The following is a 55826-nucleotide window of genomic DNA, read 5'->3' as shown; positions in this document are numbered from 1 at the left end:
CGACGGGGGTGGGGAACTCCTTGCCGTTGATGGTCACCGGCCGGCCGCGCTCGAAGCCGATGGTGACGTCCTCGGCCGGGATCTCCACCTCGGAGTCCCAGAACCGCACGCCCATGATCGGCTCGACCAGCTCGATGCCGGCGTCGAGGTGCTCAAGGGCCTTGGCCTCGTGGGTCGCGCCCCAGATGTTGGCGTCCGTCGAGTACGCCTTCTCCGTGCTGGCCCGGTAGGGCAGGTCGCGGGCGAGCAGCCACTCCGACATCTCCGTGCGACCGCCGAGCTCGTGCACGAAGTCGGCGTCCAGCCACGGCTTGTAGATGCGCAGCGACGGGTTGGCGAGCAGGCCGTAGCGGTAGAACCGCTCGATGTCGTTGCCCTTGAAGGTGGAGCCGTCTCCCCAGATCAGCACGCCGTCGTCGAGCATCGCGCGCACCAGCAGGGTGCCCGTGACGGCCCGGCCGAGCGGGGTGGTGTTGAAGTAGGTGCGGCCACCGGAGCGGATGTGGAACGCCCCGCAGGACAGCGCCGCGAGACCCTCCTCCACCAGGGCCGCCCGGCAGTCGACCAGCCGGGCGATCTCGGCGCCGTACGCGCTGGCGCGACCGGGCACCGAGCCGATGTCGGGCTCGTCGTACTGGCCGATGTCGGCGGTGTAAGTACAGGGCACCGCACCCTTCTCGCGCATCCACGCGACCGCCACGGAGGTGTCGAGGCCGCCGGAGAAGGCGATCCCGACCCGTTCGCCTACTGGGAGAGAGGTGAGCATCTTGGACACGAGTAGAAGTATATACATACGACTGCATGACCATTCAATGAGGTCGGCCAAGAAACCGGGCCGGTGTGTCGAAGGTCTCGTCCGGGAGGAGCGCCACCCCTCGGGCCGCGTCGCCGGTGCGCGGGGGTGGCCCGGGAGGCAAACTTTAAGTCACTTGCTTGACTGGGTCCGACCTGCTTGGTTGGCTGATATCGCCTCAGATCGACAGATGGCGTCACTGCGAGACAGGCCGAGGGTCAAGGAAGGGCACCGATGAAGGTCACCGTGGACGAGGCGGTTCCGGAGTTCCCCGGCGTCAGGGCGGCCGCGTGCCCGTTCGATCCGCCCCCCGAGCTGCGGGAGCTGCGCCGCCACGGGCCGCTGGCCAAGGTGCGGCTGTGGGACGGCAGCACGCCGTGGTTCGTCACCACGCACGCCGAGCAGAAGGCGCTGCTCGGCCATCCGCAGGTCAGCGCCGACGTCACCCGGCCCGGCTATCCGATCCACACCGCCGGCACCGGCGGGGGCTCGCTCAGCTTCATCCTCATGGACGACCCCGAGCACGCCCGGCTGCGCCGCATGGTGCAGGGCGCGTTCACGGTCAGGCGGGTCGAGGGCATGCGGCCGGCCGTGCGGCGGATCGTGGACCGGCTGATCGACGAGCTGCTGGCGGGGCCGAAGCCGGTGGACCTGGTGGAGGCGTTCGCGCTGCCGGTGCCGTCGCTGGTGATCTGCGAGCTGCTCGGGGTCCCGTACGCGGACCACGGCTTCTTCCAGGACAACAGCAAGACCGTCATCAAGCGCAGCGCCACCCCTGAGGAGCGCGCGGTCGCGTTCGGGAGCCTGTTCGAGTACCTGGACGGGCTCGTCGGCAAGAAGATCGAGCACCCGGCCGACGACCTGCTGTCCAAGGTGGCCGCCCGGGTCGGCTCCGGCGAGCTGACCCGCCGGGAAGCGGCCCAGATGGGCGTGCTGCTGCTGATCGCCGGACACGAGACCACCGCCAACATGATCGCGCTCGGCACCCTCGCGCTGCTGCGGCATCCAGGACAGCTGGCGGTGCTGCGCGAGAGCGAGGACCCCAAGCTGGTCGCGGGCGCGGTGGAGGAGCTGCTGCGCTACCTCAACATCACCCACAGCGGCCGGCGCCGGGTCGCGACGGCGGACATCGAGATCGCCGGCCAGGTCATCAGGGCGGGCGAGGGCATCATCATGCCCAACGACATCGCCAACCGCGACCCCGAGGTGTTCCCCGACCCCGACGAGCTGGACGTGAGCCGCGACGCCCGCCGCCACGTGGCCTTCGGCTTCGGCGTGCACCAGTGCCTCGGTCAGCCGCTGGCCAGGCTGGAACTGCAGGTCGTCTACGGCACCCTCTACCGGCGCATCCCGACCCTGGCGCCGGCGGCCCCGATCGAGGAGATCCCGTTCAAGCACGACGGCCAGGTCTACGGGGTCTACGAGCTGCCCGTCACCTGGTGAGCGGAGGCGGATCGGGATCGGCGCGGGCACGCGATAATGATCCCGACCCCCGGCCCCGATCCGAGGAAGCGCCTTGAGCCGTTCAGCGGAACCCGACGGGAGCGCCACCAGCCGTCCGGCCGGACCCGACGAGAGCGCCTTGAGCCGTTCGGCCGGACCCGACGAGAGCGCCTTGAGCCGTTCGGCCGGATCCGACCAGAGTGCCTTGAGCCGTTCGGCCGGATCCGACGGGAGTGCTGCCTGGCTGCTCGACCGGGTGCGCGCGCTGGCGCGCGGCGGCGGGCGGGTGCTGATCGGCATCGCCGGCTGCCCGGGCGCGGGCAAGTCGACGCTGGCCGGCTGGCTGGCCGGCGCGCTGACCGACGCCGGGCTGCCGGCCGTCTGGGTGCCGATGGACGGCTACCACCTGGCCGACGTCGAGCTCGAACGGCTCGGCCGGCGGGGCCGCAAGGGCGCCGTGGACACGTTCGACGGCCATGGCTACCTGGCGCTGCTGCGCCGCCTGCGCGCCGAGACCGGCGACGTCGTCTACGCCCCCTCGTTCGACCGCGAGATCGAGCAGCCGATCGCCGGTGCCATCCCCGTCCCGCCGCGGGCGCGGGTCGTCGTCAGCGAGGGCAACTACCTCCTCCTGCCCGGCGAGCCGTGGCGGCGGGTGAAGGAGGCGATGACCGAGGTCTGGTACGCCGACCTCGACGACCGGATCCGCCTCGAACGCCTGACCACCAGGCACGTCCGGTTCGGCAAGACCCCGGACGAGGCCGTGCGCTGGGTCGCCGAGGTGGACGAGCCGAACGCCGCGGCCATCCGCGCCACCCGCGACGCCGCCGACCTGCTGGTGGACTTCGACCGGCTGGGCATCTCCTGAGCCGGCCCAGGGCGCTGCTGGCCGCGCACGCCGACTTCCGCCGGCTGTTCCTGGGCAACTCCGTGTCGCTGCTGGGGTCGAGCGTCACGACGGTCGCGCTGCCCCTGACGGCGGTGCTGTACCTGGACGCCTCGGCCACGGAGATGGGCGTGCTCGGCGCCGTGGGCCTCTTACCGCACCTCGTCCTTGGGCTGCCCGCCGGTGTGTGGGTCGACCGCCTGCCGTACCGGCGCACGATCGTGCTGGCCGACGCGGTCAGGGTGCTGCTGCTCGGGGCGCTGCCCGTGCTGGCCGCCCTGGGCCTGCTGCGGATGTGGCACCTGTACGCGGTGGTGGCGCTGGCCGGGGTGGCCGGGCTCTTCGAGTCGGTGGCGGCGCAGTCCTTCACCCCTTCGCTGGTCCCGCGTGAGCGGCTGCTCGCCGCCAACAGCACGCTCATGCTGAGCAACGCCACGGTGAACACCACCGGCTCGGCGGTGGGCGGCCTGCTGGTGTCGGCGCTGACCGCTCCGGTCGCCATCGCGGTCGACGCGGTCTCGTTCGCGATCTCCGCCCTGCTCAAGACCCGCATCGGCGTGGCCGGCCGGCCACGGGTGGCGGGGGAGCGGGGCCCCGTGCGCCTGCGGGCCGACATCGCCGAAGGGCTGCGCGCGGTGTTCGCCGACCGCGTCATGCGGGCGGTGATCCTGGCCGCCACCGTGGGCGCGTTCGCCGGGCAGGCGCAGGCGGTCGTGCTCGTGCTCTATCTGGTCCACGACCTGGGGCTGTCGGCAAGCCTGATCGGTGTCCTCGTCGCGATCGGCGGCGTGGCCTCCATCGCCGGGGCGCTGGTGGCCACCCGTGTCACCCATCGCTTCGGCCCCGGGCCGACGTTCATCGCCGGCATGGGCCTGGCCTCCGCCGCCGGGCTCGTGCTCGCCGCCGCGGCCGGCCCGTTCGCCGTGACGGTGGCCGTCCTGGTCGTGTCACAGGTCCTGCGCGGCAGCGGCCCCAGCCTGTACGGGGTCAACCAGCAGACCCTCCGCCAGGCCCTGATCGCGCCGGAACTGCTCTCCCGGGCCAACGCCACCTGGCGGTTCCTGGCCTACGGCGGTCAGGCGCTCGGCGCGCTGCTCGGCGGTGCCGCGGGCGCTGCGCTCGGCCTGCGGGCCACGCTGGTCGTCACGTCCTGCCTGATGCTGGCCGGCACCGCGATCGGGCTGGCCTCGCCGCTGCGCTCGCTGCGCGGGCTGCCCGGCCGCTGAGAGCAGCCGCAGCGGGCCGGTGCTGCCCGGCCGCTGAGAGCAGCCGCAGCGGGCCGGTGCTGCCCGACGAGGGCTGATCCGCGCCGGCGGGGGGCTGAAACGTACCGGCGCTAGTGATGGCCGACAGGGGCTAAGACGTACCGGTAGAACTCGTAGCCGGCGAAGGCGATCACCGGCACGCCGAGTGCGATGAGCATCCGGCGCGGCAGCGGCACCCGGACGACCGGCGCGGTCATCGACGGCTCCGCGTCCCCGGCGGGGACGACCGGCGCTCTGGCGAGCGGCGCGGGGTCGGGCGCCGCCGTCAGCTCGGGATGCCGGCTGAGGTAGTGGGCGGGGAACGAGGTCAGGCGGTAGGCGCCGCACGCCGGGCAGGCCATCCCCGACCAGGGCGGCTGCACGGTCACTCCGGCGCTGAGCCAGACCTCGACCTCGTTGCCGTGGTCGTCGGTCACGTGACGGACAAGGTAGTCCTCCTCCCAGACATACAGGCAGCGCAGGCACTCGAAGGGCCAGGACTCTCGGGACTCGAACCCGTCGCGCACGAGGAGCCTCCTCGGTCGGGCGATGAGGCGGTCACTTCGAGTGTCCGCCCGCACCCGCCTTCTCGCGCAAGCGCAGGTTATGACACGGTGCGCTACAGAATGCTCACCTTGCGTCATGTTACGGCTCCGGGTTTGCGGGCGCGTTCTGAGCGGTATGTGCGCTACGGAGAGGTGATGGAGCATCACCTGGAGTGGCCGATCGGGGGGTTGGGCCATGACGACATCCACCGCGCTCGACGAGGTGCACATTCTGTGGACCTCGGAGGGGCTGAGCTGCGACGGCGACACCGTGTCCGTCACCGCCGCCACGCTGCCCAGCATCGAGGACGTGCTGCTCGGCCTCGTGCCCGGCCTGCCCAAGGTGCACCTGCACAACAAGGTCCTGGCCACCGAGGTCGGCGACGCCTTCATGGCCGCCTTCCACCAGGCCGCCCGGGACGAGCTGGGGCCGTTCATCCTGGTCGTCGAGGGGTCGATCCCGAACGAGCGGATCAACGGCGACGGCTTCTGGACGTCCATGGGCAACGACCCGGTGACCGGCGAGCCGATCACCGTCAACGAGTGGATCGACCGGCTGGCGCCCAAGGCGTGGGCCGTGGTCGCGATCGGCACCTGCGCCGCCTACGGGGGCATCCACGCCATGGCCGGCAACCCCACCGGCGCCATGGGCCTGGGCGACTACCTGGGCTCCGGCTTCCGCTCCGCGGGCGGCCTGCCGATCGTGAACGTGCCCGGCTGCCCGGTGCAGCCCGACAACTTCATGGAGACCCTCACCTGGCTGCTCTACCAGGCGGCCGGCCTGGCGCCGACGATCCCGCTGGACGAGATGCTCCGTCCCACCTGGCTGTTCGGCAAGACCGTGCACGAGGGCTGCGACCGGGCCGGCTACTACGAGCAGGGCGACTTCGCGCACGACTACAACTCGCCCAAATGCCTGGTGCGGGTCGGCTGCTGGGGCCCGGTGGTCAACTGCAACGTCACCAAGCGCGGCTGGATGGACGGCGTCGGGGGCTGCCCCAACGTGGGCGGCGTCTGCATCGCCTGCACGATGCCCGGCTTCCCCGACAAGTTCATGCCCTTCATGGACGAACCCCCCGGCGGATCGGTGTCGGCGGCGGTGAGCGGCACGTACGGCTCGCTGATCCGCAGGCTCCGCTCCATCACCAACCGCTCGGCCAACAAGGAGCCGAAGTGGCGGCACAACGGGCGCAAGCTGACCAGCGGGTACGACCCCCGCTGGGGCAACTAGGGGGAACGGCAAGGTGACAACCCGTACCGCGGGACGCGGCCAGGAGACCGGTACAGAGCGCGAACTGGTCGAGATGTCCTGGGATCCGATCACCAGGATCATCGGCAACCTCGGCATCTACACCAAGATCGACTTCAACAACCGCGAGGTGGTCGAGTGCAGGAGCACCTCGTCGCTGTTCCGCGGCTACAGCGTGTTCATGAAGGGCAAGGACCCGCGCGACGCGCACTTCATCACCAGCCGCATCTGCGGCATCTGCGGTGACAACCACGCGACCTGCTCGATCTACGCGCAGAACATGGCGTACGGCGTCAAGCCGCCGCCGCTGGCCGAGTGGATCATCAACCTCGGCGAGGCCGCCGAGTACATGTTCGACCACACCCTCTTCCAGGACAACCTGGTCTTCGTCGACTACTGCGAGCAGATGGTCAAGCAGACCAACCCGAGCCTGCTGCGGCGCGCCGAGACCACCGAGGCGCCGAACGCCCGCATCCACGGCTACCGCACGATCGCCGACGTCATGCGCGCGTTCAACCCGTTCGAGGGCGACGTCTACCGCGAGGCGCTGCAGGTCAGCCGGGTCACCAGGGAGATGTGCTGCCTGATGGAGGGGCGCCACGTGCACCCGTCCACGCTCTATCCGGGCGGCGTCGGCACCGTCGCGACACCCCAGGTGTTCACCGACTACCTGGCCAGGCTGCTGCGCGTGCTCGACTTCGTCAAGAAGGCCGTCCCCATGAACGACGACCTCTTCGACTTCTTCTACGAGGCGCTGCCCGGCTACGAGGAGGTCGGCCGGCGCCGGGTGATGCTCGGCTGCTGGGGCGCCTTCCAGGACCCCGCCGCCGTCGACTACGACTACCGGAACATGGCCGACTGGGGCCGCAAGATGTTCGTCACGCCCGGGATCGTCCTCGACGGCGAACTGCTCACCACGAACCTGGTCGACATCAACCTCGGCATCCGCATCCTGCTCGGCAGCTCCTACTACGACGACTGGCAGTCCGAGGAGACGTTCGTCACCCACGACCCGCTCGGCAACCCGGTCGACCAGCGTCACCCGTGGAACCAGACCACGCTGCCCAAGCCGCAGAAGCGCGACCTGGAAGGCGGCAACTACAGCTGGGTGATGAGCCCCCGCTGGTACGACGACCGCACCGGCGACCACCTCGCGCTCGACACCGGCGGCGGCCCGCTGGCCAGGCTCTGGGCGACCGCGCTCGCGGGGCTGGTCGACACCGGCACCGTACGCGCCACGGGCGGCTCCGTGGAGATCAACCTGCCCAAGAGCAGGGCCCTGCCGGAGATGAGCTTCGAGTGGAAGGTGCCGCGCTGGGCCAACACCATCGAGCGCAACCGGGCCCGGGTCTACTTCGTCGCCTACGCGGCGGCGATGGCGTGTTACTTCGTCGAGCAGGCGATGGGCGAGGTCAGGGCCGGGCGGACCCAGGTGTTCAGCGACTTCGACGTGCCCGACGAGGCGATCGGCTGCGGGTTCCACGAGGCCGTGCGCGGGGTGCTGTCGCACCACATGGTCATCAGGGACGGCAAGATCGCGAACTACCACCCGTACCCGCCGACGCCGTGGAACGCCAGCCCGCGTGACAGCTTCGGCACGCCAGGTCCGTACGAGGACGCCGTCCAGGGGCTGCCGATCTTCGAGGAGAACGGGCCCGACTCGTTCAAGGGCATCGACATCATGCGCACCGTGCGCAGCTTCGACCCGTGCCTGCCGTGCGGGGTGCACATGTACCTGGGCGACGGGAAGGTGCTCCAACAGGTGCACTCGCCGACGTTCGGCGCGGCCGGATAGGCGGCGGGGCGATGACGGAGCGGATCGAGCGCATCGAGGCCCTGCTCGACGAGGCCGAGCCGGCCGCGATCGAGCTGGTCGGAGAGCTGCTGGAGCTGTACGGCGACGGGCTGGCGCGGGTGATGGCGCTGGCGGGCGAGCCGCTGGCGGCGGAGCTGGCCGGCGACGAGCTGGTCTCCCACCTGCTCGTCCTGCACGACCTGCACCCGCTGCCCGCCCATGCCCGCGCGGAGGCGGCGGCGGCCGGGGCGGGGGCCGAGCTGCTGACCCTGGAGGACGGCGTGGCCAGGCTGCGCGTCCGCGCCTCCGGCTGCCGCTCCTCGGCCACGGCGGGGGTGGAACGGGCGGTGCGCGCGGCGGCACCCGAGGTGGAACGGGTCGAGGTCGAGCTGGACGAGCGGCCGGTGATCCCCGTCGAAAGCCTCACCGTACGACGCGGGGCGGCGGCGAAGTGACCGATACAGCGGGAGGCGGCACCGTGAACGGCAGCACGCGCGATGGCGGCACCGTGAACGGCAGGACGCGCGATGGCGGCACCGTGAACGGCACGATGCGCGATGGCGGCACCGTGAGCGGCCGCCTGCGCCTGCACGACCTCACCCGCCGCCGGCGCACCACCACACCCGCCACCGCCTCCCCCGGGAACGCCGATCAGCTGGTCTCGGAGGAGCGGTGTGAGTTGTGCGGGGAGCCGGTGCCCGAGGGGCATCGGCACCTGCTCGACCTGACCACCCGCGAGCTGTGCTGTGCCTGCCGCGCCTGCCAGGTGCTCTTCGACCACGCCGCGGCCGGCGGCGCCCAATACCGTCTGGTGCCCCGGCGGCGCGAGCGGCAGGACGGGTTCACCTGGTCCGGCCTCGGCGCGCCCGTCCGCACCGTCTTCCTGGTACGCGACTCGGGCGCGGGCCGCAGCGTCATGTACTACCCCAGCCCGGCGGGCGCCGTGGCGGGCCCGGCCTGGGACGACCCGCTCATGGCGCTGCTGGAGCCCGACGTCGAGGCGCTGCTGCTCGACCGCGACCACGGCGCCTGGATCGTCCCGCTCGACGACTGCTACCGGCTCGTCGGCCTGGTCCGCTCCCACTGGCGCGGCCTGACCGGCGGCCCGGACGTACGCGAGCGGATCGCCCGTTTCTTCACCGACCTCAGCGACGACAGGAGCCCGGCATGAGCGCGCGCAAACCCATCAGGACCGGCAGGCCGGACGTCAAGCCCGACGCTCCCTCCCACGTCAAGGGCGTCAAGGAGGGCAACTCCACCGGCAACTACGACAAGCAGGACGGTCACCTGCCCGACGGCCGCTCCACGGCCAGGCGCTCGACCGGCATCAACCCCGGCAAGCACGACCCGATCGACCCGGGCATGCCGAACCTGTCGCCCGCCTGACATGCCGTCCGCGCCACCCGAGCTGAGCATCGAGGTCGAGGGCGTCGAGCCGGCCGCGCCCGCCGCCGTGCCCGCCCTCGACTTCACGCTGACCCTGCGCGCCGCCGGCGGGCACGAGGTCCGCTCGCTCACGCTCGCCACCCAGATCCGCATCGACGCCACCCGCCGCGGCTACGGCGAGCGCGACAAGGAACGGCTGGCCGAGCTGTTCGGCCCGCCGGACGAGTGGTCGCGCAACCTGTCCAGCCTGCTGTGGACGCAGACCGTCACCCAGGTGCCCGCCTTCACCGCAAGCACGAAGGCCCGGATCACCGTGCCGTGCACATACGACTTCGAGGTGGCCGCCGCCAAGTACTTCCACGGCCTGGAGGACGGCGAGGCGCCACTGGACTTCCTGTTCACCGGCACCGTCTTCTACCTGGACGGCGACCGGCTGCAGGCCGCGCACCTGCCCAGACGGGCGGAGGCGGCCTTCTCGATGCCGGTGCGGGTGTGGCGGGAGCTGATGGAACGCCACTTCCCCGGCGGGGCCTGGGTCCGGCTGGGCCGGGAGGAGTTCGACCGGCTGTACGCGTACAAGGTGCGGCACACGCTTCCCGGCTGGGACGACGTGATCCGCTCACTGCTGGCGAAGGGCTGATGTCATGACGGACGGCGGGCTGGACCACGTCGGGCGGATCGCGCGGGCGGTGCTCTACGAGGGCTATCTGCTGTGGCCCTACCGCGAGTCCGCGCTGAAGAACCGGCACCGCTGGACGATCGGCGGCGTCCATCCGGAGGGGTGCGGCGACCGGTCGCGGATCCGTACCGAGTGCCTGGTCGAGGCCGATCCCGGCGCCGCCGTCGCGGTGTCGGTACGGTTCCTGCACGTCGTGGCCAGGATCGGCGCGGCCGGTCGGGGCGAGGAGGCCCGCGAGCGCGAGGTACGCGTACCGGAGCTCACGCTCGGCGGCGGCCCGGCCCTGGCCCGCATCGACATCGCGGCGGGCGAGGAACGCACGGTAGGCGACCGCGCGGAGATGGAGGATCGCGAGGCGGGGCAGGAGCTCGGGGCGGGGGTGCTGCGCCGGTGGGAGGCGTTGCGCGGGCAGGTCGAGGTGCGCGCCGAGCGGCTGGGGCCGCGGCTCTTCCGGGTGACGGCCGACGTCGTCAACACCACGCCGTGGCAGCCGGGCGGGACGCGGGAGGAGACGATGGCCCGCACGCTGGTGTCCGCGCACGTCGTCCTGCACGCGCCTGAGGGGCGTTTCGTCTCCCAGACGGACCCGCCGCCGGACCTGCGCGAGCACGCCGAAACCTGCCGCAACGACGGCCTGTGGCCGGTGCTGGCGGGGGAGGACCTGCGCACCGTGCTGTCGGCGCCGATCATCCTGTACGACCAGCCGCAGATCGCGCCGGAGAGCCCCGGTGACCTGTTCGACGCGACCGAGATCGACCAGCTCCTCACCCTCTGCGTGCTGGCGCTGAGCGACGGGGAACGGGAGGAGATCCGGGCCGGCGACCCGCGCGCCCGCGAGATCCTCGACCGCTGCGCGGCGCTCACCCAGGAGGAGCTCATGCGCCTGAGCGGCGCCTGGCGCGGCAGAGGCCCGGCGGGATGAGCGTCCGGCCGGTGGAAGGGGGAGGGACACATGGGTGACTTCTGGACCCGGATGGAGGGGCGCGGCCCCGCCGAGGTGGTCGTGGACGGGGTCGAGGTGCGCGCGGGCAGCCGGGTACGGCTGCGCCCGAGGGGCACCGCCGACGTGCTCGACCTGGTCCTGACGGGCAGGGAGGGCGTGGTGGAGGCGGTCGAGCAGGACGAGGAGGGCGCGTTCCACTTCGCCGTCACCGTGGACGACGACCCCGGCAGGGACCTGGGCGAGGCCCGGCTTCCCGGCCACCGCTTCTTCTACGCGGCCGACGAGATCGAGCCGCTCGGCGAGCGGGCGTGCCGCGTCCTGGTGGCCGGGATCGGCAACGTCTTCCTGGGCGACGACGGCTTCGGCGTCGAGGTGGCCCGCCACCTGTCGGCCGCACCCCGCACGCCCGGCGTCGACGTCGTGGACTTCGGCATCCGCGGCATGGACCTGGTCTACGCGCTGCAACGCGACTACGACGCCGTGATCCTCGTCGACGCGTCCCCGCGCGGCGAGCCGCCGGGCACGCTCACCGTCCTCGACCCCACAGAGCCCACAGAGCCGGCAGAGCACGCGGCCCCCGGACAGCGGGAAACGTCGGGAGCGCCCGCCGGCGGCGGCGGGCAGCCGCTGGAGACGCACGGCATGGACCCGGTCAAGGTGCTGCGGCTGGCCGCGGAGCTGGGCCCGGTGCCCCGCCTGATCCGGATCGTGTGCTGCGAGCCGGCAAGCGCGGCCGAGGCGCTGTACGAGCTGAGCGCCCCCGTCCAGGTCGCCGTCCCGGAGGCGGCGAGCCTGGTGAATGCCCTGGTTATGGAAATGATTGCGGAAAGCGCCGGACGGGGCTGCCGCGATCGTGCTCACGGATGAGGTGACGTGGCATGTGGAAATCGCGGATGGTGCGGTTGCTCCTGCTCTGCGGGCTGGCGGCGATCGTGGTCCACCAGTGGCCGGAGATCCGCCGGTACATCAGGATGGAGCGGATGTAGGTGCACGAGATCGGGCTGTGCGAGGGACTCGTCGATCTGATCCACAGCCAGGCGGCGGGCCGGCCGGTGGCCTCGGCCCGGGTACGCGTGGGAGCCAGGCACGCGGTCGTGGAGGAGGCGTTCGGGCAGGCGTTCACCATGGCCGCCGCGGGAACGTCCGCGCAGGACGCGGTGATCGATCTGATCATCGTGCCGGCCACGATCGAGTGCGTGGCCTGCGGCGGGCGCTCGGAGTCGATGGACACGCTGGCCGCGTGCCCGGCCTGCGGCAGCGGCGACGTGAGCGTCAGCGGCGGGGACGAGCTGGTGCTGGAGTCGGTCTGGTTCGGCGGCGAGGGGACGGCGGCCGATGTGCCTGGGCATTCCCGGTGAGCTGGTCGGCCCGGCCGGCGGGCACGACGACCTGGCCCTGGTCGAGGTCAGCGGGGTACGGCGACGCGTCAACATCGGGCTGCTCGAAGGCCAGGAGCTGAACCCTGGCGACTGGGTCCTCGTGCACGTGGGGTTCGCGCTGTCCAAGATCTCCGAGGACGAGGCGCAGGCCGTGCTGGCGTACCTGGAAGGGCTCGGGCAGCCGTACGAGGACGAGATCGACGCGTTGCGCGCGTCGGACATCACCTGAGGAGGGCACATGCGCTTCGTCGATGAGTACCGCGACGCGGACCGGGCGCGCGCCCTGGCCGCCGGGATCGCGGCACGGTGCCGTCCGGGACGGACGTACGCGTTCATGGAGGTGTGCGGCGGCCACACGCACACCATCTACAAGCACGGGCTGGAGGACCACCTGCCGCCGGAGGTTTCGCTGGTCCACGGGCCCGGCTGCCCGGTGTGCGTGATCCCGATGGGCCGGGTGGACGACGCCACCCACATCGCCGGGCAGCCCGGCGTGATCATGACCTCGTTCGGCGACCTGCTGCGCGTGCCCGGCGGCACCGGATCCTTCCTGGGCGCCAAGGCGGCGGGGGCGGACATCCGGATGGTGTACTCACCGCTCGACGCGCTCAAGATCGCCAAGGAGAACCCGGACCGCCGGGTCGTCTTCATGGCCATCGGCTTCGAGACCACCGCGCCGTCCACCGCGATGACCGTGCTGCGGGCGGCGGCGGAGGGCGTGCCGAACTTCTCCGTCTTCTGCAACCACGTCATGATCATTCCGGCGATCAAGGCCATTCTCGACTCGCCGGACCTGCGGCTGGACGGCTTCATCGGCCCCGGCCACGTGTCGGCGGTGATCGGCTGCGAGCCGTACGCGTTCATCGCCCGCGACTACCGCAAGCCGCTGGTCGTGGCGGGTTTCGAGCCGGTGGACATCCTGACCTCGGTGCACATGCTGCTCGGCCAGCTCGCCGAGGGGCGGTGCGAGGTGGAGAACCAGTACGCGCGGGTGGTGCCCTGGCAGGGCAACCCGGTCGCGCTGGAGGCGATCGGGCGGGTGATGCGGCTGCGGCCGCACTTCGAGTGGCGCGGGCTGGGCTTCATCGCCCACTCGGCGCTGGCCATGGCCGAGGAGTACGCGGCCTTCGACGCCGAGCGCGTCTTCGACCTGCCCGGGATACGCGTCGCCGACCCGCGCTCGTGCCAGTGCGGCGAGGTGCTGAAGGGCGTGCTCAAGCCCTGGGAGTGCAAGGTGTTCGGCACCGCCTGCACGCCGGAGACGCCGATCGGGACGTGCATGGTCTCCTCGGAGGGCGCCTGCGCCGCGTACTACAACTTCGGCCGCTTCACCCGCGACAGGACGCGCGGCCCGGCCGGCGAGCGGGAGGTGAGCCGCGCGTGACCGCAGAACGGCAGGTGGCCGGCAGCGAGGGAAGGGTGAGCCGCGCGTGAGCACGGAACAGCAGGTGCTCGATCGGATCGAGCGGGCCAGGCGGCGCCGGCCGGTCGTCAGGGAGGAGCGCATCACGCTCGCCCACGGCTCGGGAGGCCGGGCCACGCAGACGCTGGTGCAGGCCGTCTTCCTGGACGCGTTCCGCAACCCGCTGCTCGAACCGCTGGAGGACGGCGCCACCCTGCGGCTCGGCGCGGGCGAGGAGGGCGTGCGGGTCAACCTCGCCTTCACCACCGACTCGTACGTCGTCTCCCCGCTGTTCTTCCCCGGCGGCGACATCGGCGACCTGGCCGTGAACGGCACCGTGAACGACCTGGCCATGTGCGGCGCCCGCCCGCGGTACCTGTCGGCCGGGTTCATCCTGGAGGAGGGCCTGCCGGTCGAGGACCTGCGCAGGATCGCCGCCTCCATGGCCGCCGCGGCTGCCGCCGCCGAGGTGGAGATCGTCACCGGCGACACCAAGGTCGTCCAGCGGGGCCGCGCCGACGGCTGCTACATCACCACCACCGGCGTCGGCATCATCGAACGGCCCGTCACGCTCTCGTCCGCCGCCGCGCGGCCCGGCGACGCGGTCCTCGTCTCCGGCCCGATCGGCGCCCACGGCGCCGCCGTCATGCTGGCCAGGGGCGACTTCGACATCGAGGCCGCGATCGTCTCCGACACCGCGCCGCTGCACGGCGTCGTCGCCGGGCTGCTGGACGCCCTGCCCGGCGGGCGGGTCAGGACCCTGCGCGACGCCACGCGCGGCGGAGTGGCCACGGTGCTGAACGAGGTCGCCGCCGCCTCGAACGTGGCCGTGGTGCTGGAGGAGGCGGCGATCCCCGTACGCCCGGAGGTGACCGGCGTCTGCGAGCTGCTCGGCCTCGACCCGCTCTACGTGGCCTGCGAGGGCCGTTTCGTGGCTGTCGTGGACGGCGACCACGCCACCCGCGCCCTGGACGCGCTGCGCGCCCACCCGCTGGGCGAGCAGGCCGCGATCATCGGCACCGTAGCCCCGGAGCCCGCCGCCATGGTCCTGCTCCGCACCGCCGTCGGCGGCACCCGCGTCGTCGAGATCCTGGTCGGGGACCCCCTGCCGCGCATCTGCTGACATTCCACCCGGCGATTCACCACCGCGCGTCCGTGGAGCTCGGGCGGCCGGCCGTCCCCCGTTCGCTGGAGACCGGGCGGCGCGACCGGCCGCCGGCCGCGTGCCAGGCGAGCCTCGTCACGGTGTCTGCGCCGCGACCAGTTCGGCGAGCAGGTGGTACAGCGTCGCCTGGGCCTCCTGGATGCGGTGCACCGACGACGACGGCACCACGAACAGGTGCTCGGCCAGCCCTTCCGCGGCCAGCCGCCCGCCGCCCGAGCCGGCGAACCCGATCGTCACCATGCCCAGCCGCCCGGCCTCGGCCAGCCCGCGCAGCACGTTGGCCGAGCCGCCACTCGTGGACAGCGCCAGCGCCACATCGCCGGGCCCGCCGAGCGCGGTGAGCTGGCGGGCGAAGACCACCTCGAAGCCGACGTCGTTGCCGAGCGCCGTCACCAGCGCGCAGTCGCAGGCCAGCGAGATCGCCGGCAGACCCCGTTCGACGAACAGCCCCGCCACGGACTCGGCGTCGGTGCCGCTCCCGCCGTTGCCGAAGGCGAACACCCGCCCGCCTCCGCCCAGCGCCGCCGCCACGGCCGACGCGCACGCCGACAGGCCGGGGCCGAGCTCGTCCAGGACGCGCAGCCGCAACTCCAGGCTCTCGCGCGCCTTGGCCGCCGTGGACGCGGTCAGGTCCAGAGACTCGCGGCGCAGGAACGGGTACAGCGTGCCGGTCATCGCGTCACCACCGCGATCGCCTCCTTGGCATGCACGAGCACGGTGTCGCCCGGCCGCGCCGCGACGAGCGCCACACTGATCTCCTCGATGCCGTCGCCGGTGTCGGCCAGCGCCAGCCCGTCGGGCAGCAGCCGCGCGATCCGTACGGGCACGGCGACGTCACCGCAGGTCACGCAGCTCTCGCAGGCGTCGGCGGGATCGTCGGGAACGTTCACTAGGCCTCCAGGAACACGTGGACCAGCTCCCAGAGCAGGTGATAGGTGGTGACGTGCAGTTCCCTGGCGATCAGGGGATCCTCGGCGCGCGCGAGCAGCACGTGATCGGCCGCGACGCCGCCGGAGGGGCCGGTGAGCACGACCGTCGACATCCCCAGCCCGCGCGCCACCTCCAGGGCCGAACCACCCGGCCCACGCCCGCCGCCCTCCGGATCGCCGCCGTCGAGCACCGTTCCGCCGCCGAGACGCGGGCCGATGCCGAGCGCGATGTCCTCGGGCCGGCCCAGGGTGCGGAGCAGCACGGCGTCCACCGCGAGCGCAGGCAGCGCGCGCTTGCCCACGATCACCGGATGGGTGAACTCCACCGCCACGTGCGCCGCGTCCGCCGGGGCGCCGAAGGCGAGCAGCCGGCCGCCGCGTCCGAAGCGCCCGGCCATGGCCTGCGCCGCCCGTACGATCTCCACCGCGTCCTGTGCCAGCGCGGCGCCGGGAGCCGCGCGCTCGGCCCGGGCCCGTCCGAGCAGATCAGAGCCGAGCAGATCAGAACCGGGACGGTCAGAGTCGGGACGGTCGGAGCCGGGACGGTCAGGGCGGAGCCGGTCCGAGTCGAGCAGATCAGACATGGTCCCATTTCAGCCCAGCACGCGGGCGCGCCGCCCGCAGGGACACCTCAAGCTTCTGCCATCCGCCCGCCTGCATCCGTCACCCCAGGTCACACCCTCGGCCGGGCACCGGGGTGGTACCGCTGGCGGCGGCTCCCGAGCCTGCGCTACGGTATGGCCCGGTGTGCCGGGAAGGCTGGTCGGCGGCGTCCTTGGCCGGGTAGCCCGACGGAGGCTCTGCGATGGACGACGACGGCCGGTGCGGCCGGCGGGAGGTGCGATGACGCGCCGCCCCGCCCTGGCGGGACGCGGCCGGCATCCCACGGTGGTCATCGCCGCCGGGTTCGGCGCCGCCGTGCTCGTGGGCACGCTCCTGCTCGCCACCCCGCAGGCCACCGCCGAAGGCGACGCGTCCCACTGGCTCACCGCGCTGTTCACCGCCACGTCCGCCGTCTGCGTGACGGGCCTGGTCGTGGTCGACACCGGGACCCACTGGTCGATCTTCGGCGAGGTCGTCATCGCCCTGCTCATCCAGGTGGGCGGCCTGGGCATCATGACGCTCGCCACCGTGATCACGGTCATCGTCTCCGGCCGGCTGGGCCTGCGCGCCCGCCTGTCCGCACAGCTGGAGACCAAGTCCGTGGTCGCCTCCGACCTGGGGCACGTGCTGCGCAAAGTGGTGCTGTTCAGCCTGACCTGCGAGGCCGTCATCGCCGTGGTGCTGGCCGGCCGCTTCGCCGTCGGCTACGGCGAGCCGCTCGGCCGCGCGGCCTACCTGGGCGCCTTCCACGCGGTGTCGGCGTTCAACAACGCCGGCTTCGCCCTGTGGCCGGACAACCTGATGCGGTACGTCACCGATCCGTGGATCTGCGTCACGATCGCGCTGGCCGTGATCGTCGGCGGGCTCGGCTTCCCCGTCGTCTTCGAACTGCTGCGCGCCTGGCGCCGTCCCCGCCGCTGGTCCCTGCTGACCCGCATCACCGTGGGCCTGAGCACGGTGCTGATCGCGGGCGGCACGCTGGCGTTCCTGATGACCGAGTGGCGCAACCCCGCCACGATGGGCCCGCTGAACGACGGCGACAAGGTGCTGGCGGCCTTCTTCACCGCCGTCATGCCGCGCTCGGGCGGCTTCAACACCCTCGACATCGCCCAGATGAACCCGTCCTCGTGGCTGCTCACCGACGTGCTGATGTTCGTCGGCGGCGGCAGCGCGGGCACGGCCGGCGGCATCAAGGTGACCACGCTCGGCTTTCTGCTGTTCATGGTCTGGTCCGAGCTGCGCGGCGAGAGCCACGTCAACATCGGCCATCGCCGCCTGCCCGCCGCGACCCAGCGGCAGGCGCTGTCCATCAGCATGCTCGGCGTCGTCGTGGTGACGTTCGCGACCTGGCTGATGCTCATCATCACGCCGTACGGCTTCGATCGCGTGCTCTTCGAGATCATCTCGGCCTTCGCCACCAACGGCCTGTCCACGGGCATCACCGCGGACACGGGGCTGGCCGGGCACGTGCTGCTCAGCGTGCTGATGTTCATCGGCCGCATCGGGCCGCTCACGCTGGGCTCGGCGCTCGCGCTGAAGCAACGGACCCGCCGCTACGAACTGCCCGAGGAACGCGTCATCGTCGGTTGAACCGCGCCCGCCGGCCCGGGGTCAGCGGCGGCGCGGCCACAGCCGCGGGATGAGGATCGTCAGCCCGGCGATCCCCCCGCCAGCGTATGCCGTGGCCACCGCGACGGGCAGCGCCGGGAGGAGGAAGGCGCCGGCCACGCAGCCTGCGCCCAGCAGCATCATCGCCACGGCGCCCGCGCGCCGCACCCGGTCCCCGGCGGGGTCGGGGTGCGCGGGGCGCAGCCGCGGCAGGACGCCGCCGAGGCCGGCGATCAGCAGCCCGAACGCGGCGGTGATCAGCTGCGGCAGCGGAACGTGGTGACCGGCCGTCTCCAGCAGCAGCCCGGCGTGCAGCACGGTGATGAACGGCGGCAGCAGCACGAAGACGGCGTTCGTCGACGCGGCCTGGGCGCGTGGCGAGGAGACGAGCGCGGGCGGCAACCAGGCCCGCAGGCGGCCGGCGACCACGGAGGCGGCCGCCATGATCACGGCCAGGGCGACCACGGCCGCCGGCAGCAGCCCCGCGAGGACGATCCGCGGCACCTGGACCCGGCCACGGCGCCCTCTCGCCTCCTGCGTCGTCACCAGCTCCGGTAGCGAATCCCAAAGCGCCCACGCGATGACGGCCATGGCGAGCAGACTCAGCACGGTCACCACGACACCCGCCCACGGCATGCGCGCCACTGACAGAGCGCGTCCGTCGCGTCCGCCGCGCGAATCCCGCCCGCCCCACGGGCCCCGGCTGCCCCACAGGCCCCGGCCGCCCGACAGACCCGGGCCGCCCCCCAAGGCCCGGCCGTCCCGCTGGTCCCGTCGGTCCTGCCCGTCCCGACCTTCCTGATCGGACCCTCCGGCCTGCCCGCCGACGTTCATACCGTCCCCAATCGCTCGAAGTGCTGCGATCGTAGGTTTCGGTGATCAGGGCGGAACATCCGTCATCGGGCACCTGCCGGTCACGTCCGTACCATGCCGATCGGCACCCGCCGGAACATGACCATCGGCACTCCTTTCCGCACGATCGCGGCGATTATGCTGCGGCTATGCGGCAGCCGAGATCGATGCGGGAGCTGGAGCGCTGGGTCGGGTTCTCCGACGGGCGCGCGCCCATCGTGTTCAGCGTCCTGTTCTGGGCCGCGGCCGGCATCTGCGCGGTGGTCCTGGCCGGCGCCCTGCCGATGATCGACCAGGTGCCGCCGGGCGACCGCGCGCTGTACGCGGTGATCTCCTGGACGGGGGCCGGGGCACTCCTGCTCGCGGCCGTTCTGTGGCCGCTGCTGCCCTGGCGCAGGGAGGCGTCGGTGGCACGCCGGGCGGCGAGCGTGGCGTTCCTGATCGTGTCGCTGCCGCTGTTGTCGCCCGGCGGGGCCAGCGCCCCGATCATCGTGGGCTTGGCGGTCGGCAACGCCCTGGTCGTCTTCGGCCTGCGCGGTGCGCTCACCTACACCGCCGTCGCCGGGCTGCTCGGCTTCGGCATCAGCGCGGTCAACCCGCGTCAGACCCTCGTCGGCGCGGCCGTCAACGGCACGCTCATGCTGCTGCTGTGCCTGGTGCTGCTCCTGGTCGTGATCGCGATGTTCCAGTCGCACAGCCGCGCGGAGGAGACCCGCCGCCTCCTGTCCGACCTCGAACAAGCCCACAGCGACCTCGAACAGGCCCACGCCGACCTGGAACGCGCCCACGGGGAGCTCGGACAAGCCCACGCCGAGCTCGAACGGCACGCGGCGCGCTCGCGGGAACTGGCCGTGGCGGAGGAGCGGGCGCGGATGGCGCGGGACATGCACGACTCGGTCGGCCACTACCTGACCGTCATCAACGTGGGCCTGCAGAACGCCCAGCGCTACCGCGCCGTACGCCCGGAGGCCGCCTGGGACGAGGTGAGCCAGGCGCGCGAGCTGACGCTGGAGGCGCTGACCGACACCCGCCGCTGGGTACGCGCGCTCAAACCGCTGCGTATGGACGGCCTCCACGGGCCCGCCGCCCTGCGGGTCCTGACCGAGTCGTTCGGCTCGGACGACACCGGCGTCGCCTTCACCATGACCGGCACCTGGCCCGACGTGGACGAGAACCGCGAGCTGGTCTGCTACCGGGTCGTCCAGGAGGGCCTGACCAACGCCCTGCGCCACTCCCGGGCCCGCCACATCGAGGTCGCGCTCGACTGCACGCGGGACCGGGTCGAGGTGACCGTCACCGACGACGGCAGGGGAGCCGCGCCCGGCGCGACCGAGAACGGGTTCGGCCTGCGCGGCCTGCGCGAACGCCTGCACGGCGTCGGCGGCGCACTCGACGTCGCCGGCCACGCGGGCGAGGGCTTCACCCTCAAGGCGACGGTGCCACTCTGATGGGCGGCGTCGTTCGTGTCCTGCTCGTGGACGATCACATCCTCATGCGCGAGGGGCTGCGCAAGCTCCTGGAGATCGAGGAGGGCATCGAGATCGCCGCCACCGCCGGCGGCGGCGAGGAGGCGCTGAGCCTGCTGGCGCGGATCCCGGACGGCGAACGGCCGCAGGTCGCGCTCGTGGACGCCCGCATGCCGGGCATGGGCGGCGTGGAGCTGGTCGCCCGGCTGCGGGCCGAGTTCCCCGAGGTCGCGCCGGTGATCCTGACGACGTTCGACGACGACGACTACATCTTCGGCGGCCTGCGGGCGGGAGCGAAGGGATACCTGCTCAAGGACGTACCGCCGGACGAGCTCGTGGCGGCGATCAGGCGGGCGGCGCGCGGCGAGACCGTGCTGGGCGGGGTGGCCGGCGAACGGCTGGTCAGCGCGCTGCGCGAGACACCCGCGCCGGCGGCGGAGCCGGACGGGCCACCCGGCGGCCTGTCCGAGCGCGAGTACGAGATCGCCCGGCTCGTCGCCGCCGGCGCGGCCAACCGCGAGATCGCCCGGCGGCTGCACATCACCGAGGGCACCGCCAAGAACCACATCTCCAGCTGCCTGCGCAAACTCGGCCTGCGCGACCGCACCCAGCTCGCGCTCTGGGTGTCGGGGAACGAGCACCGCCCAGGCGGCTGACGAGCCGCGCTCGCCCGCCGTCCACGACGGACCTCCACCGGCTGCCTCGTCGCGGACGGCCATCCTTCCGGGCGGAGGGCGGAGGGCCGATTCCCGGGAGACCCGTCACAGGTGGCAGGCGACGGGCCGGTAGGTTCGTCCGATGGCTGACGCGATCTTCGAGCATCCCCGGCTGGCCGCCCTGTACGACCCGCTCGACCCCGACAGGAGCGACCTCGACGTCTACGTGGCCGTCGCGGCCGAGCTGGGCGCGCGTACCGTGCTCGACATCGGCTGCGGCACCGGCACGTTCGCGCTGATGCTGGCCGCCCGCGGGATCGAGGTGACCGGCGTCGACCCGGCCGCGGCCTCGCTCGACGTCGCCAGGGGCAAGCCGGGCGCCGGCCGCGTGCGCTGGATCCACGGCGACGCCACGGCCCTGCCGCCGATGCGGGCCGACCTCGCCACGATGACGGCGAACGTGGCGCAGGCCGTCGTCGAGCCGGACGCCTGGCACGGCACGCTGACCGGAGCCCGGGAGGCACTGCGGCCGGGCGGCCACCTGGTGTTCGAGACCCGCGATCCGGCCAGACGCCCCTGGGAACACTGGAACCGGGAGGATTCACACCAGGTCACCGACGTGCCGGGGACCGGCGTCGTGGAGTCGTGGCTCGACCTGGTCGACGTCAGCGGCCCGCTGGTGACGTTCCGGTGGACGTGCGTGTTCGCCTCCGACGGAGCGGTGCTGACCTCCGACTCCACACTGCGCTTCCGCGAGCGGGACGAGGTCGAGGCGGACCTGGCGTCAGCCGGATACGTCCTGGAGGAGGTCAGGGACGCTCCCGACCGGCCGGGCAGGGAATTCGTGTTCTTCGCCCGCCGCCCCGAGGAGTGAGGGTCTCGCCCAACGCCGGGTGGAGTCCGCCGCAGTCTCGCCGATCACACTGATGGCTCGGCGCGCGCGTCACGTGCGGATCCCGTGCGACCGCCGGCTCCGGCAGGTCTACGGGCCGCTCCCGGCCGGGGTCAGGAAATCACGCACGAGCCGGTCGTGACGGGCGCGGTCCACGTTCCACGCCTCCGTGTGCCCGCCCTGCGCGAACGGCTCGAACTGGATCTGCCAGCCCAGGTCGCGGCCGGCGGTGACGAGGTCGCGTGCCTCCTGGAGCGCGTGGTCGGCGTCGGGAACGGTGTGGATCAGCAGGCAGCCCGGCGAGCGGCGACCTGGCCAGGAACTGCCCGGCGATCTGGCCGCCCATCGAGGTGCCGTACAGGATGAAGCGTCGTGCCCCCATCGTCCGCGCCTGGCGCAGGGCGGCCTCGAGGTCGCGCCACTCCGAGTCCCTCAGGTGCAGCAGCCCGTCGGGTGAGGGCGGCGCCCCCTCGTCGTTGCGATAGCTGATGGCCATGAAGGGCAGCCCGAGCCGGTGCACGACGGGCAGGATCTTCAGCTCCGCCTTGCGCCGCCCGCTCTGCCCGTGGACGGCCACGACCCACGTGTCAATGCCGCCGGGCACGTACCAGGCCGGCGCGGGCCCGAGTTCGGTGGGCACCATGATCTCGGTGTGGCCGATCCCCCAGGCGACCTCCGGGTCGCCGGGCGGAACGCTGCCGAAGTAGCCGGGCGTGCCGACGGAGGGGGCCGGGCCGCGCAGCACCTTGCGGGTCACCCGGTCCTGAGCGCGGGAGACGACGTCGCCGAGCATCGAGAAGGCGCCGGTCCACTCCAGCCAGTACGTGCCGGGCTTGCCGGTCTCCGGAGTCCGCTCCAGCGTCACCAGATCGCCTTCCACGGCCAGCACCCTGGTGTTGCCCGTGCCGTAGTGGACGACCTTGATCCCCTGGTCGCTGCCGTACCAGGCCCCGGCGCCCGCCGCCGCGACGAGGATCAGGAGCACGGTCGCGCCCGCGGTCCAGGCCCGTCGTCTCCACCGGGGCCGCCGCTCACTGCCGGACGCCATCGAAGATCCTCCTCACCGTGCGCTCGCACGAGCGCCGCACGGTGTCCTCCTCCAGTCCGCTGCGGCCGCCGGGATGGAGCGCCCCGTATACACAGTAAACACGTCAATGTATACATCGTATACTTGGGTCAATGAAGCGCGCCGCCGGCGGAGTCGACGAGCACGTGCACCTCGGTGTCGGAGGTGTCGCTCAGTCCACCGGCGAGGCCGGCTCCGGCCAGCGACGCGATGACCAGGGCCGCCGCCGCGATGACCGTCACGGGTCTGAACGGGCGCCGCGCGGCCGGCGGGAGCGCGGCCGGGAAGGCGACAGCAGGGGCGTCCGAGGCCGGCGGGCGTGACAGGCCGGCCTGGTGCGCGGTGATCTCGGCGTGGCAGGTCTGCCAGACCCGCAGCTCGTCACCCTCCACCCCGCACGCCTTGACGAACGCGACGAGCAGCTCAGGGCGCGGCAGCCGGTCCCTGCCCAGCATGGTCGAGGCGGTGGAGTAGGGCAGGGTGTCACCCGCCGCGGCGGCGCGCCGGTCCAGCTGCCGGAAGCTCAGCCCCGCCCACGTCTTCAGCCGCCGCAGCTCGGCCATGAACGCGACGGCATCGGCGGCCCCGGCTGGTGACGGTGGGGGTTGCGGTGCGGGTGTGGTGGTCATGGTCATCCTCCGGTGATGCTCTGAGCTGGCCGTACGGTGTCTCGCACAACCTCGGACACCTCGACATGTTGATCAGAGCCCGACCCGGTGGTCAAGGTGGTGGCCCCCTCGACGCTCAGGAGGCCGAATGAGGTGGCTTCGCGTGGGCGGCGTGCTCCTCGCCGCCATGACCGCGCTGACCGCGTGCGGGAACGGCGACGTTCCCTGCCCGGCGAACCCGGGCCCGATCGGCGTGTTCGTCGCCGACACCATGCCCAAGGAGGGCAGCGGGACCGTCATGGCCGCCCGCGGCGGCCGGATCGCGTACTGCGAGGGCTTCGGCCTGGCGGACCGCGCGGCCGGCGTCCGGGCGAGCTGCGACACGGTGTACGACGTGATGTCGATCACCAAGCAGTTCACCGCGGCCGCGATCCTCAAGCTGGAGATGATGGGCAAGCTGCGCGTGACCGACCCGATCGGCCGCCATCTCCGCCAGGTTCCCGCGGACAAACGGCCGATCACCCTGCACCAGCTCCTGACGCACACGGCCGGACTGGCCGAAGGGCTCGGCGACGACTACGACGTCCTGTCCCGCGACGACTTCCTGACCAGGGCGCTCGCCTCGAAGCCGCAGTCGGCTCCCGGCACGGCGTTCCACTACTCGAACATGGGTTACGGGCTGCTCGCCGCGATCGTCGAGGAGGTCTCCGGGCTCGGCTACGAGAACTTCCTGGCCGAGCGCCTGTTCGCCCCCGCGGGCATGACCAGGACCGGGTACGTGCTGCCGACGTGGGAGCCGGCCCGGATCGCGGTGGAGTACGACGACCGGGGAGCCGCCCACGGCAGGCCGATCGCCCACCCGTGGGCGCAGGACGGCCCGTACTGGAACCTGCGCGGCAACGGCGGCATGCTCTCCACCGCCCGCGACCTGCTCCGCTGGCACCGCGCCCTGTCCGGCACCGGCGTGCTGTCGGCGACGGCCAAGCGGAAGATGTTCAGCCCGCAGGTACGCGTGCCCGACTCCCACGACTCCTACGGATACGGCTGGGTGATCTCCGACACGGACGCCGGCCGGATCGCCTGGCACGACGGCGGCAACTCCTGGTCGCTGGCGAACCTCGCGCGATCCCTGGACGACGACGTCATGGTCTTCTGGGCCAGCAACCACGCCTACCAGCGAGGGCGGTGGAACCTGGAGGACCTCATGGAACCGCTGACGTGGGGCGTCGCCTGCCGCGCGCGGACCGCGGCGGCACCCACGAGCGGTGGCGCAGGCCGTTGAGCCCCACCTTAAGGATTCGGTAAGTGCCGTACGGGAGGGTGATCTCGACAGCGAGGCACTGACGAAGGAGACCGCGATGAGGAAGCTCGTCGAATCGACGTTCGTGACGCTCGACGGCGTCATCGGCGACCCGCACGTCTGGGGCGCCCCCTACTGGGACGAGGATCACCAGGAGTACGGCTCGAAGCTGCTGTTCGAGGCGGACACGCTGCTGCTGGGCCGGGAGACGTACGAGGGGTTCGCCGAGGCGTGGGCGGGCCGCTCCGGTGACGCGTACACCGACAAGATGAACAGCATGCCGAAGTACGTCGCCTCCACCACGCTCAAGAGCGCCGAGGCCTGGAACGGCAACCTGATCGAGGGCGACGTCGCCGAGGCCGTCGCGGAGCTGAAGCGGCAGCCCGGCCAGAACATCTTGAAGTACGGCACCGGCGCGCTCGACCGCACCCTCATCGAGCACGGGCTGGTCGACGAGTTCCACTTCTGGATGTTCCCCGTCCTCGCGGGCGGCGGCGACCGGCTGCTCAGCGGCCTGATCGACCTCACCCACCTCCGGCTGCTGCGGACGACCCCGTTCACCTCGGGCGTCGTCGTCCTGACCTACGGCCCCAAGGGCTAGGTGCGGGCACGCGCCGTCCTGTACTAGCATCCGACGGGACGGCGGCACTCTCCCGCCGAACCTCCAGAGCGGGCTCCCACGCGGCCCGCCCGGCGCGGAGGCAAAGGGGACGCGAGGAGCCTCGGGAGCCGCGCTCCGACCGGTCGGCGATCTTTCGTGGCCGCCACGGGCCGCGGGCGTGGGCCGGGTCCTGGCGACGGCCGCGGGAAGAGTCGTTCATGACCAGCAAGAAGCAGCTCAAGGCGCGCGTCCGGGCGCGGATGGCCAAGACCGGCGAGAGTTACACGACGGCCCGCCTGCACGTCGCGGGCCGCGCCGAGGTGGCGGCCGACGGCGGCTGGCGGTTCTCGGGCGGACGGCATCCGTCCAGCGCCGCCATCGCGTCCGTGCTGGCCGACCAGGGGGCCGCCGTCAGCGAGCCGCTGGTGTTCCTGGCGGGCGGCGGCATCGGGGCCGGATACATCCTGTGGGAGTTCCGCCACGACGACTCCCGCCACGTGGTGCTGGGCTTCCGCAACCAGTGGCAGTACCACGACCGCTGGATGGCCAAGACGCTCGGGCGGCTCGGGGTGCCGTACGAGGAGCACCGCACCGCCGGCGTACGCGCCGCCGCCACCAGGCTCGACACGGAGCTGGACGCCGGGCGGCCCTGCATCGTGCTGCCCGACCGCTACCATCTGGGCTACTGGCACCTGCCCGCCGCGCTCGACGGGTACGGCGGTCACCCGGTGGTGGCCTACCGGCGTGACGAGGACGGCGTCTACCTGGACGACCGGGGCCGGGCGCCGATCCACGTTCCCCGGGAGCGGTTCGACGCCGCGCGGGCTCGGGTGAGTTCGTACCGGAACGTCCTGCATGTGCTCCGTCCCGACGGCCCGCCGGACGAGGCCACGCTGGCCGCCGCCGCCCTCGACGGGCTGCGCGACTGCGTGGCCCACCTGTCCGCCACGTCCGACTCCTTCTCCCTGCCGGCCTGGCGCAAGTGGGCGCGGCTGCTGGTGGACACCCGCAACGCCAAGGCGTGGCCCAAGGTCTTCGCCGACCGGCGCGGCCTGGCCGGCGCGCTGCTGTCGATCTGGGAGGGCGCGCAGCCGGTCGGCATGGACGGCGGGAACCTGCGCGACCTGTTCGCCGACGCGCTGGACGAGGCCGCCGCGCTGCTCGACCGGCCCGGCCTGGCCGAATCGGCCGCGCGGTTCAGGGAGATCCAGGGGCTCTGGCACGAGCTGGCGGAGGAGGCGCTGCCCGCGCGGGTGCCGGAGTTCGCCCGGATCAGGGAGCTGACGGCCGCCGTCAAGGAGAGCGTCATGGCGGACGGAACGGCGGGCGGGCCGGTGGCGGCGCCGGCCGCCGAGGAGCTGTGGGCGGCCCGCGCCGCCGCGAACGACTCCCTCGCCGAAGCCGGCGATCCCGGTCCGCTCTTCGCCGCGCTGAGCGCCAGGGTGAGCGCGATCTACGAGGCGGAACGGGCGGCGATCGACCGCCTGTCGGCCCTCACGGCCTGACGCGACCGGCGAAAACCGGGCGACGGGATGGTGGGGTTGTAGGTAGCGTCGCCATGCTCACCGCCACCAGCAGCGGCGACCCTGTCACGGGCCACCTCACCATCTCAAGCCACACCGCACCAGCACACCGCACCAGCACACCGCACCAGCACACCGCCATCACCAATCAGGCCATCGCGGAAAGCAGGACATGAAGATCACGAATGCCGTCGTCACCGGGGCCGCCGGTGGGATCGGCCGCGCCCTGGCCGCCCACCTGATCGCGGAGGGGGCGAGCGTCGTGCTCTCCGACCTCGACGCCGCGGCCCTCACCGAGGCCGCCGGCGAGCTGGGCGGGACCGCCGTCGCCGCCGACGTCTCCGACGCCGGCTCGATGGAGGCGCTCGCCGCCGCCGTGCCCGAGCCCGACCTCGTCTGCCTGAACGCGGGCATCGTCGGCCGCGACCTCGGCGTCCCGTGGGAGGTGAGCGCCGAGGACTGGGCGCGGGTGTTCGCGGTCAACGCCGGTGGTGTGAGCAACGGCCTGCGGGCGTTCGTGCCCAGGATGCTGGCCGGCGGACGGCCCGGCCACATCCTGATCACGGCCTCGCTGGCGGGGCTGGTGACGTTCCCCGCCGGTGGCGCGTACGCGGCCTCCAAGCACGCCGTCGTCGCGCTCGCCGAGCAGGCGGCGCTGTCGCTGGTCGGCACGCCGATCGGGGTGACGCTGCTGTGCCCCGCGCTCGTCCGCAGCGGCATGTCGCCGGAGGGCGAGGATCCGGCCGACGTCGCCGCCGATGCCCTGGCCGCGGTCCGGGCCGGCCGCTTCACGGTGGTGCCCGACGGGTGGGACGGCGAGATCGAGCGGCGCGCCCGATGGCTGGCCTCCGGTGCCCAGCCCACACCCCCGAACCTGCCGGAGTGACGGTCGTCCGGTCTCCGGCACCGGGCCGCCGCCGTGCCGGGGTGACGGTCGCTCCCGACGCGTCGCGGTGACGGCTGTTCGTCTCTCTTGGGAGGATGCGCCGCTTTCGGACGCCTGCGGCTAGGGTGAATCGTCGGAGGAGGGAGGAGCCATGCGTACTCGGCTGTCGGCCGCATTCCTGCTCCTCCTCTCCTGGTTCCTCCCGCCCGCCGCCCATGCGCAGGCCGTTCAGCAGATCACCGTCGCGCAGGCCCAGGCGTGGCGGCCCGACCAGCACCACTCCGGGGTACGGCAGCTTCCGCCACCGGCCCCGGCGGTAAGAGCGTGGGCGGGCCCCGGCAGCGCGACCGGCACCACGGCCGCGCTCGCGGCCGGACTCCCGGCGTTCCACGCCCCGTGGGCCGTCGTCGTCGCCTCCCCGGCCGATCGCGCCCCGGTGGTCCGCCGCCCGCTCGCGGCGGCCGCGCGGGCGCCTCCCTCCACAGTGCGCTGAGGATTCTCCTTCTTTTCGCACGTCCGAGCCTGTGGAGGCTTTCATGTTCCGTGCGCCGTTCTGGCGTGCGGTGGCGGCGTGTGCCGTCATCGCGATCTCCTTGGTCGTCACCTTCAACGCCGCGCCACGTCTGGGCCTCGACCTGCGCGGCGGCACCCAGCTCGTCTTCGAGACGAAAGACTCGCCCACCGTCGAGGCCGACGCGGCCGCCACCGACCGCGCGATCAACGTGCTGCGCCAGCGCGCCGACGCGCTCGGCGTGGTCGATCCCACCCTGGTCCGCTCAGGAGAGAAGCGGATCATCGTCGAGCTGCCAGGAGTGCTCGATCCGAGACAGGCGGCCGAGGTCATCGGCCGTACCGCGCAACTGGCGTTCCACCCGGTGCTCGGCGCCGCCGAGCAGGGCGACGGCACGGCGGTGCGCGACGAGAACGGCCAGCCGCTCAAGCTGGGACCCGCCGCCATCACCGGCGACGGGGTGAGCGACGCGGCCGAGAGCAGCGACCCGCAGCGCGGCCCCGGCTGGTGGGTGAGCCTCGACTTCCGCGACGCCGCGGCCTGGCAGAAGCTGACCGGCGAGGCGGCCTGCCATCCGCAGGGCGATCCGCAGCGCCGGGTCGCCATCGTGCTGGACAAGGAGATCATCTCCTCGCCGCCGATGGATCCGTCCGTGCCCTGCGGCGCCGGCATCCCGGGCGGGCGCGCCGACATCACCGGCTCGTTCACCCACGAGGAGGCGCGCGACCTGGCCGTGCTCATCAAGGGCGGCGCCCTGCCGGTCCCGCTCGACCTGGTCGAGCAGCGGACGGTCGGCCCGACGCTCGGTGAGGCGGCCATCAAGGCCAGCGCCGAGGCGGCGGTCGCGGGGCTGATCCTCACCGCCGTGTTCATCGTGGCCGTCTACCGCCTGGCCGGGCTGCTGTCGGTGATCGCGCTGCTCTGCTACGGCGCCCTCTCGTACGCGGCGCTGGTCGCGATGGGGGCGACGTTCACCCTGCCGGGGCTGGCCGGGTTCGTGCTGGCCATCGGCATGGCCATCGACGCCAACGTGCTGGTCTTCGAGCGGGCCAGGGAGGAGTACCAGCAGTCGCCGCGCCGCGGGCTGCGCAGCGCACTCGACCGGGGGTTCAGGAACGCCTGGAGCGCCATCGCCGACTCCAACGTCACCACCCTGATCGCCGCCGGGCTGCTGTTCTGGCTCGCCTCAGGACCGGTCAAGGGCTTCGGCGTCACGCTGGCGGTCGGTGTGCTGGCCTCGCTCGTCTCGGCCATGCTCATCACCCGCGTGCTCGCGCACGCCGTCATCGGCCGGATCGGGCCGCGCCTGTCCGGACTGGGCTCGCCCGGAGCCGTCAGGACCTGGCTGACGCGCAGGAATCCGCAGCTCATGCGGGCGGGAAAGGTGTGGCTGGCGATCGCGGGCACGGTCGCGGCGGTGGCCGTCGCCGGGCTGGCCGCGCGCGGGCTGAACTTCGGCGTCGAGTTCACCGGCGGCCGGCTCGTCGAGTTCGCCACGTCCAGGCCGATCTCGGCCGAGGCCGCCGGGCAGGCGGTGTCGCGGGCCGGGTTCCCCGCCGCGGTGGTGCAGGTCAACGACGACGGCGTCTCCGTACGCGCCGCGAACCTCGGCATCGAGGAGGCCGCCAGGATCGAACAGGCCCTCGAGGCCCAGGCGGGCGAGGTGACCAAGACCCGCGAGGAGTTCATCGGCCCCAGCCTGGGCGAGGAACTGCGGCGCAACGCCCTGATCGCGCTCGGCGTGGCGGTGGCCATGCAACTCGTGTACCTGGCCGCGCGCTTCCGGTGGACGTTCGGCGCGGCGGCCGTGCTGGCGCTGGTGGCGGACGTGATCGTGGTGGCCGGGCTGTTCGCCTGGCTGGGCAAGCCGATCGACGGCGTGTTCCTGGCCGCGATGCTGACGGTCGTCGGCTACTCGGTCAACGACAAGGTGGTGGTGTTCGACCGGGTCAGGGAGCTGTGGACGGCCCGGCGCGGTGAGCCGTTCGCGTCGGCCGTGAACGGCGCGATCCTGCAGACCATGCCGCGCACCGTCAACACCGGTCTCGGGGCGCTGTTCATCCTGGTCGCGCTCATGTTCTTCGGCGGCGACTCGCTGCGGGACTTCGCCGTGGCGCTGGTGGCCGGGATCGTGACGGGCACGCTCTCTTCGGCCTTCGTGGCCGGGCCCGCGGCGATCCTGCTCGGCCGCTTCGACCGCCGCCCGCCACCGCAGCCGGCCGCCCCGCGCGAGCGCAAGGTCCGTACGGGATCGGGGGCGGTGCTGTGACGGCGGCGCTGTGACGACGGCGCTGTGACGACGGCGGCGGGATGAGTCGCTGAGGTGGCGTCCGGCCGGTCGGGCGAGGTGACGGCCGGCCGGACGCGGGGAAGGGGTCCAGGCGAGGGGGAAGGGCCGGGGCGAGCGGGGAAGGGGTCCGGCATGGAGGTGCTGAGCAGTCGTGTGCTGTTGCGTCCCCGCGACCCGGCCCGCAGCCGCCGGTTCTACGCCGAGACGCTCGGCCTGGCCGTCTACCGCGAGTTCGGCCCGCCGGACCACCCCGGCGTGGTCTTCTTCCTGGGCCAGGGGCTGCTGGAGCTGTCGGGCAGCTCGCCGGACGGCGCCGGGCCCGGCGTGTCGCTGTGGATGCAGGTACGCGACGTCGCCCGCGAGGAGGAACGCCTGCGGCGGGCCGGCGTCACCGTGCTGCGCGAGGCCCGTACCGAGCCCTGGGGATTGATCGAGTTGTGGATCGCCGATCCCGACGGTCACCGTATCGTTCTGGTGCAGGTCCCGGCCGACCACCCGTTGCGGCGCGACGCCCGCTGACTCCGGGGCCGCGAGCACCACGAGGAGCACGCGCATGACCGCCTACCGGATTCTCGCCGTGGACGACGACCAGACCCTGCAGCGCGCGCTCTGGCGTGGCCTGCGCATGGAGGGCTTCGCCGTCGACACCGTCGACTCGGGGCCGCTCGCCCTGGACAGCGTCAGAGCCGCTCCTCCTGACGCGATCCTGCTGGACGTTTCCATGCCCGGCATGTCGGGCATCGAGGTGTGCACCCGATTACGCGAGGCCGGGACGCACGCGCCGGTGCTGATCCTCGCCGAACGGGACGAGGTCGAGGAGCGGGCAGCCGGGCTGGCCGCCGGCGCCGACGACTGCGTGATCAAACCGTTCGACCTGTACGAGCTGGTTCTGCGCCTGCGCGCGCTGCTGCGCCACATCGCCCCCGCGCCCGCCGTCACCGTCGAGGTCGGCCCGCTGACCCTCGACCCCGCCGCCCGCCGGGTCACGCTGGAGGGCCGCGAGGTGCGGGTGACGCGGCGCGAGTTCGTCCTGCTGGAGGTGCTGGCGCGCAACGCCGGCCTGGCGATGTCCCGCAAACTGCTGCTCGAACGCGTCTGGGGCTACGACTTCGAGGTCACGGGCAGCCCGGTGGACGCGTTCGTCGGCGGGCTGCGGCGCAAGCTGGAGTCGGACGGCCACCCGCGCATGCTCCACTCCGCCGGCGGCGCCGGTTTCGTCCTGCGCGAGCCGCCCCGCTGACCCATGGCGGTCACCTTCCGGCCATCGTCCGCCGGTCACCCTCCGGCCATCGTCCGTCCGCCACCGTTCTGCGGCCGTGGTTCTCCAGCGGCCGTTCAGCCGCCGTCGTCCTCCAGCAGGTCCAGGTCGGGCGGCACCAGCGTGGTGGAGTCCACCAGCCCCCGCAGCAGGTTGTGCAGCAGGTTGTCCGACGGCCCGCCGGCCCTCCTGTCGTGCGTCAGCGGGTAGGGAAAGCCGCCCGCGTGCAGCCGCTTGCGTACGGCCTCGATCCGGTTCTCGATCCTGCGCTCCCGCCAGTCGGCGCCGGGCCGCAGGTAGGCCAGCTGCTCGGCCGCCTGCCGGTACGACAGGGGCCGCGGGCCCTCCTCGTACAGCAGGTAACGCTGGCCCAGCACGACCAGCAGCAGCCGTTCTTCGTCGTCGAGCGACCACCGCTTCGGCGGCAGCGTCTCGGCCCGGCGGCGCGGGGAGCGCTCCTCGTCGTGGCCGGAGACGTACAGCTCGACCAGATGCTCGCGGTAACTCGACCCGCGCACGAACACCGGCGTGTACCCCTCGGCCAGCGGCACGGCCTCGGTCGTGGCGTGCATCAGCCGCCCCTTGGGCAGCCGGAGCAGTTGCCGGCCGGTGTTGCGCAGCCACCACCGGCGCTCGCGGAAGGTCAGCTCGCCGTGCTTGCGGCTCACCCACAGGTCGTCCTCACCGACGCAGACGTCCACGTCGGGCTCCTCGCCCCGGCCGAACCTGACGGTGAGACCGGCCCTGGGCCGCACCTCCACACCGCCGTGCACCGTACGCGCGTGCAGGGTGCCCGGCGGGGCCGGCGCGACGCCGCGCGCCAGGCTGTCAGGAGCGCTCATGTTCGCCCGCCTTCCTTCGTCGCTCCCTCAAGCCTGCCCGAACGCCTCCGGGACCCTTCCCTGAACGTCTCCCCGACCCCTCGCCTCCCGAGCTCGCGGGTCCGGGCCCTTTCCCTGAACATCTCCCGGACCCTTCACCTCCTGAGCCCGTGGGTGTCTCACGTGCGCGGCAGCCGGGTCGAGACGGCTCTGGCCAGGTCGGTGGCCATCGCGCAGAGCCGGGGCACCGGACGGGAGCCGTGCGCCAGCAGGCGTACCGTCTCGGCGGCGGTGCGCCCGTGCGGGTCGGCGTAGGTGCGGTGGACGATCAGCACCAGGCAGGTCTCGTCGCCCTCGTCCTCCGGTTTGACGAAGGCGGGCCGGCCGTTGAGGCGGGTGGCCGTGCCGCCGGCCGCGTCCGGCCTCGGGCCCCGGTCGAAGCGCAGGTCGAGCCCGAGGTTGCTGGTGGTGCTTACCCAGTCGCAGTCCCAGCCGCCGAAGCCGTGGTCGGGGTCGGCGGCGTCGACGCCGGGGATGATCTCGAGGTCCCGCGCGTGCAGCAGCGTGCAGGCGTCCAGGCCGGCCAGGGATTCCGGGGGCAGGGCGGGGGAGCGGCGGGGCATCGGGCCCCGGTTGAGCGCCTCGACGGCGTCCGTCGTGGCGACGTCGGCGATGGCGCACAGCGGCGCCTTGCCCTTGTCGTCCCGTTTCGCCGTGACGGTGATGGTGGTGTCGGTGACTCCGGAGAGCGCCAGCGAGCGTTCGCACGAGTCGCTGCCGCCCGGCTCCTGCACGACCGCGACGATGCCGGTCTTCGCGGTCGCGGCCGCCTGTTCGGGCGGGGGATCGAGATTGAAGTCCACCCGGACGTCCACGACGCTGTCGCCGCCGGGCTCGATGAGGACGTCGCAGCGGTCGAAGTTGCCGTAGTCGGAGTCGAGTTCGGTCTCGCCGAAGCGGCCGAGGGAGGCGGGGTCGAGCAGGGCGCACGGGTCGGCGGTGCGGGGGTCGCCGATGACCTTCCCGCCCGCGCTGTGCAGGGGTTGCCGCGTGTCCTGTGTACGGGCCGCGGGGCTCGGGGGAGGGCCCGGGGTCCAGGACCACCAGGCCCATGCCGCTACGGTGATCCCGGCGATCACCATCGCGAGCACGGCCGCGCTTCGCCGGTGCCGGTCGCGGCCGATCCGCTCGTGGCCGGTTCGTTCGCGGCCGGTCGCGTGCGGGTGAGGGATTCGGGCGAAGCCGATGGCCGGTGACCGGGACGGCGCCGGTTCGGCGTCGAGGGCCGGGAGCGGAGCGGCCGGGTCGGCCAGTTCCTCCAGCCGCCGTCGGGCCTCGTCCGCGTCGGGCCGGTCGCCCGGGTCGCGCCGGAGCATCTCGGCCAGGACACCGGTCAGCGGCCCGGCGTCGGCGTCCATGAAGACGGCGCCCCTGGCCGCCTGACGCGCCGCGATGAGTGCCCCGGCGGGGTCGCGCGGCCTGCTGGACGGCTGATCAGACGGGTTGCCCGAGGGACTGCTGGGCGGATCATGAGGCGGGTTGCTGGAGGGGCTGCCGGTCTGCTCATCGGGTGGGTTGCCGGAGGGACTGCTGGGCGGATCATCGGGCACGCCGTTGGGCGGGTCGGCGGGTGGTGTGGTGTCGCTCGGCAGGGCACCGCGGCGGGGTGGGTGGCCGGTGGCCAGGGCGTACACCGTGGCGCCAAGTGAGAAGACGTCCGACTTCGGCTCCGGCCGCCCTCGCACCACCTCGGGCGCGGCGTAGTCGGGCGTGTAGCCGACGGCGCTGTTCGGGGTGATCGTCTCCGCGCCCCCCACCCGGTACGCGGCCCCGAAGTCGGCCACCTTGGCCGTGCCGTCACCGGTGACGACCACGTTGCCCGGTTTGATGTCGCAGTGGACGATGCCCTCCGCGTGCAGGGCCGCCAGCGCGCCCGCGATCTGGGCCCCGATCCGCGCCGCCACCCCAGGAGGCAGCGGCCCCCGCCCCTCCAGGCTGCCGCCGGGCACGTGCTCCATCACCAGCCACAGCGCGAGCCCGCGCCGCCCGCCCGCGCGCACGGCGTGATGGAGGGTGACCACGTGCGGATGGCTGAACCTGGCCAGCGCCCGCGCCTCGGCCCACAGCCGGTCGAGGCCGGCCGCCCCCTCCACCGCCACCCGTTTGAGCGCGACGTCGCGGCCCAGCTCCAGATCCCGGGCGAGCCAGACCTCGCCGCTGAGTCCGCGGGCGAGGGGCCGGGTCAGCCGGTAACGTCCGTCCACGGCCGTGCCCCGCCGTGCCGCGAGCTTCCCCGCTCTGGACCGCCCCTGCATCAAGCGCACGAAAAGAGGCTAACGAGTGAGAGATCGATCACGCTGGGTTTCGCCGGGACCGGTCCCGGAGGGATCGCCGCACCATTGACCAGGGTTCGATTTCCGTAAAACCTCATGACATTTCCGGATAGCAAGGAGGATCATGCTCGCCAAGATCACCACCGCGCTCGCCGTGGCCGCGTCCCTCGCCCTCACCCCGGTCGCCGCCCACGCGACCGCCACCACCGCGACCGCCAAGCCGAACCTCCGGGCCTGCTACGACGGCAAGTGCAAGCTCACCCTCACCAAGAGCGTCTCGTTCCGGGTCAGCTCCCGCTTCGGCATCACCAGGCTGGCCATCGCGTTCAACTCCAGCACGGTCAAGGTGCGCGGCACGGGGGCGTACGTGTCGTCGCAGGCGGTGCTCGGCCGCGGCTCCACCGGCTCGGTCAACGGCATCGGCGTGCGCATCCTGTCGCTGTCGGGCAGCAAGGCGGTGCTCCGTCTCTCGCCCGTGCGGTAGTCACCTCCGCGCGAGGTCGTCCCGCCCGTACGGTGGTCACCCCCGCGCGAGGTCGTCCCGGACGAGCAGCAGCGCGATGTCGTCCGTGCGCCGCTCTACCCCGGCCTGCGCGATGAGCGAGTCGGCCAGCGCGTGCAGCGGGCGGCGCGGCGACGGCGTGAAGCCGGCGGCCAGGGCGGCGATGCAGTCGCCCAGGTCGAGGCCGGGCTCCTCGATGAGCCCGTCGGTGTAGAGGATCATGACGGAGTCCGGCGGCAGCGGCACGTCCGCGGTGACGTACTCGGCGTCCGGGTCGATGCCGAGCAGCAGCCCGGGCGAGGTCTCGACGACCTGCCCGGGGACGCCGGGACGGCCCAGCACGGGTGGCGGGTGGCCCGCGCTGGCCAGGCACGCCGTGTGCCGGTCCAGGTCGAAGGCGACGTACAGGCAGCTGGTGAAGCGGTCGGGGGCCAGCTCGGTGAGCAGCCTGTTGGTGTGCGCGAGCACCTCGCCGGGGCTGGCGCCGGCGGTCGCGTGGGCGCGGACGGCGGTGCGCACCTGTCCCATGAGGGCCGCCGCGGTCACGTCGTGGCCCTGCACGTCGCCGATGACGGCGGCGACCTTGGTGTCGCTGAGGCGGATCAGGTCGTAGAAGTCGCCGCCGATGTCCATGCCGGGGGTGGCGGGCACGTACCTGGCCGCCACGTCCAGGCCGGGCAGGCGGGGCAGCGTGCGCGGCAGCAGGCTCGACTGCAGGCACTGCGCGAGCTGGTGCTTGACGTCGTAGAGGCGGGCCCGTTCGAACGCCTGGGCGATCAGCCCGGCGAGGGCGGTGAGCGAGGCCCGCTCGTCGATGCTGAACTCGTGCGGCCGGTCGTAGGCCAGGACGCACGTGCCGATGGGCCGGCTCGACGTGATCAGCGGCAGGAACGCCCACGCGCTCATGTCGTCGGAGCGGACGGCGTCGGGGTAGGTCTCGCGCAGCTCCTCCCAGCTGCGGAAGAACGCCGGCGTCTGCGCGTCCCCCTGGGCCGGCGGGATCGCGCGGCGCTCGTCGAACTCCTCGACCGCGCGCCGGCTGTAACCGCGCGAGGCGACCACCCGCAGCCGTCCGCCCTTGCCGGTGAGGATGGCCAGGGCCTGGATGTCGTAGACGGGCATGATGTGGTCGGCGACCTGGTCGATCACCTCCTGGGCGGTCATCGCCCGGGCGAGGGAGGTGGCCAGCCGCAGGATGTCGTGCACGGCGATCATCCGGGGCGGGGGCACGCCCTCCGCGGGTTCGAGCTCGGAGCCGCCCGGCACCGGGGCCGGAGTGATGCGTACGGTGAGGCCGGACAGCCCGGGACACAGCTCGAACGTCAGCCGCCGACCTTCCGGGTCGCGGGCGACGAAGCGGGTGGTCCGGCGGCCCACGACCGCGGCGCGGTAGCGGTCCTCGTACGCGGGATCGCCCAGCCACGGCAGCACCTCCCACAGCCGTTTGCCGACCACGTCGGACGGGCGCAGGTCGAGCAGGTCGGAGGCCTGCGCGCTGATCAGGGTCACGCAGCCGTCCACGTCCAGCCCGCAGAACCCCTCGGGCAGCCGGTTGACCAGCTCCAGCGCCACCAGGTCGGCCCTCGGATCCGCCTCCAGGGCGGGGCGCGGCCCGAGGACCCGCGGCTGGGACCCGGCGGTGATGGGCCGGCCGCGTTCCGCCGCCCGCTTGATCAGCTCGCCGAGCCGGGCGCAGGTGTCGCTGATGACGGCGATCTGGCCGGGATCGAGCTCGGTGACCCGGCCGGCCGGCCAGAGCAGGAAGAACCCGCCGACGACGGTGTCACCGGCGCAGACCGGGGCCAGGGCCGCCGCGAACTGGTACGGAAGCGACAGCGCCACACCGGGGAACTCGCGGGCCAGGTGCTCGCGGCCGGTGATCCAGATGAAGCGCTGCTCGCGGACCGCGACGGAGATCGGCATCGCCTCGGTCATCCTGATCCGGGCGAACGACCGCGCGATCGGGCTGGGCAGGCCGACCTCGGTGACCATGCGCAGCAGCTTGCCGCTCCTGTCGAGGACGTAGACGGCGCCGACGTGGGCGCCGGTGCCGGTGACGGAGCCGATCAGCAGCTCGTCGAGGCGGGACGAGTCGTTCGCCGCGCCGTGGGCCGCAACCTCGCTCGCCGGCACCGTCTCACCAGTCCCCGCTCACGCGGCAGGCGCCGGACGGTCCCCTCAAACCCCCCATACGGGCAGAATACACGCATAAGGCATATACGGCCGATCATGTGGCCCCGGAGACCTCGCCGGAGAGCGGGGGCAGGCCGAGCGCCCGGCCGAAGAGCTGGTGCATGTGCGCGCGGAAGCGTCCCAGCTGGGCGGAATCGTCGATGCCGATCCTGATCCCGCGGCCGTCGAGCACCCCGCTGAGCACGAAGCCGTGCACACACCAGATCATCGTGTACGTGAGGTGCAGCGGATCCGCCCGCACCGGCTCGGCCAGCCGGGTCACGCTGTTCACGATGAACCGCGTCAGCGGCTGGGCGTCCCTCGTCTCCACCTCGGAGATGTCGCTGGCGTCCGACAGCCAGCGGTGCATCCACAGCGCCGGAACCTCGGGATGGGCCACGCACATGTCGATGTAGGCGTCGATGAACCGGTGCAACGCCTGTCCCCGGCCCTCGGGCGGCGCGGCCGCCAGTTCGTCCGTCCGCGCCTGGAGGGTGGTCGTGACCAGTTCGCGGACCTGCTCCATGACCTCCAGATAGAGCTGCTGCTTGCCGGCGAAGCACGCGTTGACGTCCGCCGGGTCCACTCCGGCGGCGTCGGCGATCTGCTCGACGGAGGTGTTGTCATAGCCGAGCGCGGAGTAGAGCCTGGTGGCCACCCGCAGGATCAGCTGCCGCTCACCGCCTTCTGGAGGAGAGTCCATGGACGCGACCCTAGGCGGGGTGCGCCGCCGAACCTGTGACTTGATCGACAAGCACGGGTAAAAAGCGAACGGCACCCGTTCGGTATCGTGCCGGAAACCGATGGAGGAGCCGCCGCACATGACCTCGAACGGGCACTGGGTGACGACCTGGACGGCGATGCCGCAGCTCACCGAGCCCGGCAACATGCCGCCCCCGCCGTACGCCAAGGAGGACCTGGTCCTGGCGGACACGACCCTGCGCCAGACCGTACGGGTGTCGGCGGGCGGCCCGCGCTTCCGGCTGCGCCTGTCCAACGCCTTCGGCGGTGCGCCCCTGCCCCTCACCCGCGTGGCGGTGGCGCTGCCCCTGGACGGGGCGTCGGGCGTGAACGGCATCCGGCCGGGCTCCTCCCGCCCGGTCACCTTCTCCGGCCGCGCGTCCGCCGTCGTCCCGATGGGCGCGCACGTCGTCTCCGACCCGGTGGCGGCCGACCTGGCGCCGGGATCCGTCCTCACCGTCACCGTCCACCTGTCAGAGGGTCAGCGCTCCTCGGCCCTGACCTCCCACCCCGGGTCGCGCACCACCTCCCACCTGGCCACCGGCGACCACGTGGACGCCGCCTTCCTGCCCGCCGCCACCGCCGTCGACCACTGGTACCTGATCAGCGGCGTCGAGGCGTGGGCCGGCCCAGGCACGGCCACGGTCGTCCTGCTCGGCGACTCGCTGACCGACGGCAGAGGCTCCACCACCAACGGCGACGACCGCTGGCCCGACCGGCTCTCCGCCCGCCTCGGGCCGGACGTGGCCGTGGCGAACCAGGCGGCGGGCGGCAACCGCGTGCTCGACGACGGCCTCGGCCCCAGCGCCCTGGCCCGCCTGGACCGGGACGTGCTGGCCCAGAGCGGGGCCCGCCGCCTGGTGGTCTTCGAGGGCGTCAACGACCTCGGCACCGCGGAACCCACCGCCGCCGCCCAGGCCGGGACGGCCGCAGACCTGATCGCCGCCTTCGACCAGATCGTCCTGCGCACCCACGCGTGCGGCCTGCTGGTCTACGGGGCCACGCTCACGCCCTTCGGCGGCCACGACCCCTACGACGACCCGCTCGGCCACCGGGAGGCGGCCCGTCAGACGGTCAACGCGTGGATCCGCACGTCGGGGCGCTTCGACGCGGTGATCGACTTCGACCGCGCGGTCCGCGACCCGGCCCGTCACGAACGGCTCGCCGCGGCGTACGACGGGGGCGACCACCTGCACCTGAACCCCGCCGGTTACCAGGCGCTCGCCGACGCCGTCCCGGACGCCTTGTTCCGCTGATCCGCAACCGCCCGTACATAACGATTAGCTGTGAGTCTTTCCCCCCGATGTGCCCCTGTCGGTCCCGCCATGGAACGCTACGAGCGGCATGTTCAGCGTTGGGATCAGGTGAGAATCGGGTGGCACGGACAACCGGGGGATCGTGGTGGCGGCGGTTTGGCAGGGCCACCGCCTGTGCGGCCGGGGCGAGCGCCCTGGCCGTCGTCATGGCGAGCTGCGGCGCGACAGGTCAGGCGGAGCAGGGGGCCCCGCCGCCGGCGACGGAGAGCGCCGACGCGCCCGAGACGGAGAGCGCGAGCCCGGCGGCCAAGGCGCCGTCGGTGGAGGAGGGCTGGCCCCGCTGGGGCTTCACCCACACGGGCACCAGCGCCAACAACGTCACGCGTGAGTTCGAGCAGGCCGTCGCGGGCGCCCTCGCCGATACGCCGATGCTGCAGAACCAGCACATCATGGGCTTCGGCGCGCTCAACCCCGAGCCGTATCCCGGTCAGTACTACTGGGAGGACCTCGACAGCCGGATCGGTGTCATGCGGCAGTCGCGGGCCACCCCGGTCATCACGCTCTGCTGCGCGCCCGACTGGATGAAGGGCGGCCCTGAAGGTCCCACGGAGGAGTCGGCCTGGGGCGAGCACCTGGAGGACGCCCCCTACCCCGAGCACTTCGACGACTTCGCCAAGCTCTCGGCCGCGGTCGCCACCCGGTACAAGGACGTCAAGTACTTCATGGTGTGGAACGAGTTCAAGGGCTTCTGGAAGGACCACGCCAAGCCCGCGGACTACAAGGGCTACACCCAGATGTACAACAAGGTCTACGACGCGGTGAAGGCCGCCCGTCCCGACGCGCAGGTCGGCGGCCCGTACATCGGCTTCGACAGCAACAACGGCGGCGACTCGGAGCTGCGCGGCGACTGGGGCGTGGTCAACCAGAACGTCCTCGACGCCTTCGACTACTGGTACGAGCACAAGAAGGGCGCCGACTTCATCGTGGTCGACGGCGCCTCGGTCACCGACGCGCACGAGCTGCTGCCCGACGAGTTCGGGGCGCTGAGCAAGTTCAGCGCGGTCACCAAGTGGCTGCGCGAGAAGACCGACGACCTGCCGGTCTGGTGGTCGGAGTGGTACTTCGTGCCCGAGGACGGCACCAAGTGGGACGAGCCCAAGCGGCTGGCCGTGCAGGCGGCGTCCATGATGGAGTTCGCCCGCAGCGGCGCCGCCACCGCGCTCTACTGGAACCCGCAGGCCAAGCAGGGCCCGTGCCAGGGCTGCATGTGGGAGCCGCGCGGCGGCGCGCTGACGCCGACCGGGCGGCTCATGACCGGCTTCGCCAAGTGGTTCCCGGCCGGGGCGCGGATCGAGTCCGTGGACTCCTCCGACCCCGCGGTCAGGGTGCTGGCCCAGCCGGAGCAGCTGCTGCTGGTCAACACGACCGGCAAGGCGGTCAGCACGACCGTGGACGGCAAGGAGTTCGCGCTCAAGGCGTACGAGATCAAGTGGAGCGGCCGCTGACCTGTCGGGGAGGGCCGGAACTCCGGCCCGATGCCGATCGTTGACGCGGCGGCAGACAACGATCTTCGACAGGGAGTACAGAGCCTTGGTCTTCAAAAGGATGCTGGGCGCGTTCGGTGTCGGCGCACCCTCGGTGGACACCGTGCTGTCCACGCCGCGGACCCAGCCGGGCGGCACGCTGGAGGGCGAGGTCCGGCTCAAGGGCGGTGACTTCGACGCCGAGATCGAGCACGTCACCCTCGGCCTGGTGGCCAGGGTCGAGATCGAGCACGGCGACGGCGAGGCGGCCGGGCTCGGCGAGTTCTCCCGCGCCCAGGTGTCCGGCCCCTTCACGCTGCGCAAGGGCGAGGACCGCGTGATCGGCTTCAGCCTGCCGGTCCCGTGGGAGGCGCCGATCAGCGAGATCGGCGGGCAGCCGCTCACCGGCATGGCGGTCGGCGTGCGCACCGAGCTGGCCATCGCCAAGGCCGTCGACAAGGGCGACCTCGACATGGTGGCGGTCGAGCCGCTGCCGTCGCAGCTGCGCATCCTGGAGGCGTTCCTCGGGCTCGGCTTCGCCTTCAAGTCGGCCGACCTGGAGGCGGGGCGGCTGTACGGGGTGCACCAGGAGCTGCCGTTCTACCAGGAGATCGAGTTCTACCCGTCAGGGCAGTACGCGGGCGTCGTCGGCGAGGTCGAGGTGACCTTCGTGGCGAACCCGGCCGGTCTTGACGTCGTCCTGGAGGCCGACAAGCGCAGCGGGCGCTACTCGTCGAGCGACGCCGTCGGCCGCTTCCACGTCAGCCACGAGGACGCCCTGCGCACGGACTGGGCCGGCGAGCTCGGCCGCTGGCTCGACGGCCTCTCCCAGTACGGCCACCCCGGCTCCTCGTACGGCCACCACGGTCACCACGACCACGACCACGGGCACCACGACCACGGGCACCACGACCACGGGCACCACGACCACGGGCACCACGACCACGGGCACCACGGCCACGGGCACCACGGCCACGGGCACCACGGCCACCACGGCGGTCCCGGCCTCGGCATGGTGGCCGCCGCCGGCGCGGCCGGAGTGGTCGGCGGGCTCGTCGCCGGTGAGGTCGTCGAGGAGGTAGTGGAGGAGTTCTTCGAGGGGGACGAAGAGGGCGGCGACTGGTGACGGAGGGGTGCCCGGCGACGTCCGCGTCACCTGACCGGCCCGCCACGCGCCCTTGACCGCGCGGCACCGATCACGGGCGGCGGCCCCACCCAGCCCGGTGGGCGCCGCCCGTGGCCGGGGTCACTCGCGGCGCTTGACGTACATGCCCGCCGTCAGCGAGACCCCCAGCGCGGCGAGCGCTATCTGGATGACCAGCTCGATCCAGTCGACGCCTCCCGTGTCGGCCACGCCCAGCCCGGCGGCGATCGCGGTGCCGATCAGGGCGGCGACCACGCCGATCACGATGGTGAGCCAGATCGGGATGCGCTGCCGGCCGGGAACGACGAGCCGTCCCAGGACGCCGATCACGATGCCGACGATGAGGCCGGAGATGATTCCGGTGATTTCCATGCTGCGCCTCCGAAGAAGGCCGGCGATCTCCCGTCACCGCGTCAACGTACGACCGGTCCTCAGAGTTTCCCGCCGTGTTTCCCGCCATGTTTCCCGCCGTCCGCGGGGAGTCGTCGCGCGGCCACGCCGGCCCAGCCGAGGCCGAGCGCCGTGACCATGAGGACGCCTCCGGCCCCCAGCCCGGCCGCGACCAGCCCCGCCGCCCCCGGCAGCAGGATCTGCCCGGTGCGGTTGCCGACCAGCCGCAGCGACATCGCCCGCCCGCGCAGGCCGGGCGGCGCCGACTCGGCCAGCCACGACATGGTCAGCGGCTGCCCCACGCCGAGCCCGAAGCCCAGCACGAGCAGGACGCCCAGCAGCAGCCACAGCGGCATCGGCAGGGGAGTGAGCAGCATGGCCACCGCCGCCGCGACCGTGCTGGTGACGAGGAGCCTGCGCCGCCCGGCCGCCTGGGACAGGCGGCCGAGGAAGAACCGGGAGGCCATGGAGGCCAGGCCGCGGACGGTCAGCAGCAGGCCGATCGTGCCGGCGGTGAGCCCCTGCTCGGTGCCCAGGGCCGGCAGGTAGACGAGTGTGATGTCCACGGCGGCCAGCACGACGCAGCTGGTGATCAGGGCGTACGCGAGCCCTGGGCGGCGCAGCAGGGAGCGCACGCCGCCGCCGTCGTCCCGGTCCCCGGCCTCCGGGCGCGGGCTGCGGGCCAGCAGCGCCGACAGCACGACGAGCAGCACGGCCAGGCCGCAGGACCACAGGAAGATGGCGCCGGTGTCGGGGATGGCCTGCTCGCCGCCGAACACCGAGATCAGCACCGGCCCGGCCGCCTGGCCCAGCGAGGCGGCGAACGTGTAGCGGCCGAACGCGGCGTCGTGGCCGCCGCTGCGGGTGGTGTTGGCCACCAGCGCCTGCTGGGCGATGACGCAGCCGAGGTGACCGGTCCCGAGCAGGATCCCGGCCGCGACCAGGCCGGCGACGGTGTGCCCGAGCGTCAGGAACGCGATCCCCGCCGCGACCAGGGTCAGCGCCCCCGTCACCGCCATGCGCCGCTCGCCGTACCGGTCGGCCGCGTGCCCGGCGGGCAGGGCCAGCAGCAGCGGGGCGATGGCGAAGCTGGCGCCGAGCACGCCCAGCCACGCCGACGGAACGTCCAGCTCGATCGCCCGGTACGCCATCGTCGGCCGCAGCACGAACGTGACCACCTGCGTGGTCACCGCGTGGGCCAGCAGCACGCCGAGCGCCCGCCGCGACGGCTCAGACATCGGGCAGCCGGTTCCGCCTCGTTATAACGCACAGCACGTACATGACCATATAGGTCGATATTTCGGGGGAAGGTGTGGCCCTCGGTCTTATAGCGTCAGAAGTGTCCTTGCAGCGGGCGGCGCTCGGTGCCGCGCTGTCTGCAATCGGGTTGTAAGTCCGGAGAAAGTGGCCGCAATAAGTTGACTCACTGCCCGATCCAGTCAACCCCCGAGGAGCCGACGTAACCAGCATGACCGTGTGGAGTGAGCTGCGCATGACCGCCACTCCTCAGCTGTCCGTCTCGATCTCTCCGCACCTCACGGCCGTGGCCATGATCAGCGACGCCCTCGCGGGCCGCCACCGCGGCCTGCCGGACCTCTGGCGCCAGGCGCTCAGGTCCCGCGTCGGCCGGCCAGGACACCAGGCGGTACGACCGCTCGCCGCCCCCGGATACTCCGTCGTCCCCGACTGCATCGTCCCCAGCACCCCCGCGGGCGGAGACGTCCCCGTGCAGGCCGCCGCCCTGCGCGAGCTGCCGCCCGACCGCCTGATCACCGACCTGGAGCAGGCGTTCAGCGACGGGCCGCTGCCCGCGCACTGGCGCTCCGCCGCCGAACACCCCGGGGCCTGGCTGCACGGCTACGCCAGCGCCCTGTCCGAGGTCTGGAACACCGTCGAACCCCTCTGGCAGCGCGCCCGCCCCCTCCTCGACAGGGAGGTCGGCCGGGTCGGCCTGGCCGCCGTCCGTGGCGGTGTCGAGCCGCTGCTGGGCTCGCTGAACCATCGCATCGCGTACGGCGAGCGCGGCCTGCTCATCTCCGACGTCGAGTCCAGCCGGTTCGACCTCGGCAACAGGAAGATCGTCCTGGTGCCGATGCTGGCAGGCAAGGACGCCGTCATCGTCAGCCTGGACCACGAGGAGGCCGTGTGGATCGCGTACCCGGTGCCCGGCGCGGAGAGCATGTGGCGCCGGCCCGCGGCCCCGCCGCGCGACGAGCTGTCGGCGCTGATGGGCCCGGTACGCGCGGACCTGCTGTGCAAGATCGGCCGGCCGATGACGATGAGCATGCTGGCGGTGGATCTGCAGGTCGCGCCCAGCAGCATCACCTACCACTGTGACCGGCTGCGTGCCGCGCGGCTCATCACCAGGGAGCGGCGCGGCCGGGAGGTGTGGGTGGGGCGCACCCGCCGCGCGGAGGAGCTGCTGGAGCTGTTCCACCGCGGCTGACCCGCGAGAAGGGGTCCCCGAAGGGCTGTTCGGCACGCCGGTCAAGCCGGCGACCGAACAGCCCTGCGGATCACTTCGGCGAACGTGAGCAGTCCCCGGTCAGAACGTCACCAGCGGATCGCCGATGAAGTCGGCGATGAAGTTGACGAAGAAGAACCCGAAGAACAGGAAGTTGAGCACGAGGATGACGTAGTGCCAGGGCCGCGGGCGGGCCGGGCGCGGCAGCTTGCTGTTGAGGTACATCAGCAGGAACGGATACACCAGCGCGCCGAGGTTCGACATGTTCGCCGACCACTCCACGAGCCCCACGGGCAGCGACTGGAAGATGACGATCGAGATGATCACCAGCAGCAGGAGCATGAACGGGTAGTAGAAGCGCCGCGGGTCGCCCTCGATCAGCCGGCGCAGACGCGGGCTCGTCGCGTTGGCCGCGTCGGTGGTCACCCGCACCATCGCCTCGAAGATGCCGAGCTGGGTGGAGAACAGGATCAGCACGCCCACCAGGAGCGAGATGTAGAAGACCACCTGCCCGTACTGGTCGCCCAGCGCGGTGGCCACGAACGTGGGCACGTTCGCCCGGGTCGGCTTCTCACCCGACATCGCGACCGCCTGCGACATGAGCAGGGTGGGCAGCAGCATGCCGAGGATGGCGCCGACGAAGAACACGCCCCACATGTCCACCATGAGCAGCCGGTACCAGCGCCGCCACAGGCCCCGGTTGCGGTCGTCGTCGGGGAAGGTGACGCCGCTGGCCAGGATCGGCTTGCGGTCGCCGCGCAGGCCGGAGATGTAGCCGACCCGGTAACCCATGCCGTAGCCCTTGTCCCGGTAGTGGCCCATGACGTACCAGTTCAGGCCCGAGGCCAGGGCGGTGAAGCCGGCCAGGCCGCCGAGCTGGGTGGCGGTGATCCCGGCGGGCGGGGCGGCCGGGGTGAGGAACCCGCGGATGCCCTCCCACCACTGGCTGAACGGCACCACGAGCAGGTCGACCGCGAGCAGGGCGATCAGGATGGTGCCGACCATGATCCAGTTGGCCAGCTCCAGCGCGCGGCTGATCCGGCGGGCGGCGGCGGTGATGAGGAACACCAGCACGAGCAGGCCGATGGCGTACAGCCGCGGCTCGACGGCGTCCGCTCCCGGGGCGACGCCGTGGACCAGCGCGTACACGCCCTGTCCCGCCGACGCGGCCCACCCGCCCGCGATGAAGGCGAAGATCACGATGAGCACCGACAGGGGCACCCACAGGGGCCAGCCCGGCGGCACCCGTCCCCAGCCGACCACCGGCGTCTCGCCGGTCGCGAGGACGTAGCGCGAGCACTCGACGTTGTAGAACGTCTGCAGCAGGGCCGACACCACGATGACCCAGCCGACGCCGACGAATCCGTACTGCCCCACGCTGAGGGGGCCGAGCAGCCACTCGCCGCTGCCGATCGAGATGCCCAGGGCGATCAGGCTCGGACCGACGGCGTACTTGAACAGTTCCTTGATGCCGAGCCGGGGGACTTTGAAGACCTCTTCGGGGGTCGGCAGATCGGTGACTTCGAGATCGGGACGGCTGACTCCGAGTGGGTGCGACATGTCAGTGCCTCCTGCCGTTCAGGGTGATCCCGAAGGGCGGTCATCACAAGACCCAATTGCCCGGTGTTGCGGCTTCTCGGGCCTGCTCGGGATCGGCTCAGACAGGTGGTCAACGTGACGAGTTGTCCACGCGTGGCGTTACGCGACCTAACAGGATCGACTACGTAGAGTGAGGAAGCGTTGCCACAGGGTAACTACAGGGGGAGATCATGAAAGGTAAGTTCATAGCGGCAGGTGGCGCGTTCGTCACCGCCGCCGCGCTCATCGGCATGGCCACGCCGGCCAGTGCCCAGCCGGTCGTCTGCGACCTGAGCGTGGCCGATGCGCATCACTCGCTGCGCATCGACGCATGGGGCGTCTACGCGGGCCGCCGCGACGCCTCGGCCTGCAGCAGCAAGCAGGAAGAGGTCAAGCACGAGGCCGTCGAGCACGACGCCGCCAAGCCCGAGGTCGTCCAGTACGAGGACGTCGCGTACGAGGACGCGGAGACCGACGAGGCGCAGCACGAGAACGTTCGGCACGAGGAAGCGCACGAGGACACGCACGAGGACGTCACGCACGAGGACGCCCGCTACGACGAAGAGGCCGGCGGCAACTGGCACGACAACGGCTCCTGGAACCGTGACCAGTGGAACCAGGGCGACTGGCGCCACAACGATCACTGGGACGGGGACCGCGGTCACTGGGACGGCGGCTGGGACGGCCGCTGGAACGGCGGCTGGCACCGTGGCCACGGCCACGACCACGGCTGGGACCTGCGCGGTGTCTGGGCCCCGCGCGGCTGGCAGGGCTACGGCTGGCCCGGCTGGTACGCCCGCTTCTAACACCGGACCCAAGGCCGGTCAGAGCCGGTTGTGAAGGTCATTCCGGTTCGGTCCCGGGGCACTGCCATGTGACCCGGGACCTCATGGTCTCTCCCTCGCCCCACCCCAGCACGACGACCCCCAGGCACCCGCCACGCTCGCGGGCCCGCGCACCTCCCCGCCCGCGCTGCCCTCGCGACGCCACCCTCGCCGCGCCATCATCACGGCGCCACCCTCACCGCGCCGCCGTCACCGCGCCATCATCACGGCGGCACCGTCTTCCGGGCCACCATCACGGCGTCACCACGGGCGACCGCGCCCGCATCCCCGCGGGCGGGGCGCCGGTGCGCCCCGCGCGGCCCGCCCTCCGGCTCAGCGGTCGACGATCTCGTTCTTGCCGATGACCACGACCCCGCCCCTGGTCAGCGCGAACCGGGTGCGGTCGTAGTCGAGGTCGAAGCCGATCCGGGCGCCGTCCGGGATCACCACGTTCTTGTCGATGATCGCCTTGCGCACGATCGCGCCCCGCCCGACCTTGACGTTCTCCATCAGCACGGAGTCCTCCACCAGCGAGTGCGAGTGGAGCACGACCTTGGGCGACAGGATCGACCTGATCGCCGTGCCGCCGGAGACGATCACGCCGGGGGAGACCAGCGAGTCGATCGCCCGCCCGACCCGGTCGCCGTCGTTGTGCACGAACTTGGCCGGCGGCAGCGGATCGTGCCCGGTGAAGATCGGCCACTTGTCGTTGTAGAGGTTGAACACCGGATGCGCCGAGATGAGGTCCATGTGGGCCTCGTAGTAGGCGTCGAGGGTGCCGACGTCGCGCCAGTAGCCGCGGTCGCGCTCGCTGGAGCCGGGGACGATGTTGTTGGCGAAGTCGTAGACGTCGGCGCCGCCCGACTTGACCAGCATCGGGATGATGTTTCCGCCCAGGTCGTGCTTGCTGGTCGGGTCGAGCGCGTCCTCCCGCAGCGCGTCGATCATCGACTGCGTCTTGAACACGTAGTTGCCCATCGAGGCGTACACCTCGTCGGGGGAGTCGGCCAGCCCGACCGCGTCCTTCGGCTTCTCCCTGAACGCGACGATCCGGCGGCCCTCGGGGTCGGTCTCGATCACGCCGAACTGGTCGGCCAGCGACAGCGGCTGCCTGATCGCCGCCACCGTCACGTCCGCGCCGGAGTCCTCGTGCTGCTCGACCATCTGCCGCGGATCCATCCGGTAGATGTGGTCGGCGCCGAACACGATCACGTGCTCGGGCATCTCGTCGTAGATCAGGTTCAGGTTCTGAAACAGCGCGTCCGCCGAGCCGGAGAACCAGCGCGGCCCGAGCCGCTGCTGCGCCGGCACCGGGGTGACGTAGTTACCCAGCATCGCCGACAGCCGCCAGGTCCGCGAGACATGCCGGTCAAGGCTGTGGTTCTTGTACTGCGTCAGTACGACGATCTTCAGGAATCCGCCGTTCGCGAGATTGGACAGCACGAAATCGATGAGCCGATACATCCCCCCGAACGGCACCGCCGGTTTCGCCCGATCCGCCGTCAGCGGCATCAGCCTCTTACCCTCTCCACCTGCCAGCACGACCGCAAGCACCCTCCGGGACCTCATGTCCAGGACGCTACCCTCAAATGGCCGATCTATCGACGAAAGCCCGCACGGTGAACTTCCTGCGTGTCCTGATTTGGTCACGGATGTACGAACCCAAGTGCCCGACCTTGGGCTTGTCGATGTGTTCCCGTTGCCCGCGCCCCCTTTAAGGTCTTCTCATGCGCGTTGATCTGCTCAGCCGGGAGTACCCGCCCGAGGTGTACGGCGGGGCCGGGGTGCACATGGAATATCTGGCCAGGGAGCTGCGGAAGCTGGCCGACGTACACGTGCGCTGCTTCGGGGCCGCGCGCGCCGAGGCGGGCGTCTCGGCCTACCGGGTGCCGGCCGGGCTGGAGGGCGCCAACGCCGCCCTCCAGGTGCTCGGCGTGGACCTGGAGATGGCCGCCGCCTGCGCCGGCGCCGACGTCGTCCACTCCCACACGTGGTACGCCAACTTCGCCGGGCATGTCGCGAAGATGCTGCACGGCGTGCCCCACGTGATCACCACGCACAGCCTGGAGCCGCTGCGCCCGTGGAAGGCCGAGCAGCTCGGCGGCGGCTACACGATCTCGTCCTGGGCCGAGCGCACCGCCCTGGCCGCCGCCGACGCGGTGATCGCGGTGTCGGAGGGCATGCGGCGCGACGTGCTCGCCGCCTACCCGGAGATCCCGCCCGAGCGGGTCAGCGTGATCCACAACGGCATCGACACGGCCCAGTACGCCCCCGACCGCGCGACCGACGTCCTGGCCAAGCACGGGGTCGACCCCGCCAGGCCCTATGTCGTCTTCGTCGGCCGCATCACCCGCCAGAAGGGCCTGGTCCACCTCCTGCACGCGGCGCGCTCCTTCGACCCGCAGGCGCAGCTCGTGCTCTGCGCGGGCGCGCCCGACACCCCGGAGATCGCCGCCGAGGTGACCGAGCTGGTGCGCGGCCTCGACCGCGACGGCGTGCTCTGGATCCAGGAGATGCTGCCCAAGCCCGAGGTGATCCAGCTCCTGACGCACGCCACCGTGTTCGTCTGCCCGTCGGTCTACGAGCCGATGGGCATCGTCAACCTGGAGGCGATGGCCTGCGAGACGGCGGTGGTGGCCACGGCGACCGGCGGCATCCCCGAGGTGGTGGCCGACGGCGAGACCGGGCTGCTGGTGCCGATCTCCCAGGCCGCCGACGGCACCCCGCACGACCCCGAGCGCTTCGCCGCCGACCTGGCCGAGCGGGTCAACGCCCTGCTGCGCGATCCGGCGCGGGCGCGCGCCCTGGGGGTGGCGGGCCGTGAGCGTGCCATCGAACACTTCTCGTGGGAGCGCATCGCCCACCGTACGCTGAAGCTCTACACGTCACTGACGGGCTGAGCCCGCCTCCCGCCGGAACGGGGCGTGGGCGGCCAGGAAAGGGCCGCCCCGCCGGCGCGGGCCGGCGGGGCGGGATGGTCGTCGGGCGGTGGTCGTCGGGCGGTGATCAGCGGACGCGTTCGAGCACCACGATCGGGATCTCCCGGTCGGTCTTCTTCTGGTACTCGTCGTAGTCGGGCCAGGTCCTGGCCATGACGCGCCACATCTCCGGCCGTTCCTCCGGGGTGGCGGTGCGGGCGCGGGCCTTGAACTTCTCGCCCTTCACCTGCACCTCCAGCTCCGGCTCCGCCTGCAGGTTCTTGAACCACTGCGGATGGTCGGGATCGCCGCCCTTGGACGCCACGACCAGGTGGTCGTCGCCGTACTTCTGGTAGATGAGCGGCGTGGTGTAGGGCCGGCCCGACTTGCGCCCCTTGGTGGTCAGGAGCAGGACCGTGGTGTTGTTCCAGTCGTGACCCTCAGCGCCGTCGGTTTCCTGGTACCGCTGGACGTGTTCCTTGCCGTAGAGCATGGGCCCCCTCTACCCCAGGGCGGCGTGACCTCACCGTTACGCGCCGGGGTCTGTACGGGAAGTTGACGCGGCTGGCACACTGCATTTGTGTAAGCGCTTACAGCCGCGATCATGAAAGCGCTTACATGAAAGGAAAGCCGCATGGACGTGACCATCTACGAAGTCGCCAAGCGGGCGGGCGTGTCGATCGCGACCGTGTCCAGGACGCTGCGCGGCACCGGCCCCGTGGCCGCCAGGACGCGGGAGAAGGTGCTCAAGGCGGTCGAGGAGCTCAACTACACGCCCAGCCGTTTGGGCGTCAGCCTCGCCGAGGGCCGCCACGCCGCCAACGGCATCGTCTTCCCCGACCTGGCCGGCCCGTACTACACGGAGGTCCTGCTCGGCTACGAGGAGGTCGCCTCCGAGCTGGGGCGCTCGGTGGTCATCCTGTCCACCAAGGGCCGCTCGAAGGTCGGCGACCTGGTCAAGGACCTCGCCGGACGGGTCGACGGCATGCTGATCTTCGGCCACGCCGTGCCCGAGCCGCTGGCCGCCGAGCTGGTCCGGCTGGGCGTGCGGCTGGTGTTCATCTCGCGTGACCCGCTGCCCGGCGCCGACACGCTGCGCAGCGAGAACATCGCCTCCGCGCGGGCGCTGGCGGCCCACCTGACCGGCCACGGCTACGAGCGGTTCGCCTTCCTCGGCGCGCCGCTGACCAGCCGGGACGACGTGGACGAGCGCTGGCAGGGCGTGAAACACGTGCTCGGCGGCGCGATCGAGGCCGTGGACACCGGCCAGTACACCGTGGACCGCGGCTTCGAGGCGGCCAGGACCCTGCTCAAGGGCCGGAACCGGCCGCGGGCCATCATCTGCTCCGACGACGAGGTGGCGCTGGGGGCGCTGCTCGCCGCCGAGGAGCTCGGCCTGGAGGTGCCCGGCGACGTCGCCGTCACCGGCTGGGACGACATCATGGCCGCCCGGCACGCCCGCCCGGCGCTGACCACCGTACGGCAGCCGATGCGTGAGCTCGGCGCCCGCGCCGCCCGCGCGCTCGACGAACTGATCACCGGGACCCGCGACGTCCCGAAGCACCTCATCCTGACCACCGAGCTGGTCATCCGCTCCAGCTGTGGTCACCACCCCCAGGAGGTACGAACGTGAACACCACCACCCGGCGTGCCGCCGTCGGCGCGCTGGCTCTCGCGCTCGTGGCGGCCGGTTGCGGCCGCGACCCGCAGCAGGCGCCCGAGCAGGCGCAGGACGTCACGACCGGCAAGGTCACCGGGGAGGTCACGGTCTGGGCGATGGGCGAGGAGGGCAAGGCGCTCGGCGCCTTCGTCAAGGACTACGAGAGCGCCAACCCCGGCGTGAAGGTCAACGTGACGGCCATCGGCTGGGACGTGGCCCACGACAAGATCACCGCGGCCATCGCCGGCGGCGCCACGCCCGACGTCAGCATGATCGGCTCGACCTGGTCGGGCGAGCTGGCCAAGACCGGCGCGCTCGAACCCACCCCCGCCAACCTGGTCGACAAGGCCGCCTTCTTCCCCGGCGCCTGGCAGACCGTGGACGTCAACGGCACCGCGTACGGCGTGCCCTGGTACGTTGAGACCCGCGTCCTGTACTACCGCACCGACCAGGCCGGAAAGGCGGGTGTGAAACCCCCGGCGACCTGGGCGGAGTTCACCGCGTTCGCCAAGGCGCTCAAGGAGAAGGGCGGCGCGAAGAACGGCTTCCAGCAGAGCTACACCCAGGGCGCCTCCTGGCAGGAGGTGCTGCCGCTGATCTGGCAGGCGGGCGGCGAGATCGTCAAGGACGGCGCCTACACCTTCGACACGCCCGAGGCGGTGACCGCGCTCAAGCAGTACGCCTCGATGTTCGAGCAGAAGCTGGCCCCGAACAACACGTCAGAAGGTGCGTTCCCGCAGAGCTTCATCAAGGGCGAGATCGGCGGCTTCTTCTCCGGCCCGTGGATGATCGGCGTGCTGAACAACGACGGCGGCTCAGGGTTCTCGGACAAGTTCGACGTCGCCCCCTACCCCAAGGGCCCGGTGTCGGCGACGAGCTTCGTCGGCGGCTCCGACATGGCGGTGTTCAAGCAGGCGAAGAACCGCGACGCCGCCTGGTCGTTCATCAAGTGGCTGAGCGAGCCCCAGGTGCAGGCGAAGTGGTACACGACGGTCAAGGCGCTGCCCGCCGTCCAGGCCGCCTGGCAGGAGCCCGCGCTCAAGGCGGACAAGCAGCTCGCGGTCTTCGGCGAGCAGCTCAAGGACGCCAGGACACCGCCGCCGTTCCCGACCTGGGAGCAGGTGGCCCGGGTGCTGGAAGGCGAGCTGGAGAAGCTGGCCCGCGGCACCCAGACGCCCGAGCAGACGGCCAAGTCGATCCAGTCCCAGGCCACCACCATCGGCACCGGCCTCTGAGCCGTGGCCGTCCGCACGAAGCAGGCGCCGGCCGCCCCGCCGCCGATCAGGATCAGGGGCGCGTTACGCCAGTCGGGCATCGGCTGGCTCTTCATCACGCCGTTCGTGGTCCTCTTCGCGGTCTTCTACCTGGGGCCGCTGCTGGTCGGCATCGGCATGAGCTTCACCGACATGCGCAGCACCGACGTGAGCGACCCGCTGGCCGTCGACCCGGTCGGCGTCGAGAACTACCTGCGGCTCATGAACGACGCCGCCATGCGCAGGGCGGCCGTCAACACCGTCGTCTTCGTGCTCACCACGCTGCCGCTGGCCGTCGGGCTCGGGCTGGCCGCCGCCGTACTGCTCAACTCCGGCATCGCCCGCCTGCCCGCCGCGTTCTTCCGCCTCGGCTACTACCTGCCCAACATCACCAGCATCATCGGCATCGCGGTGGCCTGGAAGTTCCTGCTGGAGCCCGAGGCGGGGCTGGTCAACCGGCTGCTGGAGCTGGTGGGCGTCCAGGGCCCCAACTGGCTGCAGAACGAGAGCACCGCGCTGCCGTCCATCATCGTGATGACGGCCTGGCGCAGCTTCGGCTTCAACATGATCGTGCTGCTGGCCGCGCTGCAGAGCATCCCCAGAGAGCTGTACGAGGCCGCCGAGGTCGACGGCGCGGGCCGCTGGGCCCGCTTCCGCTCGGTCACCGTGCCCTCGCTCCGCCCCGTGCTGCTGTTCTGCACCGTCTACAGCTCGGTCGGCTTCATGCAGTTCATGGAAGAGCCCCTGGTCATGACCAGGGGCGGGCCGCTCAACTCCACGCTGTCGGCCTCGCTGGCCATCTTCGGCCAGTTCGGGGTCGGCAACTACGGCTACGCCGGAGCCGCCTCGACGGTGCTGTTCACCGTCATCGTGGCGCTGGCCGTGCTGCAACTCAGGCTCGGGAGGCGCCGATGAGGAACGGGAGCACCCGCCGCCAGCGGGCGGTCGTCTACCTGGGGCTCGGCGTCGGCCTGGCCCTGGTCGCCGGCCCCTTCCTCTGGACGGCGCTCAGCTCGGTCAAGCCGGAACAGGAGATCAGGCGCGACCCGCCGACGTTCTGGCCGCAGACGTGGACGCTGGACAACTTCGCCGAGCTGTTCGACCGGGTCGACATCGGCACCGCGTTCGCCAACAGCACGTTCATCGCGCTCGTGCTGGTCGCCACCAACCTGCTGTTCTGCTCCATGGTCGGCTACGCCTTCGCCAAGCTCCGCTTCCGGGGCAGGAACGTGGCCTTCGCGCTGGTGCTGGTGCAGCTCGCGATCCCGGCGATCGTGCTGATGATGCCGCAGTTCGTGCTGATCGCGAAGCTGGGCCTGGTCAACACGTTCATCGGGATCATCCTGCCCACCGTGGTGACGCCGCTCGGCGTGTTCATGATGCGGCAGTTCATCTCCGACCTGCCGGACGAGCTGATCGACGCGGCCCGGGTCGACGGCGCCAGGGAGTTCCGCATCTTCTTCCGGATCATCCTGCCGCTGTGCGGGCCGCCGCTGGCCACGCTCGGCCTGATCACGTTCCTCGGCGCGTGGAACAACTTCCTGTGGCCGGCCGTCGTCGCGCAGAGCGAGGACATGTACACCCTGCCGGTCGCGCTCAACATCCTCAACGGCCACGAGGCCACCCACTACAACCTCCTGGTCGCCGGATCGGTCGTGGTGATCGCGCCGATCCTGATCCTGTTCGTCTTTCTGCAGCGCTTCTTCATCCAGGGCATCGCCACCACCGGCCTCAAGTAGGGGAGCCACCCATGCGCAAGACGGTCCTGTCCGCACTGCTCGTGCTGTCCTTATCCGTGCCGGCCGGCGCCGCGAACGCCGCCGCCTCGCCGGTCCACAGCGGCACCGACGCCGTCCTGCTCCGCTACGCGAAGGACACCTGGCGCTCGATGGACGCCATGGTGGTGCCGGCCACCGGCCTGCCCGCCGACAAGGTGACCGGCGACCTCAGAACCCGCGCCAAGGTCACCTCGCCGACCAACATCGGCACGTACCTGTGGAGCACGCTCACCGCCCGCGACCTGCGCCTCATCAACGGCGCCGACGCCACCGCGCGGGTCGGCCGGGTCCTCACCGCGCTGGAGCGGATGCACCGCAACACCCCCACCGGCCAGTACTACAACTGGTACGACCCCGCCACCCTCGCCGTCATCACCACCTGGCCCGACTCCGGTGACATCGTGCGCCCCTTCGCCTCCAGCGTCGACAACGGCTGGCTGGCCGGCGCGCTCATGATGGTCCGCAACGCCGTCCCCCGGCACGCCGCCCGCGCCGACCGGCTGGTCAACAG

General features: G+C 72.1%; 57 protein-coding genes (2 of these 57 only partly in view). 40 read left to right on the top strand and 17 right to left on the bottom strand.

The annotated features are described in order from the left end of the window. Nucleotides 1-775 carry the 5' portion of an argininosuccinate synthase gene (gene argG / locus B0I32_RS43775; protein WP_106249741.1) on the bottom strand. Its footprint begins 692 nt before the window's first position, so the window shows 775 of its 1467 coding nt (coding positions 1-775); it begins with the start codon at nt 773-775; the stop codon falls past the left edge of the window. 252 nt (nt 776-1027) lie between these two features. Between argG and B0I32_RS43770 the strand changes: the two genes are divergently transcribed. The 3 genes from B0I32_RS43770 (at nt 1028) to B0I32_RS43760 (ending at nt 4348) form a co-directional block, all read left to right on the top strand. Next, entirely contained in the window at nt 1028-2236 is a 1209-nt protein-coding gene (locus B0I32_RS43770) for a cytochrome P450 (RefSeq protein ID WP_106249739.1), read from the top strand. Nucleotides 2237-2441: 205 nt separating this feature from the next. Then, on the top strand, nt 2442-3104 hold the full coding sequence (locus tag B0I32_RS43765; protein WP_219912315.1) for a nucleoside/nucleotide kinase family protein: 663 nt from the start codon (nt 2442-2444) through the stop codon (nt 3102-3104). After that, entirely contained in the window at nt 3005-4348 is a 1344-nt protein-coding gene (locus tag B0I32_RS43760; RefSeq protein ID WP_281262663.1) for an MFS transporter, read from the top strand. Before B0I32_RS43765 ends, B0I32_RS43760 begins: the two co-directional genes overlap by 100 nt. Before the next feature lie 110 nt (nt 4349-4458). On the opposite strand, the gene B0I32_RS43755 is transcribed toward B0I32_RS43760, so the two are convergent. Continuing rightward, nucleotides 4459-4893, bottom strand: a complete 435-nt coding sequence (locus B0I32_RS43755) for a hypothetical protein (RefSeq protein ID WP_106249735.1) — start codon at nt 4891-4893, stop codon at nt 4459-4461. A 214-nt stretch (nt 4894-5107) separates the two neighbouring features. Here B0I32_RS43755 and B0I32_RS43750 point away from each other — a divergent pair, with 214 nt between their 5' ends. The 13 genes from B0I32_RS43750 to hypE are packed head-to-tail and all read left to right on the top strand — an operon-like array spanning nt 5108 to nt 14867. Next, nucleotides 5108-6142 carry an NADH-quinone oxidoreductase subunit B family protein gene (locus B0I32_RS43750; protein WP_106249734.1) on the top strand — a complete coding sequence of 345 codons (1035 nt, stop codon included), beginning with the start codon at nt 5108-5110 and terminating at the stop codon, nt 6140-6142. Between the two features lie 13 nt (nt 6143-6155). Continuing rightward, entirely contained in the window at nt 6156-7955 is a 1800-nt protein-coding gene (locus B0I32_RS43745; RefSeq protein ID WP_245956409.1) for a nickel-dependent hydrogenase large subunit, read from the top strand. 11 nt (nt 7956-7966) lie between these two features. Then, nucleotides 7967-8410 carry a hypothetical protein gene (locus B0I32_RS43740; RefSeq protein WP_106249730.1) on the top strand — a complete coding sequence of 148 codons (444 nt, stop codon included), beginning with the start codon at nt 7967-7969 and terminating at the stop codon, nt 8408-8410. A gap of 23 nt (nt 8411-8433) precedes the next feature. Beyond that, entirely contained in the window at nt 8434-9126 is a 693-nt protein-coding gene (locus B0I32_RS43735) for a DUF5947 family protein (RefSeq protein WP_245956408.1), read from the top strand. Then, nucleotides 9123-9341 carry a hypothetical protein gene (locus B0I32_RS43730; RefSeq protein ID WP_106249728.1) on the top strand — a complete coding sequence of 73 codons (219 nt, stop codon included), beginning with the start codon at nt 9123-9125 and terminating at the stop codon, nt 9339-9341. Before B0I32_RS43735 ends, B0I32_RS43730 begins: the two co-directional genes overlap by 4 nt. A 1-nt stretch (nt 9342) precedes the next feature. Further along, nucleotides 9343-9981 (top strand): DUF6084 family protein, encoded by a 639-nt coding sequence (locus B0I32_RS43725; protein WP_106249727.1) that lies wholly within the window; start codon nt 9343-9345, stop codon nt 9979-9981. A 4-nt stretch (nt 9982-9985) separates the two neighbouring features. Beyond that, on the top strand, nt 9986-10942 hold the full coding sequence (locus B0I32_RS43720; protein WP_106249725.1) for a hypothetical protein: 957 nt from the start codon (nt 9986-9988) through the stop codon (nt 10940-10942). Between the two features lie 30 nt (nt 10943-10972). Then, nucleotides 10973-11830, top strand: coding sequence for a hydrogenase maturation protease (locus B0I32_RS43715; RefSeq protein WP_219912314.1), 858 nt, complete (start codon nt 10973-10975; stop codon nt 11828-11830). Nucleotides 11831-11841: 11 nt separating this feature from the next. Further along, entirely contained in the window at nt 11842-11949 is a 108-nt protein-coding gene (locus B0I32_RS61855; protein ID WP_393267707.1) for a DUF6893 family small protein, read from the top strand. Continuing rightward, on the top strand, nt 11950-12321 hold the full coding sequence (locus B0I32_RS43710) for a hydrogenase maturation nickel metallochaperone HypA/HybF (RefSeq protein WP_106249724.1): 372 nt from the start codon (nt 11950-11952) through the stop codon (nt 12319-12321). It begins immediately after the preceding gene. After that, nucleotides 12299-12571, top strand: a complete 273-nt coding sequence (locus B0I32_RS43705; protein WP_106249722.1) for a HypC/HybG/HupF family hydrogenase formation chaperone — start codon at nt 12299-12301, stop codon at nt 12569-12571. Before B0I32_RS43710 ends, B0I32_RS43705 begins: the two co-directional genes overlap by 23 nt. Nucleotides 12572-12580: 9 nt before the next feature. Further along, nucleotides 12581-13726 carry a hydrogenase formation protein HypD gene (hypD, locus tag B0I32_RS43700; RefSeq protein WP_106249721.1) on the top strand — a complete coding sequence of 382 codons (1146 nt, stop codon included), beginning with the start codon at nt 12581-12583 and terminating at the stop codon, nt 13724-13726. 46 nt (nt 13727-13772) lie between these two features. After that, nucleotides 13773-14867: a hydrogenase expression/formation protein HypE gene (hypE, locus tag B0I32_RS43695; protein ID WP_181308410.1), complete on the top strand. Its 1095-nt coding sequence runs from the start codon at nt 13773-13775 to the stop codon at nt 14865-14867. Between the two features lie 117 nt (nt 14868-14984). On the opposite strand, the gene B0I32_RS43690 is transcribed toward hypE, so the two are convergent. The 3 genes from B0I32_RS43690 to B0I32_RS43680 are packed head-to-tail and all read right to left on the bottom strand — an operon-like array spanning nt 14985 to nt 16422. Beyond that, the gene (locus B0I32_RS43690; protein ID WP_106249719.1) at nt 14985-15584 is read right to left on the bottom strand and encodes a D-sedoheptulose-7-phosphate isomerase; all 600 of its coding nucleotides are present in this window, start codon (nt 15582-15584) and stop codon (nt 14985-14987) included. Continuing rightward, nucleotides 15581-15799 (bottom strand): HypC/HybG/HupF family hydrogenase formation chaperone, encoded by a 219-nt coding sequence (locus B0I32_RS43685; protein WP_106249718.1) that lies wholly within the window; start codon nt 15797-15799, stop codon nt 15581-15583. The genes B0I32_RS43690 and B0I32_RS43685 overlap by 4 nt, the downstream gene beginning before the upstream one ends. After that, nucleotides 15799-16422, bottom strand: a complete 624-nt coding sequence (locus B0I32_RS43680) for a phosphoheptose isomerase family protein (RefSeq protein WP_245956406.1) — start codon at nt 16420-16422, stop codon at nt 15799-15801. The genes B0I32_RS43685 and B0I32_RS43680 overlap by 1 nt, the downstream gene beginning before the upstream one ends. Before the next feature lie 259 nt (nt 16423-16681). Between B0I32_RS43680 and B0I32_RS43675 the strand changes: the two genes are divergently transcribed. Beyond that, nucleotides 16682-18031 (top strand): TrkH family potassium uptake protein, encoded by a 1350-nt coding sequence (locus B0I32_RS43675; protein ID WP_106249716.1) that lies wholly within the window; start codon nt 16682-16684, stop codon nt 18029-18031. 21 nt (nt 18032-18052) lie between these two features. Here B0I32_RS43675 and B0I32_RS43670 read toward each other — a convergent pair whose 3' ends face one another. Next, complete coding sequence (locus B0I32_RS43670) at nt 18053-18664, bottom strand: hypothetical protein (RefSeq protein WP_146178525.1); 612 nt, start codon at nt 18662-18664, stop codon at nt 18053-18055. A 386-nt stretch (nt 18665-19050) separates the two neighbouring features. Here B0I32_RS43670 and B0I32_RS43665 point away from each other — a divergent pair, with 386 nt between their 5' ends. The 3 genes from B0I32_RS43665 (at nt 19051) to B0I32_RS43655 (ending at nt 21897) form a co-directional block, all read left to right on the top strand. Next, a complete protein-coding gene (locus tag B0I32_RS43665) occupies nt 19051-20349 on the top strand; it encodes a sensor histidine kinase (protein WP_106249712.1) in 1299 nt (432 codons plus the stop codon). Continuing rightward, complete coding sequence (locus B0I32_RS43660; protein WP_106249709.1) at nt 20349-21023, top strand: response regulator; 675 nt, start codon at nt 20349-20351, stop codon at nt 21021-21023. Before B0I32_RS43665 ends, B0I32_RS43660 begins: the two co-directional genes overlap by 1 nt. A 142-nt stretch (nt 21024-21165) precedes the next feature. Further along, complete coding sequence (locus tag B0I32_RS43655) at nt 21166-21897, top strand: class I SAM-dependent methyltransferase (protein ID WP_106249707.1); 732 nt, start codon at nt 21166-21168, stop codon at nt 21895-21897. A 139-nt stretch (nt 21898-22036) separates the two neighbouring features. Here B0I32_RS43655 and B0I32_RS43650 read toward each other — a convergent pair whose 3' ends face one another. Then, nucleotides 22037-22963 carry an alpha/beta fold hydrolase gene (locus tag B0I32_RS43650; RefSeq protein WP_106249705.1) on the bottom strand — a complete coding sequence of 309 codons (927 nt, stop codon included), beginning with the start codon at nt 22961-22963 and terminating at the stop codon, nt 22037-22039. A gap of 128 nt (nt 22964-23091) precedes the next feature. Beyond that, the gene (locus tag B0I32_RS43645; RefSeq protein ID WP_146178524.1) at nt 23092-23610 is read right to left on the bottom strand and encodes a helix-turn-helix domain-containing protein; all 519 of its coding nucleotides are present in this window, start codon (nt 23608-23610) and stop codon (nt 23092-23094) included. Nucleotides 23611-23737: 127 nt separating this feature from the next. Between B0I32_RS43645 and B0I32_RS43640 the strand changes: the two genes are divergently transcribed. The 8 genes from B0I32_RS43640 (at nt 23738) to B0I32_RS43605 (ending at nt 31940) form a co-directional block, all read left to right on the top strand. Further along, nucleotides 23738-24871: a serine hydrolase domain-containing protein gene (locus B0I32_RS43640; protein ID WP_219912313.1), complete on the top strand. Its 1134-nt coding sequence runs from the start codon at nt 23738-23740 to the stop codon at nt 24869-24871. Nucleotides 24872-24947: 76 nt separating this feature from the next. Further along, nucleotides 24948-25490: a dihydrofolate reductase family protein gene (locus B0I32_RS43635; RefSeq protein WP_106249701.1), complete on the top strand. Its 543-nt coding sequence runs from the start codon at nt 24948-24950 to the stop codon at nt 25488-25490. Between the two features lie 218 nt (nt 25491-25708). Beyond that, a complete protein-coding gene (locus B0I32_RS43630) occupies nt 25709-26995 on the top strand; it encodes a BtrH N-terminal domain-containing protein (RefSeq protein WP_219912312.1) in 1287 nt (428 codons plus the stop codon). A gap of 190 nt (nt 26996-27185) precedes the next feature. Beyond that, nucleotides 27186-27899 carry an SDR family NAD(P)-dependent oxidoreductase gene (locus B0I32_RS43625; RefSeq protein WP_106249700.1) on the top strand — a complete coding sequence of 238 codons (714 nt, stop codon included), beginning with the start codon at nt 27186-27188 and terminating at the stop codon, nt 27897-27899. A gap of 151 nt (nt 27900-28050) precedes the next feature. Further along, a complete protein-coding gene (locus tag B0I32_RS43620; RefSeq protein WP_106249698.1) occupies nt 28051-28392 on the top strand; it encodes a hypothetical protein in 342 nt (113 codons plus the stop codon). A 43-nt stretch (nt 28393-28435) separates the two neighbouring features. Continuing rightward, complete coding sequence (gene secD, locus B0I32_RS43615; RefSeq protein WP_106249850.1) at nt 28436-30679, top strand: protein translocase subunit SecD; 2244 nt, start codon at nt 28436-28438, stop codon at nt 30677-30679. A gap of 153 nt (nt 30680-30832) precedes the next feature. Continuing rightward, a complete protein-coding gene (locus B0I32_RS43610) occupies nt 30833-31219 on the top strand; it encodes a VOC family protein (RefSeq protein ID WP_106249696.1) in 387 nt (128 codons plus the stop codon). Nucleotides 31220-31253: 34 nt separating this feature from the next. After that, on the top strand, nt 31254-31940 hold the full coding sequence (locus B0I32_RS43605) for a response regulator transcription factor (protein WP_106249695.1): 687 nt from the start codon (nt 31254-31256) through the stop codon (nt 31938-31940). A gap of 95 nt (nt 31941-32035) precedes the next feature. Here the strand turns inward: B0I32_RS43605 and B0I32_RS43600 are convergent, their stop codons facing one another. Further along, entirely contained in the window at nt 32036-32800 is a 765-nt protein-coding gene (locus tag B0I32_RS43600; protein WP_106249694.1) for an FHA domain-containing protein, read from the bottom strand. 158 nt (nt 32801-32958) lie between these two features. Next, entirely contained in the window at nt 32959-35094 is a 2136-nt protein-coding gene (locus B0I32_RS59210; RefSeq protein WP_245956427.1) for a protein kinase domain-containing protein, read from the bottom strand. 142 nt (nt 35095-35236) lie between these two features. Between B0I32_RS59210 and B0I32_RS43590 the strand changes: the two genes are divergently transcribed. Continuing rightward, nucleotides 35237-35596: a hypothetical protein gene (locus tag B0I32_RS43590; RefSeq protein ID WP_106249693.1), complete on the top strand. Its 360-nt coding sequence runs from the start codon at nt 35237-35239 to the stop codon at nt 35594-35596. Between the two features lie 36 nt (nt 35597-35632). Here B0I32_RS43590 and B0I32_RS43585 read toward each other — a convergent pair whose 3' ends face one another. Both B0I32_RS43585 and B0I32_RS43580 read right to left on the bottom strand, forming a co-directional pair. Next, nucleotides 35633-37747, bottom strand: coding sequence for a SpoIIE family protein phosphatase (locus B0I32_RS43585; RefSeq protein WP_106249692.1), 2115 nt, complete (start codon nt 37745-37747; stop codon nt 35633-35635). Nucleotides 37748-37841: 94 nt separating this feature from the next. Continuing rightward, the gene (locus B0I32_RS43580) at nt 37842-38489 is read right to left on the bottom strand and encodes a TetR/AcrR family transcriptional regulator (protein WP_106249691.1); all 648 of its coding nucleotides are present in this window, start codon (nt 38487-38489) and stop codon (nt 37842-37844) included. 118 nt (nt 38490-38607) lie between these two features. Here B0I32_RS43580 and B0I32_RS43575 point away from each other — a divergent pair, with 118 nt between their 5' ends. The 3 genes from B0I32_RS43575 to B0I32_RS43565 all read left to right on the top strand — a co-directional run bounded on the left by B0I32_RS43575 (nt 38608) and on the right by B0I32_RS43565 (nt 42432). After that, nucleotides 38608-39783: an SGNH/GDSL hydrolase family protein gene (locus tag B0I32_RS43575; RefSeq protein ID WP_219912310.1), complete on the top strand. Its 1176-nt coding sequence runs from the start codon at nt 38608-38610 to the stop codon at nt 39781-39783. A gap of 119 nt (nt 39784-39902) precedes the next feature. Further along, a complete protein-coding gene (locus B0I32_RS43570) occupies nt 39903-41288 on the top strand; it encodes a glycoside hydrolase family protein (RefSeq protein ID WP_146178523.1) in 1386 nt (461 codons plus the stop codon). Nucleotides 41289-41373: 85 nt separating this feature from the next. Next, nucleotides 41374-42432 (top strand): sporulation protein, encoded by a 1059-nt coding sequence (locus B0I32_RS43565; protein WP_106249685.1) that lies wholly within the window; start codon nt 41374-41376, stop codon nt 42430-42432. A 120-nt stretch (nt 42433-42552) separates the two neighbouring features. On the opposite strand, the gene B0I32_RS43560 is transcribed toward B0I32_RS43565, so the two are convergent. Together B0I32_RS43560 and B0I32_RS43555 are read right to left on the bottom strand one after the other, a co-directional pair. Continuing rightward, nucleotides 42553-42822: a GlsB/YeaQ/YmgE family stress response membrane protein gene (locus tag B0I32_RS43560; protein WP_106249683.1), complete on the bottom strand. Its 270-nt coding sequence runs from the start codon at nt 42820-42822 to the stop codon at nt 42553-42555. 59 nt (nt 42823-42881) lie between these two features. Beyond that, nucleotides 42882-44078, bottom strand: a complete 1197-nt coding sequence (locus tag B0I32_RS43555; protein ID WP_106249682.1) for an MFS transporter — start codon at nt 44076-44078, stop codon at nt 42882-42884. A gap of 230 nt (nt 44079-44308) precedes the next feature. Between B0I32_RS43555 and B0I32_RS43550 the strand changes: the two genes are divergently transcribed. After that, nucleotides 44309-45286, top strand: a complete 978-nt coding sequence (locus B0I32_RS43550) for an ArsR/SmtB family transcription factor (RefSeq protein WP_106249680.1) — start codon at nt 44309-44311, stop codon at nt 45284-45286. Nucleotides 45287-45385: 99 nt separating this feature from the next. On the opposite strand, the gene B0I32_RS43545 is transcribed toward B0I32_RS43550, so the two are convergent. Continuing rightward, a complete protein-coding gene (locus B0I32_RS43545; RefSeq protein ID WP_106249679.1) occupies nt 45386-46864 on the bottom strand; it encodes an Nramp family divalent metal transporter in 1479 nt (492 codons plus the stop codon). Between the two features lie 209 nt (nt 46865-47073). On the opposite strand from B0I32_RS43545, the gene B0I32_RS58285 reads away from it, so the two are divergent. After that, complete coding sequence (locus tag B0I32_RS58285) at nt 47074-47688, top strand: hypothetical protein (RefSeq protein WP_181308409.1); 615 nt, start codon at nt 47074-47076, stop codon at nt 47686-47688. Nucleotides 47689-48039: 351 nt separating this feature from the next. On the opposite strand, the gene glgC is transcribed toward B0I32_RS58285, so the two are convergent. Further along, nucleotides 48040-49275: a glucose-1-phosphate adenylyltransferase gene (glgC, locus tag B0I32_RS43535; protein ID WP_106249675.1), complete on the bottom strand. Its 1236-nt coding sequence runs from the start codon at nt 49273-49275 to the stop codon at nt 48040-48042. A gap of 158 nt (nt 49276-49433) precedes the next feature. On the opposite strand from glgC, the gene glgA reads away from it, so the two are divergent. Next, the gene (gene glgA, locus B0I32_RS43530; RefSeq protein ID WP_106249674.1) at nt 49434-50606 is read left to right on the top strand and encodes a glycogen synthase; all 1173 of its coding nucleotides are present in this window, start codon (nt 49434-49436) and stop codon (nt 50604-50606) included. Nucleotides 50607-50712: 106 nt separating this feature from the next. On the opposite strand, the gene B0I32_RS43525 is transcribed toward glgA, so the two are convergent. Beyond that, on the bottom strand, nt 50713-51117 hold the full coding sequence (locus B0I32_RS43525) for a nitroreductase family deazaflavin-dependent oxidoreductase (protein WP_106249672.1): 405 nt from the start codon (nt 51115-51117) through the stop codon (nt 50713-50715). A gap of 141 nt (nt 51118-51258) precedes the next feature. Between B0I32_RS43525 and B0I32_RS43520 the strand changes: the two genes are divergently transcribed. The 5 genes in view from B0I32_RS43520 to B0I32_RS43500 are tightly spaced (at most 11 nt apart) and all read left to right on the top strand, a layout consistent with a single transcriptional unit that may run on beyond the window. Next, a complete protein-coding gene (locus B0I32_RS43520) occupies nt 51259-52257 on the top strand; it encodes a LacI family DNA-binding transcriptional regulator (RefSeq protein ID WP_106249671.1) in 999 nt (332 codons plus the stop codon). After that, on the top strand, nt 52254-53519 hold the full coding sequence (locus tag B0I32_RS43515; protein ID WP_106249669.1) for a sugar ABC transporter substrate-binding protein: 1266 nt from the start codon (nt 52254-52256) through the stop codon (nt 53517-53519). The genes B0I32_RS43520 and B0I32_RS43515 overlap by 4 nt, the downstream gene beginning before the upstream one ends. 3 nt (nt 53520-53522) lie before the next feature. Then, nucleotides 53523-54452 carry a carbohydrate ABC transporter permease gene (locus B0I32_RS43510; protein WP_219912309.1) on the top strand — a complete coding sequence of 310 codons (930 nt, stop codon included), beginning with the start codon at nt 53523-53525 and terminating at the stop codon, nt 54450-54452. Beyond that, on the top strand, nt 54449-55276 hold the full coding sequence (locus tag B0I32_RS43505) for a carbohydrate ABC transporter permease (RefSeq protein ID WP_106249667.1): 828 nt from the start codon (nt 54449-54451) through the stop codon (nt 55274-55276). The genes B0I32_RS43510 and B0I32_RS43505 overlap by 4 nt, the downstream gene beginning before the upstream one ends. Before the next feature lie 11 nt (nt 55277-55287). Further along, nucleotides 55288-55826, top strand: partial view of a glucoamylase family protein gene (locus tag B0I32_RS43500; RefSeq protein ID WP_106249666.1) — the 5' portion only. Its footprint extends 985 nt past the window's final position; the window shows 539 of its 1524 coding nt (coding positions 1-539); its start codon is at nt 55288-55290; its stop codon lies off the right edge, out of view.

This window comes from Nonomuraea fuscirosea, from assembly GCF_003001935.1.
GTDB lineage: Bacteria > Actinomycetota > Actinomycetes > Streptosporangiales > Streptosporangiaceae > Nonomuraea > Nonomuraea fuscirosea.
This window is presented reverse-complemented; position numbering and strand designations above follow the sequence as displayed.

Coding starts and splice junctions, on each gene's coding strand:
- B0I32_RS43770 (WP_106249739.1), top strand. CDS start 1,028: ATGAAGGTCACCGTGGACGAGGCGGTTCCGGAGTTCCCCGGCGTCAGG.
- B0I32_RS43750 (WP_106249734.1), top strand. CDS start 5,108: ATGACGACATCCACCGCGCTCGACGAGGTGCACATTCTGTGGACCTCG.
- B0I32_RS43740 (WP_106249730.1), top strand. CDS start 7,967: ATGACGGAGCGGATCGAGCGCATCGAGGCCCTGCTCGACGAGGCCGAG.
- B0I32_RS43730 (WP_106249728.1), top strand. CDS start 9,123: ATGAGCGCGCGCAAACCCATCAGGACCGGCAGGCCGGACGTCAAGCCC.
- B0I32_RS43725 (WP_106249727.1), top strand. CDS start 9,343: ATGCCGTCCGCGCCACCCGAGCTGAGCATCGAGGTCGAGGGCGTCGAG.
- B0I32_RS43720 (WP_106249725.1), top strand. CDS start 9,986: ATGACGGACGGCGGGCTGGACCACGTCGGGCGGATCGCGCGGGCGGTG.
- B0I32_RS43715 (WP_219912314.1), top strand. CDS start 10,973: ATGGGTGACTTCTGGACCCGGATGGAGGGGCGCGGCCCCGCCGAGGTG.
- B0I32_RS61855 (WP_393267707.1), top strand. CDS start 11,842: ATGTGGAAATCGCGGATGGTGCGGTTGCTCCTGCTCTGCGGGCTGGCG.
- B0I32_RS43705 (WP_106249722.1), top strand. CDS start 12,299: ATGTGCCTGGGCATTCCCGGTGAGCTGGTCGGCCCGGCCGGCGGGCAC.
- hypD (WP_106249721.1), top strand. CDS start 12,581: ATGCGCTTCGTCGATGAGTACCGCGACGCGGACCGGGCGCGCGCCCTG.
- B0I32_RS43690 (WP_106249719.1), bottom strand. CDS start 15,584: ATGACCGGCACGCTGTACCCGTTCCTGCGCCGCGAGTCTCTGGACCTG.
- B0I32_RS43680 (WP_245956406.1), bottom strand. CDS start 16,422: ATGTCTGATCTGCTCGACTCGGACCGGCTCCGCCCTGACCGTCCCGGC.
- B0I32_RS43675 (WP_106249716.1), top strand. CDS start 16,682: ATGACGCGCCGCCCCGCCCTGGCGGGACGCGGCCGGCATCCCACGGTG.
- B0I32_RS43665 (WP_106249712.1), top strand. CDS start 19,051: ATGCGGCAGCCGAGATCGATGCGGGAGCTGGAGCGCTGGGTCGGGTTC.
- B0I32_RS43660 (WP_106249709.1), top strand. CDS start 20,349: ATGGGCGGCGTCGTTCGTGTCCTGCTCGTGGACGATCACATCCTCATG.
- B0I32_RS43655 (WP_106249707.1), top strand. CDS start 21,166: ATGGCTGACGCGATCTTCGAGCATCCCCGGCTGGCCGCCCTGTACGAC.
- B0I32_RS43650 (WP_106249705.1), bottom strand. CDS start 22,963: ATGGCGTCCGGCAGTGAGCGGCGGCCCCGGTGGAGACGACGGGCCTGG.
- B0I32_RS43645 (WP_146178524.1), bottom strand. CDS start 23,610: ATGACCACCACACCCGCACCGCAACCCCCACCGTCACCAGCCGGGGCC.
- B0I32_RS43640 (WP_219912313.1), top strand. CDS start 23,738: ATGAGGTGGCTTCGCGTGGGCGGCGTGCTCCTCGCCGCCATGACCGCG.
- B0I32_RS43635 (WP_106249701.1), top strand. CDS start 24,948: ATGAGGAAGCTCGTCGAATCGACGTTCGTGACGCTCGACGGCGTCATC.
- B0I32_RS43630 (WP_219912312.1), top strand. CDS start 25,709: ATGACCAGCAAGAAGCAGCTCAAGGCGCGCGTCCGGGCGCGGATGGCC.
- B0I32_RS43625 (WP_106249700.1), top strand. CDS start 27,186: ATGAAGATCACGAATGCCGTCGTCACCGGGGCCGCCGGTGGGATCGGC.
- B0I32_RS43620 (WP_106249698.1), top strand. CDS start 28,051: ATGCGTACTCGGCTGTCGGCCGCATTCCTGCTCCTCCTCTCCTGGTTC.
- secD (WP_106249850.1), top strand. CDS start 28,436: ATGTTCCGTGCGCCGTTCTGGCGTGCGGTGGCGGCGTGTGCCGTCATC.
- B0I32_RS43610 (WP_106249696.1), top strand. CDS start 30,833: ATGGAGGTGCTGAGCAGTCGTGTGCTGTTGCGTCCCCGCGACCCGGCC.
- B0I32_RS43605 (WP_106249695.1), top strand. CDS start 31,254: ATGACCGCCTACCGGATTCTCGCCGTGGACGACGACCAGACCCTGCAG.
- B0I32_RS43600 (WP_106249694.1), bottom strand. CDS start 32,800: ATGAGCGCTCCTGACAGCCTGGCGCGCGGCGTCGCGCCGGCCCCGCCG.
- B0I32_RS59210 (WP_245956427.1), bottom strand. CDS start 35,094: ATGCAGGGGCGGTCCAGAGCGGGGAAGCTCGCGGCACGGCGGGGCACG.
- B0I32_RS43590 (WP_106249693.1), top strand. CDS start 35,237: ATGCTCGCCAAGATCACCACCGCGCTCGCCGTGGCCGCGTCCCTCGCC.
- B0I32_RS43580 (WP_106249691.1), bottom strand. CDS start 38,489: ATGGACTCTCCTCCAGAAGGCGGTGAGCGGCAGCTGATCCTGCGGGTG.
- B0I32_RS43575 (WP_219912310.1), top strand. CDS start 38,608: ATGACCTCGAACGGGCACTGGGTGACGACCTGGACGGCGATGCCGCAG.
- B0I32_RS43560 (WP_106249683.1), bottom strand. CDS start 42,822: ATGGAAATCACCGGAATCATCTCCGGCCTCATCGTCGGCATCGTGATC.
- B0I32_RS43555 (WP_106249682.1), bottom strand. CDS start 44,078: ATGTCTGAGCCGTCGCGGCGGGCGCTCGGCGTGCTGCTGGCCCACGCG.
- B0I32_RS43550 (WP_106249680.1), top strand. CDS start 44,309: ATGACCGTGTGGAGTGAGCTGCGCATGACCGCCACTCCTCAGCTGTCC.
- B0I32_RS43545 (WP_106249679.1), bottom strand. CDS start 46,864: ATGTCGCACCCACTCGGAGTCAGCCGTCCCGATCTCGAAGTCACCGAT.
- B0I32_RS58285 (WP_181308409.1), top strand. CDS start 47,074: ATGAAAGGTAAGTTCATAGCGGCAGGTGGCGCGTTCGTCACCGCCGCC.
- glgC (WP_106249675.1), bottom strand. CDS start 49,275: ATGAGGTCCCGGAGGGTGCTTGCGGTCGTGCTGGCAGGTGGAGAGGGT.
- glgA (WP_106249674.1), top strand. CDS start 49,434: ATGCGCGTTGATCTGCTCAGCCGGGAGTACCCGCCCGAGGTGTACGGC.
- B0I32_RS43525 (WP_106249672.1), bottom strand. CDS start 51,117: ATGCTCTACGGCAAGGAACACGTCCAGCGGTACCAGGAAACCGACGGC.
- B0I32_RS43520 (WP_106249671.1), top strand. CDS start 51,259: ATGGACGTGACCATCTACGAAGTCGCCAAGCGGGCGGGCGTGTCGATC.
- B0I32_RS43505 (WP_106249667.1), top strand. CDS start 54,449: ATGAGGAACGGGAGCACCCGCCGCCAGCGGGCGGTCGTCTACCTGGGG.